Genomic DNA, 54,161 nt, shown 5'->3' with positions numbered 1-54,161 from the left:
GCGGAAGCGGAACGTAAAGCCAGTCACAGAAACAGCATAATACGGTTCTCTGCGGATTGACTACCGCTCCTGCATATTTTTCCCAAGAATGCCGGAGTGTTACGGCTTTGCTCTAGGGCTTGGGTACCTCCAATCGGAATCTGGCAGCGCCGCCTTGGCCGAGCGGCATTTCCAGCTCGGGCAGGATGGTCTTGAGCTCGCCCTGCAGCGTGTAGGGCGGATTGACGATCAGCAGGCCGGCAGAGGAAAGAGCCCCGCCATCGAGCTGGGGCGCGACGCTGAATTCGAGGCGCAGGCATTTTCCCGGTGGTTTTGCTGCGGCTGCGAGCCGTGCCACCGTCTGGGCCAGTGTGTCGGTGGCACGCCGGCTCTTGGCCGGATACCAGATGACATAGATACCGGTCGGCCATTTCGCGAAGGCGGTGGAGAAGGCTTCGCCCAACCGCTCGAACTCGTCCTTGGCCTCGAACGGCGGATCGATCAGCACGAGGCCGCGCCGCTCCTTCGGCGGCACGAAGGCCGGCAGTGCCACCCAGCCGTCGAGGTCGACCACGCGGGCCTGTTCGTCGCGGCGCAGCACGCCGATCAGCGCCTTCCGCGCCTTCGGCTCGAGCTCGCAGGCCACCAGCCGGTCCTGCGGCCTGAGCAGGCCGCGCGCGATCAGCGGCGAGCCCGGATAGGCCTTGAGCTCCCCCTTCGGATTGTAGGCGCGCACGATGTCGAGATAGGGCTTGGTCAGCGCCGCGCTCTCGTTCGACAAACGGGCCTGCATCAGCCGCGCGATGCCGGTGAGCCATTCGCCGCTCCGGCGCGCCTCGTCGCTGTCGAGATCGTAGAGGCCGGCTCCGGCATGGGTATCGATGACGCGGAACGGACCCGGCTTGTCCTGCAGATAGGTGATGATGCGGGCCAGCACGATGTGCTTGATGACATCGGCGAAGTTGCCGGCGTGGAAGGCGTGGCGGTAGTTCATGGTGGAGAGTTACGACATCGCGCGCCGAAAGTAACGGCCGTCATTCCGGGGCGGTGCGCCCGCACCGGACCCGGAATCCATTTTGCTATCGGTGACGCGGATAGATGGATTCCGCTCCGCGCGCCCGGCAATGACGGCGGAGCAATCCTACCCGCCCCTGATCGGCGGCATCGTCACCTGCTCGCGGCGGCAGGCGCGGCGATCGGTTTCCTCGCAGGCACGGAATTGCAGGTCCTTGCTGAGGCAGATGCGGACCTCCGAGAGCCGGGTGCGGTTGCAGGTGACCGAGACGGCGGCATTGCTCAGCCCCGGATTGGCCTTGATGAAGGCCTCCTCGACCTCCGCCGGTGCCACCGTCTTGGTCTGCGACAGATCGAGATATTCGGCCGGAATCTTGATCGCGGCGCGCGCCTTGCGGATGGCCTCGAAATAGCTGCGACCGGCGAGGCCCGAGCAGGTGCCGTGCTTGTCCCATTCGTTGAAGATCAGCCCCGGCGCCGGCATCAGATCGAGCATCGAGGAGACGATGCTGCGGTTCAGCCGCGGTGCGGGCCGCTGGCAATATTCCGGGAAGCCATTCTCATATTGCGGCCACAGCCCATGCACCACGAAGGCGTAGGGCCGCCCGCTGCACTGGAGCTGGGAGCGGCCGCCACGCTCGGCCGCCTCCTCGCAGAACGAGGGCGACCATGACAGCGACAGCACGTAAAAATCGAACTCGCCCGGTGCGTTCTGCCGCTTGTCCTGGGCCATGGCGTCGCCGGCGAACGAGGCCAGGCCGGCTGCCAGGATCAGGGAAAGGGCCAGCGAGATCACCAGGCGAGAGAAGGAATGCAATCCGGGATGAAACATGGCAACGCCCCTCAACTAGACTGTGCAAGGAAGCCTAGCAGGCGACAAGAACATTTCAAGAACAAAATTCCGGTGACCGCCGTTTGACCGCTGATGGCCGACGCAGGGGCGCCTCGGACTCAAGGTCTGGCGGCGCGGCAGGCCGGATTGTAAGCCCAGTTGCGGTCGAGCCCGACCACGCACCATTCGACGCCGCTGCCGTAGCCGGCGAATCCACCATCCTCGATGAGCGAGTAGTGCACCTTGCGCACCTTGCCGTCGGTGAGCATGGCGTCAGCGCTGCAATAGCGGCGCGGGATGTTGTCGGACTGCCAGGGCCGGAACGCGGTCTCGTGAACGGCGGAGAAGCCGGTGATCTTCAACGAGGAATTCCAGAACGTGCTTTCCTTTTCCCAGAACTGGGTCGCGATCGTCGGCAGCGCCCGGTCGCAACCGGCGACGGCGCCGTCATAGCGCGGTCCGCTCAGCCAGAAATTCATCTCCAGCGGATTGGCGGCCCTGGCCTCGCCGAGCGATACCGCCCCGAGCATGAGGCCGAGCACGGCGGCATAGCGGAATGATTTCAGGGAGGGGGCGCGCATGGATAATCCGGACAGCTAAGGTCTTGCGAAGGTCGGACGGTGCCGCGAAGGCCAGGGAGGTCAAGTGCAGCGCGGCAACACTTCGCCAGGACTTGACCACAACGTCGCGGTCGGCACGGCTTCGGTTCTTTCCACTTCCATCCCGGCACCGTAGACTGGCGGCCAGCCAATTGGAGTGACGGGAATGCGAATCATTGCGGCCGCGGGTCTTCTCGCCAGCCTGGTTGCCTCGGGTATGACGGCGAGCCAGTCGGCGCGTGCCGATTATGTGCCGCCGTTCAAGGGCAATGACACCGGCGGCATCATCGCCTATTCGATGGCCATCCAGGTCGACGCACGTCAGGTCGCGGTCGATCACTGCGCGCGCTACGGCAAGGTGGTCAAATTCCTGGGCGTGCAGGCTTATGAGGGCGGCTACATCTCGTTCTCCTGCCGCTGGGTGCCCTACGGCGCCGCCGAGCAGCCGATCCGCACGCTTTACTGAGGCGGTGTCGTACGCCGCAATCTCTCAGTTGGGAGACCCCATGACGCGCAAACTCGCTTTGCTCGGCTCGGTGCTTTGCCTCGCGGTGTCGGCGGGCGGTGCCTTTGCCGACGATCTGCCGGTGCGCAAGGCCGGCCTCTGGGAAATGAAGCTGGCCACCTCAGGCTCGCCCGTGCCCGAGATGACCATGCAGCACTGCACCGACGAGACCGTCGACAAGGAGATGAGCAACAACGTCTCCCCGATGGCCAAGCAGATCTGCGCCAAGCAGGAGATCAAGAAGACCGCGACCGGCTATGTCAGCGATTCCGAGTGCAGCGTCGCCGGCGTCAACACCACCTCGCACGCCGAGATCACGGGCGATTTCAACTCGGCCTATACAGTGAAGACCACCTCGCACGCAAAAGGCGGCGCCGCCGGCGCGGCGGGACGCGATACGACCATGACGCTGCAAGCAAAATGGCTGGGGGCGTGCAAGCCGGACCAGAAGCCCGGCGACGTCGTGATGCCCGGCGGCTTCAAGATGAACGTGCGCGACATGGACAAGCTGAAGGCGCTGCTGCCGAAGTAGGGCAGGTGTTATTTCAACGCCTGGGCCAACGGGCCGTCCATGGCCGCAAGCGCTGACCAGCCCGGCTTGCTTCCGGCTTCCAATCTCGCGAGATAGTCATCGCGCAGAAGGATTTTGGCGGCGAGACGGCCGCCGACTTCATCCCACGCGACGGTGAAATCGTTTGTCGTGTCGGGAGGGGCGAAGCGAGAGCTTTTTATTGACGAGGGACGCCGGATTGGCGAACGGAAGGTTCGCCGCGTCGTGCCACTCAGGCTCAATCGGGGCGGGGCAGCGATTGTAGAGCCACACGTCGCTACAGATCTTCCCGTTCCGATCGAGCATGTAGGCATAGGCCACCTTGCCATCATCCTCGATGATGACTGCGCTCTCATCGAACGGTGAGACGAATTTGGCGACGAAACCGTCCGTGCAGTTCATGCTTCCTCTAACCCCCAGGATTGGTGCGCCTCTCGCCGGGCCGCTTCCCCTACACCGGGATCCGCACGCTCGCCCGCAATCCGCCCATCGGGCTGTCGCCGAGCGTGATGTCGCCGCCGTGGGAGCGGGCGATGTCGCGGGCGATAGCAAGGCCAAGGCCGGTGCCGCCTTCGTCCTGGTTGCGGGCGTTGTCCAACCGCAGGAACGGCTTGAATACTTCTTCGCGCAAATGCGCGGGAATGCCCGGGCCGTCGTCGTCGATCGTCACGGTCAAATAACGATGATCGCGCTGGCCGGTGATGGCGATGCTCTTGCCGTAGCGCGCCGCGTTGGTGACGAGGTTGGCGAGGCAGCGCTTGAACGAGGCCGGCTTCACCGTCACCACCGGCAGGCCGTGGAAGGCGACGGTCGCGGTGTGGCCATGGCGCTCGGCATCGCTGCGCAGTTCCTCGAGCGCCTGCGCCATGTCGGTCGGCTGCGACTGCTCGCCGGAATCGCCGCGCGCGAAGGCGAGGTAATCCTCCAGCATCATCGACATCTCGTCGACGTCCTTGCGCATGCCCTCGAGGCTCGGGGCTGTCGCCGATCAGCGCCAGCTCGAGCTTGAAACGGGTCAGGATGGTGCGCAGATCGTGGCTGACGCCGGCGAGCATCGCGGTGCGCTGCTCCATCGTGCGCTCGATGCGCGACTTCATCTCGAGAAAGGCGACGGAGGCGCGCCGCACCTCGCGCGCGCCGCGCGGGCGGAAGTTCGGGGCTTCGCGGCCCTTGCCGAAGCTTTCGGCGGCGTCGGCAAGCCGCAGGATCGGCTTGATCTGGTTGCGCAGGAATAGCACCGCGACGATCAGCAGGATCGAGGACGTGCCGACCATCCAGAACAGGAAGATCTCCGAATTCGAGGCGTAGGCGGCGCTGCGCTGTGCGAACACGCGCATCACGGCATCGTCGAGCTGGATGCGAATCTCGACCAGATTGGAGCGGCCGACCGTATCGATCCAGAACGAGCGCCCGATCTGGCGGCCGAGCTGCACCGACAGGGTCTGGTCGAGCAGCGAGAAGAATGGCTTCGGTCCCGGCGGCGGCATGTCGCCGGCGGGCAGAAAATCGACCACGAGGCCGAGCCGCTGCTGGGCGATGCGGCGGATCTGGTCGCGGTCCTTGTCCTGCGGATAGCCCTTGTAGACGTCGATCAGTGCGGCGATGTCCTGCACCACCGCGGCCGACAGGCGGCGCGTCACCGTGTTCCAGTGCCGCTCCATGAACACGAAGGCGACGACCGATTGCAGCACCACCATCGGCACGATCATGATGAGGAGCGCGCGGGCGTAGAGGCCGGTCGGCATCCAGCCCTTGAACGCGTTGCCCATCCAGCCATTGGCGGCGGAGACGCGGCCGGCGGCGCTCTTCAGAAGCGTCAGGCCGGTGTCGATCGTGCTCATCTGGCGCGCTTCACTTGAGTTATGGCGACGCCACCAGCCGGTAGCCGATGCCGCGCACCGCCTGGAGGAACAGCGGATTGGCTGGGTCGGTCTCGATCTTGCGCCGCAGGCGGTTGATCTGCACGTCGACGGCGCGCTCGTTGACGCTGCCATTGCCGGTCAGGGCGCTGCGCGGCACGGTCTCGCCCGGCGTCTCCGCGAGAATGCGCAGCATCTCGCGCTCGCGGTCGGTGAGGTGGATGACCTCCTCGCCCTGGCGCAGCTCGCCGCGCTCGAGGTGGTAGATGTAGGGACCGAAGGCGATCTTCTCGATCGTCGTGGCCTGCGGCGGCGGAGCGGCGCGCTTGAGGATGTTGTTGATGCGCAGCGCCAGCTCGCGCGGCTCGAACGGTTTTGCCACGTAGTCGTCGGCGCCGATCTGCAGGCCCTCGATGCGGGCCTCCGCCTCGTGCCGCGCCGTGAGCATCACGATCGGCACCGAGGAGGATGTGCGGATGAAGCGGGCGAGATCGAAGCCGGTCTCGCCGGGCATCATCACGTCGAGGATCAAGAGGTCGAAATGCAGACCCAGCAATTTCGATCGTGCATCACCGGCGCTTGCGGCGGTGGTGACGCGGTAGCCTTCGCCGGCAAGGAAGCGCGAGAGCAGATCGCGGATGCGGCGGTCGTCGTCGACCAGCAGCAGATGCGGCGCGTCGTCGGCAGGGCGCGCCGGCGGACGGGCGAGAGTGGCAGCGAGCGACACGGTCACTCCTTGGTGGTTTGATTGACGGAAGCGAAGATGGTCTCGAGCACCTTGTCCGGATCGTCCCGATCGATCATCGCGCGCAGGAAGCGCTTGACCGTCTCGGCGTCCTGCGGACCGATCTCGGCGAGCGCCTTGGTGATCCGCGTGGTCTGCAGCCCGGCGAGCTTCTGCACCAGCGCTTCGCCTTTCGGCGTCGCATAGAGCAGGCGCTGGCGGCGGTCGTTGTCACCGGTCTTCTGCACGATGTAACCCTCGTCCAGGAGCTGCTTGAGCACGCGGCCGAGCGATTGCTTGGTGATGCGCAGGACATCGAGCAGATCGGCGACCTTGAGGCCGGGATAGCGGTAGACGAAGTGCATGACCCGGTGATGGGCCCGGCCGAAGCCGAAAGCCTCCAGCTCCTGGTCGGGATCGCCGACGAAATCGCGATAGGCGAAGAACAGCAGCTCGATGATATCCCAGCGCAAATTGCCTCCATCGCCTGCCGCCGGCCGAGGCTCGGCGGCGTCTTCAGCGGGACTCGCGAAATTTATGTCAGGCATATTGACGTATCTTGGGTTCAATGTTACAAAACGAACAGCCCGCACGAAATTTTAGGTCGTTTCGCGGCGGACGGCATCGAAGCGGGACGGCGGAAGGAGCCGGACAGGCGACGACGGCCGGATCAGATCTACCGTGCGATTGTCGAGCGGCATTTCGGCAAAACATACTGGACTTCCGCCTCCCGCAAAAGCATGTCCTCAGCGACATGCTGGCCACGGGAAACCGGCCGTAACAAGGCTGGCGACGGGGTCCAGCCAGAAACCAATCAAGCCGGCCGGCCCCGACGGGGGCGGGCGGGCGCGAGAAACAGCGCCGTTACCGGCAGCGGGAGCCAAGGACATGAGCATGACATTCGACATCCAGCCCGCAATCCATCCGACGCCCGAGAAGGACCGCGTCGCCAAGCTGGTCGACCCCGGCTTCGGGCGGGTCTTCACCGATCACATGGCGATCGTCCGCTACAACCAGGCCAAGGGCGGCTGGTACGAGGCGAAGATCGAAGCGCGCGCCAATTTCCAGCTCGATCCGGCCGGCGCCGTCCTGCACTACGCGCAGGAGATCTTCGAAGGCCTGAAGGCCTACAAGCGCGACGATGGCGGCGTGAACCTGTTCCGGCCCGACGCCAATGCGCGGCGCTTCAGGGACTCGGCCGACCGCATGGCGATGGCCCAGCTGCCGGAAGACGTCTTCATCGAGGCCGTCGAGCAGGTCGTGCGCATCGATCGCGCCTGGATGCCGGGCGGCGAGGGGAGCCTTTACCTGCGGCCCTTCATGATCGCGAGCGAGACCTTCCTCGGCGTCAAGCCGTCGTCCGAATACATCTTCGCGGTGATCGCCTCGCCGGTCGGCTCCTATTTCAAGGGCGGTCCTGCGCCGGTCTCGATCTGGGTGTCGGAGAACTACACGCGCGCGGCGGTCGGCGGCACCGGCGCGGTCAAATGCGGCGGCAATTATGCCGCCAGCCTGCGCGCGCAGGCCGAGGCGATGCAGCACGGCTGCGATCAGGTCGTCTTCCTCGATGCGATCGAGCGCCGCTACGTCGAGGAGCTCGGCGGCATGAACGTGTTCTTCGTGTTCGACGACGGCTCGCTGTCGACCCCGCCGCTCGGCACCATCCTGCCCGGCATCACCCGCGATTCCATCATCACGCTGGCCCGCGATGCCGGCAAGACCGTGCGCGAGGAGCCGTATTCGCTCGAGCAGTGGCGCAAGGATGCCGCCAGCGGCCGCCTGAAGGAAGCTTTTGCCTGCGGCACCGCCGCCGTGATCTCGCCGATCGGCAAGGTGCGTTCGGTCAGCGGCGATTTCGAGATCTCCGGCGGCGCCGCCGGCCCCGTGGCCATGGGCCTGCGCAAGCAGCTCGTCGACATCCAGTACGGCCGCACCAACGATCCGCACAATTGGATCCGCAAGGTGTTCTGAGTGTCTCCCTCTCCCCGCAAGCGGGGAGAGGCGAAGGGCTGACACCATGAACGCCCCGCCATGATCTCGCGACAAAGCCAGGACGCATCAAGGCATCCTAGGTATCGCGATCATGGCAGCAAGACTCTCCCAACCCGTGAAACGGGTCGTTCTCGCCGCAATCACCGGCATCTCGGTTTTCGGCATTCTGACCATCGGCCCGACGCACGAAGTCGTCGCGCAAGACCGTTCGCCGATCGTCGACGTGCGCACCAGCGATCCCGAGATGAATGCGGCGATGGCGCGGGCCCGCGGCACGCTGCCGGCCTTCTGGGCCTCCTACGAGGCGCAGAAGCGGTCGGAGACCGGGCACGCCTTGAAGGTGCGTTTTTCGACCCGCGAGGGCGGCGAGCACATCTGGATCGGCGAGGTGAAGAAGCAGCCCGACGGGACCTTTACCGGTCTGTTTGCCAACCAGCCGCGCGATCTGCCGGGCAAGCATGCCGGCGACAAGGTTTCGTTCACGGAGGCCGACATCTCGGACTGGATGTTCATGCGCAACGGCAAGATCGTCGGTGGCGAAACCATCAAGCCGACGCTGAAATCGCTGCCGAAGGCGGACGCCGATGCACTGCGGGCGCGGATGGAGCAGCCGTAAACGTGATGCGTCATTCCGGGGCGCCCGAAGGGCGAACTATGGTGCGCAATTGCGCACCTGAGAATCTCGGAGATTCCGGGTTCTCGCTTCGCGAGCCCCGGAATGACGTCGCCCCTCTAAGCCCCGGTTGCCGCCTCGCGCCCCGGCTGGTAAACGCCGCGCATGGCCGAGAAACCCAAAAAACCCCAGAAGCTGAAGGCGCGCCTGCCGCGCGGGCTCGAGGATCGCGATCCCGCTGCGATCCGGGCGACGCGCGAGATGGTCGAGAAGATCCGCGCCGTCTACGAGCTCTATGGCTTCGAGCCGGTGGAGACGCCGGCGATGGAATATACCGACGCGCTCGGAAAGTTCCTGCCCGACCAGGATCGTCCGAACGAGGGCGTGTTCTCGTTCCAGGACGATGACGAGCAATGGATCAGCCTGCGCTACGATTTGACCGCGCCGCTCGCCCGCTATGTCGGCGAGCGCTACGGCAGCGACGCGCTGGTTCTGCCCTACCGCAGTTACCGCGTCGGCTACGTCTTCCGCAACGAGAAGCCCGGCCCCGGCCGCTTCCGCCAGTTCATGCAGTTCGACGCCGACACGGTGGGTTCGGCGACCCCGGCGGCCGACGCCGAGATCTGCATGATGGCGGCGGACACGATGGAGGCGCTCGGCATCGCGCGCGGCCAGTACGTGGTGAAGGTGAACAACCGAAAAGTGCTCGATGGCGTGCTGGAAGCCATTGGGCTCGCGGGTGAGGAGAACGCGTCGCGCCGGCTGACGGTGCTGCGCGCGATCGACAAGCTCGACAAGTTTTCCGCCGACGAGGTGCGCAAGCTGCTCGGTCCCGGCCGCTGGGACGGCGGCGAAGAAGGCAAGGGCGACTTCACCAAGGGCGCCAATTTGAGCGAAGCCGAAGCCGACGTCGTTCTCGCCATCACCAAGCCGCGCGACGACTGGAAAGAGGCCGTTGCCGCCGCAGACACCTACCTCGCCAAGAGCCCGGTCGGTCAGGCCGGCGTGAGCGAGCTGGAAGAGATTGCCAAGCTGGTCACGGCGTCGGGCTACGGTGCGGACCGCATCAAGATCGATCCCTCCGTCGTGCGCGGTCTCGAATATTACACCGGCCCCGTCTACGAGGTCGAACTGCTGCTCGACACCAAGGACGAGAAGGGCCGCCCGGTGCGGTTCGGCTCGGTCGGCGGCGGCGGGCGCTATGACGGCCTCGTCTCGCGCTTCCGCGGCGAGCCGGTGCCGGCGACTGGTTTTTCGATCGGCGTCTCACGCTTGCAGGCCGCGCTGACGCTGCTCGGCAAGCTCGACACCAAGCCGGACTTCGGTCCCGTCGTCGTCACCGTGTTCGACCGCGACCGCGTCGCCGACTACCAGAAGATGGTTGCGTCATTGCGCACGGCCGGCATCCGTGCCGAGCTCTATCTCGGCAATCCCAAGAACATGGGCAACCAACTCAAATATGCCGATCGCCGCAACTCGCCTTGCGTCATCATCCAGGGCTCCGACGAGAAGGCGCGCGGCGAGCTGCAGATCAAGGACCTGATCGAAGGCGCCAAGGCGGCCGCCGCGATCGCCTCCAACCAGGAATGGCGCGAGAGCCGCCCGGCGCAGTTCTCGTGCAGCGAAGTCGATCTCGTCGCGAAAGTGCGCGAGGTCCTGGCCCGCCATGACGTAAAGTGGGGATAGCCATTCCGGCTGGCCGCCATGCCCGGGCTTGTCCCGGGCACCCACGTCTTGTTTGATGGGAAGAACGTGGATGGCCGGGACAAGCCCGGCCATGACGAAAGCAGCAGGGAGACAACGATGCCTGAGATCACCATCAGCATGGCCGAAGGCCGCACCGACGAGCAGAAGGCCGGCATGATGCGCGACATCACGCAGGCGCTGGTGAAGAATCTCGGCGTCGATGCCGATGCCGTCGTCATCCAGATCAACGAAGCCCCGCTCCGCCACAAGATGAAGGGCGGCAAGACCTTCGTGGAACGCGCGGCGGCGGCGAAGAAGTGACGCGTTAGCGTCATTCCGGGGCGCGCGAGCGCGAACCCGGAATCTCGCGCCGCCAATTTCTGGATTCCAGGTTCGGCGCTACGCGCCGCCCCGGAATGACGAGCAAGACCCATGGACGCACGCGATTTCATCATGATCGGCATGAGCGCCGAGCGCACGCTGGTGGTGCCGGCCGAGCGCACGGTCGGGCATTTCGTGCCCGGCATGCCCATGGTTTATGCGACGCCGATGATGATCCTGGAGATGGAGATGACCTCGGGCGATGCGATCCGCGCCGCGCTGCAGCCGGGCTGGGTCACCGTCGGCACCGAGGTCGACATCCGCCATCTCGCGGCCGCCCTCGTCGGCGCGACGGTGCGGACCGCCGCAAGGGTGGTCGCGGTCGAGCGCCGCGTCATCCGCTTCGAGGTCGAAGCTTTCGAGGGTACGCGCAAGCTCGGCGAAGGCCGCCACGCGCGCGGGCTGGTCAATGTCGAGATGTTCAACAAGCGGCTGGGGGCGTAGTGCAGCCTGCTGAGCGAGCCTTCGCCTAACCCAACTTGCGCGCTCCCGGCGACGGATAGAACGCTTCCTGCTCCCGGCGGAGACGCACGGCAGGTAACGTCTCGTCGATCGCCACATCCGCCCAGGTGATGCAGGAGTCCTTTGCCACCGCCTTGGTCAATCGCACATTGTGTGCCAGTCCGAGCGGCAGATAACCCTCTGCAAGCGACGTGCTGGCCGGCGTCAGCTTGCCGAAAACAGTGTAGCCGCCTTCTCCGTCCAGCGTATCTCCCTCGCACAGGTCCTTCTTCGCTGTCGCGGCAACATCGGCGTTGAACGTCGTTGCAACGCCTGTCGCCTCGTTGCGCAGAGCGATCGAGGCTACTGAAATTCCAAGCTCCAGACCTATGAGATGCCACTTCTTGTAGGAGCACATGTAACGACCGCTCGGGTCGGTAACGACGCTGTATTCCTGGAAGCAGTTGCGGATGTAATCGCTGTCGCCTTCGAAACAGACCCAGACGCCCTTGCGGATGTCGTTGGGGATCGGTTTGCCCTCGGCCGTCAGGCAGGACACGACTTCGACCTGGCCCTTGGATTCCAGGATGCCGCCCTCGGAACGGGGGCGCATCAGCGTCGGAATGTCGTCGACCGATCCCGGCGGGAATGCGAGGCCTTGCGATGGCGCTTCCAGGCCGGTTGCGTTCGCGATCGCGGCGGATTCGATCGCAGGCTTGGAGCCGTCGAGAAACGCGTTGAACATTTTTGGATTCATGCCGCCGCGCGCAGCTTGTTCCGCGGTGAGTCCCCAGTGATCCCAGACCGTTTCAGGGGTCGACTCCCGATAATGCGGCAGCCATTTGTGCCCGCGGCCCGCCGCCACGACCGGGAAACCGCAGGCCCTTGCCCAATCGACGAGGTCGCAGGCGAGGGCCGGCTGATCGCCATAGGCGAGGCTATAGATCACGCCGGCCTGCCGGGCTCTATGCGCGAGGATCGGTCCGCAGAAGGCGTCGGCCTCGACGGTGACGTTGATGACGGCCTTGCCCGCACCAAAGGCGCCAAGGCAATGCTCGACCGCCGCGACGGGATTGCCGGTGCATTCGGCGATCAGCTCGATGCCTTCGCACTTCACTAGGGCTTCCCAGTCGTCGGTCAGGAAGGTCGTTCCGCTCTTGAGCGCATCGTCGAGCGAGGTCGCGGCGAATCGCTCCGGATGCCAGCCAACCCGGTTCAGGTTTTCCCGGGCGCGCGACGGAGACAGGTCTGCAATTCCGACCAGATGGACGCCCGGCGTGCGCAGAATCTGATGCAGGTACATTGCGCCGAACTTGCCTGCTCCGATCAGCCCGATCTTGATCGGACGCCGCTCGGCCTGTCGCTCGAGAAGTTTCGCGTAGAGGTTCACGATCGCTCTCCCTGCCGGCAACAGCCCGGACCGCCTCGCATTCGGCCGCCTGGATCGGGGGCCGAAGCGCTCTTGATCTTCCTACTTCGCCAATTCCTTCGATCGCTTGGTCGCCGCCGCAATTGCGCGGATCATCAGCTCACGCAGGCCAGGCTGGCCCATGAGAACGCCGAGCGCCGCAGCCGTGGTGCCGCCGGGCGAGGTGACGTTCTGGCGCAGCGTGCTCGAGGGCAGCTCCGACTGGTGCAGCAACTCGCCGGAGCCCGCGACCGTCGCGCGCGCGAGCTTCGTCGCGAGCGCCTCGGGCAAACCGGCTTCGACGCCGGCGCGTGCCAGCTCCTCGGCGAGCAGGAACACATAGGCCGGCCCGGAGCCGGAGACGGCGGTCACCGCGTCCATCAGGCCTTCGTCCTCGACCCATTCGACCGCGCCGGTGGCGCGCAGCAGCGCGTCGGCCAGTGCGCGCTGCGCGGTGCTGACGTCGTTGGCCGCGACGGCCACGGTAATGCCGCGGCCGATCGCGGCCGGCGTGTTCGGCATCGCGCGCACGACGGCGCCGCCGCAGACCTCTTGCAGCGAGGCGATCGTGGTTCCCGCCATGATCGAGACCACCGAGGTCTTGTCCGAGACGAACGCTTTCAATCTGGCGCCGGCCTCGCGGAACATCTGCGGCTTCACCGCGACGACCAGCATCTCGACGGGGCCTGCTGTCGTCGCATCGGGATTGAGCGCGACGCCCCTGGCGGCGAGCGCGGTGATCTCGGGCGAGAGATGCGGATCGATCACGGCGACGCGGCGCGGGTCGAGCCCGCCCGAGAGCCATCCGGTCAGCATCGCGCCGCCCATCTTGCCGGCGCCGGCGAGCAGGATGGTGCCGGTGATGTCCTGGAGAGGGTTGTTGTCTACCACTGTGGTCACCATCAACAAAGGTGTCGTCCCTGCGAACGCAGGGACCCATAACCACGAGTGGTCTTAATGGATGAAGGTGTTAGCAACAAGCCGCGGGCCACGAGGGGCATCACGCGGTATGGATCCCGGATCGGCGCGCGCCTGGGGCGCGCTTGTCCGGGACGACAGCGGAGGGCGAGGAGCGCCCTACGCCTCTCCGACCGTATCGAACATCGCGGCGTCCATGGCCTCGGTCGTGGTCTTGCCCGCCCACACCACGAACTGAAACGCCGGGAAATAGCGCTCGCAGGCATGGATGGCGCCGGCGAGCATGGCCTCGCATTGCGCGGTCGAGGCGGTGAGGCCGCCCGGCAGCACCAGGGCCTGGCGGTGCATCACCATGCCGGTGTTGGTCCACAGATCGAAATGACCGACCCACAGCTGCTCGTTGACGGCGGCGACGAGCCGCTGCACCTCGCCGCGGCGCGCGAGCGGAATCTTCATGTCGAAGGCGCAGGCCAGATGCAGCGCCTCGATCTCGCCCATCCAGGTGAAGGAGAGCTGGTAGTCGGTCCATTGTCCCTTCGAGACAATCGTGAGTTCGTCTTCGCCGGAGCGTTCGAACGGCCAGTTGTTGCTGGCAGCGATATCCTCGACCACCGCGAGCGGATGGCTTCTGGAATCGATAGTGCCTTCGAGCAGGGACATGCCGTCTCGACCTCTTGCCTTCTTGTTGTCCTTGATACGCACGCGGTCGGCCCGGCACGCTCCCTCAACGTCGCTGCTGCGATCCCTCAGGGTCGCTCTCGCGATCCCAAGGTCGCTGTTGCGATCCCCTCGGATCAGCGCGGACCTGTCGCGGATCAAGTGATGTGATTTGCGGAATCTGCGCAACGGGGTCCGGAGTCCGTCCACAAGCCAGGACTCGTTCGTCCACAGCTCATCTCCGCCACAATTCTTAACGTGGAAAGTCTCGGATCCCGAGCGAGGAGAACAAACCGGAATCGGATTCGGGGGCGCAATCGTTAATTCCGTCCCGCGAGGGCCGGACCGCCAACAGGACCTCTACGCCGGCATGGGACCATGCGATTTGCCCATGCGGAACGCGCTTGCCGCGCCGGCGCGTCGGCGGCATATTTCCACCCAGGCCGTTCATCCCGAGCGGCCGATGTTCTCAGGGCGGGGTGAAAGTCCCCACCGGCGGTAAGGGCCGAAAGGCCCAAGCCCGCGAGCGCCTTCCCCGAGGGGGTAACCCGACGGGAAGGGTCAGCAGATTCGGTGCAACTCCGAAGCCGACGGTCAAAGTCCGGATGAAAGAGAACGGTCGGTAGCAGACGCATCGCAAGGTGCGGCTGCTTGTCGTTCCGTGTGCCCTGATTCTGGTCCTTAAACCGAGGAAAGCCATGAATCAGATGTTGCAAGACCCCCAAGTCCAAAACTCAGAAGTCCAACCGCCGCCGGTTCCGCAAGGACCCGCGACCGAGCATCCACGCTTCGCCAAGCCGCAGCGGGTGGCCTTCGTGCAGGCCCGCTGGCACCGCGACGTGGTCGAGGAGGCCCGCATCGCCTTCATGAAGGAGGCCGCGGCGCGGCACCTCAACCATGTCGACGTGTTCGAGGTGCCGGGCTCGTTCGAGATCCCGCTGCATGCGCAGGTCCTCGCCAAGACGCGCCGCTACACCGCGATCGTCGCGGCCGGCCTCGTCGTCGACGGTGGCATCTATCGCCACGAATTCGTCGCCGACACCGTGATCAAGGCCTTGATGGACGTGCAGCTCCGCACCGAGGTGCCGGTGTTCTCAGCGGTGTTGACGCCGCAGCAATTCCACGAGACCGAGGTGCACTACGACTTCTTCCGCAAGCACTTTGCCATCAAGGGCGTGGAAGTCGCCGAGGCCTGTGCCGAGACGTTGCTCGGCCTGGAGCGCCTGCGCGGTCAGGTCGCCGCGGGGATCGTGGGGTAGGTCTGGTCATTCCGGGGCGCACGCAGCGCGAGCCCGGAATCCATTGATCGATACGGATTGGTGCAAGATGGATTCCGGGTTCGGCGCTGACGCGCCGCCCCGGAATGACTGCCGTGAAAATCAGTCGAACAGGCTCGACACCGATTCTTCCGCCGCCGTGCGCGCGATCGCATCCGAGATCAGGCTGCCGATCGGCAGCGTGCGGATGTTCGGCGCCTTGGTCACGGCCTCCGTCGGCAGGATCGAGTCGGTGATCACCAGCTCCTTCAGCTTGGAGCCGGAGATGCGGGCGGCCGCGCCGCCGGAGAGCACGCCGTGGGTGATGTAGGCGTAGACGTCCTTGGCGCCCTTGGCGAGCAGTGCGTCGGCCGCATTCACCAGCGTGCCGCCGGAATCGACGATGTCGTCGACGAGGATACAGGTGTAGCCGGCGACATCGCCGATCACGTTCATGACCTCGGATTCGCCCGGGCGCTCACGACGCTTGTCGACGATCGCGAGCGGGGTGTTGATGCGCTTGGCAAGGCCGCGCGCGCGGGCCACGCCGCCGACGTCGGGCGAGATCACCATCACCTTGGAGAGGTCGAACTTGTCCTTGATGTCGCGCACCATCAGCGGCGCCGCATAGAGATTGTCGGTCGGGATGTCGAAGAAGCCCTGGATCTGGCCGGCATGCAGGTCGAGCGTCATGACGCGGTCGACACCGGCCTGCGTGATCAGATTGGCGACGAGCTTGGCCGAGATCGGCGTGCGCGAGCCCGATTTGCGGTCCTGCCGGGCGTAGCCGAAATAGGGCAGCACCGCGGTGATGCGGCGCGCCGAGGAGCGGCGCAGCGCGTCCGTGATGATCAGGAGCTCCATCAGATGGTCGTTCGCGGGAAACGAGGTCGACTGGATGACGAAGGCATCCGAGCCGCGGACGTTCTCCTGGATCTCGACGAAGATCTCCATGTCGGCGAAGCGCCGCACCACCGCCTTGGTCAGCGGCAGGTCGAGGCCTTGCGCGATCGCCTGCGCGAGGGCCGGATTGGAGTTGCCGGCGACGAGCTTGATGGAGCCGTTTTTGGCCGACATAGACGCTTCCTCCCGCGCTTTGCTGGATACGACGTTCAACATCTCAGATCCCACTGGAAGCACGGTTACGACGGGCGAGGAAATATCAGGCGGGAGGCTGCGATGGCAACCCGGAAGGCTACGTTTTCCCTTCGAAAATCCTGAGTCGGGCCAACGGTTTGGCCGCAACTTGAGGCCGTGGTTTAGCGGGGGTTATCGCTCGGCATAGCCGAGCGCGGAGGACGGCATGTCCGATGCCGGCGCCTCGGGAATCACGCTCGCCACCGCCGGTCCCCGCAAGCCAGGCGCTGCGCCAGGCGTGTCCGGTGTGCCGTTGATCATGTTGGAAAGTCCACTGAATCCGGCCTGGGCGATCTTCCGCAGCACCAGATCGTCGGCAGCCGCCCACGCGTCGCGGCCACCCTTGACCGAGGTCGGTTCCTCGCCGGACAGGCGCAGCGCGCGCTGCTGATTGGCGTCGTAGACGTCCCAGACCCAGGCGATCACGGTCTTGCCGCGGACGATCTGGGCGGAGAGGTAGCTGCGCACGCGGTAGGCGGCCGAGCCTTCGCGGGAGACCACGGACAGGCTGCGCAGCTTGGATTCGCTGTCGAGCACGCCGACCATGCGGTCGAACACCTGCGGCGGCGGCCCGTCGATCGATTCGAACGCCACCGTCGCGCCCGAGCCGGTGGTCGGCGCCATCGCGTAGGAATTGGCGGCGCCGCCACCGCCGGCACAGCCGCCAAGCGCGGTCGCCGCCGCCAGCAGCATGACCGCCAGCACGCGCGAACCCGCACGGCCCAGGATGAATGACGCGTCCCTCATTATGGAGGGCAGCGATATCGTTAAAATCGATTAAGGTCTAGGGCGGCGGCGACACGGATACACAGTGTCATTCCGGGGCGTCCGAAGGACGAGCCCGGAATCTCGAGATTCCGGGTTCGATGCTTCGCATCGCCCCGGAATGACACGGGGTTGCCCTTGTGTTCACGCTTCGAGCGCGATGGCGTGGACGTGGCGGCCGTAATCCGGCTCCTTGCGATGCACCGAGCGGCGATAGCTGAAGAAGCGCTCGTCCGCATAGGTGTCGAGACCGAGATCGTCGATCATCAGGATGCCGGCGGCCTCGAGCCGCTGGCGGATGAAGCCGGCGAGATCGAACATCGCGTGTCCCTCGCGCACCGACGGGATGAAGAACATGGCGTTGTCCGCATCCGCCTCGATGAAGCGCGCCACGAACTCGTTGCCGACCTCGTAGCTGTCCTGGCGGATCAGCGGCCCGATCGCGGCGATGATGCCGCCTCGCGTGGCGCCGAGATCCTCCATCGCCGAGATCGTCGCCTCCAAGACGCCGGTGAGCGCGCCTTTCCAGCCGGCATGTGCACCGCCGATCACGCGTGCATGGGGATCGACGAACAGCACCGGTCCGCAATCGGCGGTGGAGACGCCGAGCGCGATGCCGGGCGTTTTCGTCACCAGCGCATCACCCTTCGGCCGCGGCCCGCTCGGCCATGGTGTCTCGGCAACCACCACGTCGGGCGAGTGGATCTGGTGCAGGCTAAGGAAGCGGTCCGCGCCGACACCGACATGTTCGGCCATGCGGCGGCGGTTCTCCGCAACGAGGCCCTGATCGTCGTTGGAGCCGAGCCCGCCGTTGAGTGCGGAATAGATTCCGCCGGAGACGCCGCCTTCACGCGTGAAGAAGGCATGGCGCAGGCCGGGCACAGCTGCCAGCAGCGAGGAGGTGAGCGTCATCAATTGCCTCCGGCCTGTTCGAAATCGCTGAGGCCGGCGATGCCCGTCAGCCGCGGCTCGGAGATGCCGAGCACCTTGAACATCGAGCCCATGCCGCTGCGCCCGGTGTCCGTCAGGCGCTTGAGCGCGATCGAAATGTCGGTGGCGACTTCCGGCGTCGCCTTCTGCATCAAAGCGGCGGCCCTCGTATCGATGCCGATGCGCTTGAGGAAGTCGCCTTGCGTCACCGGCCCGTGCACGCGCGCGCCGACGTCCTCGGCCGCGCGCGCCAGCGCCTGGAAGTCGACATGGGCGGTGACGTCGGCCTGGCCGGGTGCCTTCAGGGGATCGACGAAGGTGTGGCGGGCAATCGCCTGGAAGGTGTCGCCGGCGTCGCTGCGCAGATGGCCGTAGTCGATGATCAGGGCCGCGCCGTCCTGGTCGCGCACGCGGGTGGCGAGCTTCATGATCTCGCCGTCGGGCCGCCATTCGAACACGGCGCCGACAGGTGCGGCGCGCACCAGGGGCGGCAGCAGCACGTCGAAGCGCGGGGTCGGCTCCGGCGCCGCGCCGAACTGAAGCTTGCCGTTGCCGTCGATCTCGATCACGCGCTCGTGCCAGCCGTTTTCGAGTCTGACCATCTGGTGAATCGGCAGCACGTCGAAATATTCGTTGGCGAGGATGATGCTCGGCCCGTCCGGCACGTCGTCGATGCTGTCGTGCCAGGAGATGTTGCGCACGGCGGACAGCGTCGCGCCCTGCCGCTCGCGCAGGACCGGATTGACCTCGACCATGTGGATATGGAGCGCCTGGTACAGCGGCGGCAGCACGCGGAGCGCGCGCAGTGCATCCGCCATCATGGTGCCGCGGCCGGGGCCGAGCTCGATCAGCCGCAGGAATTGCGGCGAGCCCATCTGCTTCCACACCGAGGCGGTCCACAGGCCCAGGAGCTCGCCGAACATCTGGCTGACCTCGGGCGCGGTGGTGAAGTCGCCCTCACGCCCGAGCGGATCGCGCGAGACGTAATAGCCATGGCGCGGATGCATCAGGCACAGTTCCATGTAGCGCCAGACCGGCATGGGGCCCGACGCCTTGATCAGCGCCTTGATCTCGTCGAGTAGCGGCTGGTCGGTCACGGCGTACTTTCTCGAAATGAATTAACGAATGGCCTGGGCGGGCTGCGGCGAACCGCGCCTGACTGCCAATACAATAAGGATGAGGCCGACGATAAGCATCGGGATCGACAGCAGCATGCCCATGGTTAAGCCGCCCCAGAGGTAACCAAGCTGTGCGTCCGGTTCGCGGAAATGCTCGCCGGCGATCCGGGCCAAGCCATAGACCAGGATGAAGGCGCCGAGGATCATGCCGGGCCGCTTCAGGGCACCGAAGCGGATCATGACCGCGAGCACGGTGAACAGCAGGATGCCTTCCATGCCGGCCTGGTAGAGCTGGCTCGGATGGCGCGGCAGCTGCGTCGGATCGTTCGGGAAGATCATGGCCCAGGGCAGGCTCGCATCGGCGACGCGGCCCCACAATTCGCCGTTGATGAAATTGGCAATGCGGCCGAGCAGCAGCCCGACCGGGGCGACCGCGGTGGTGATGTCGCCGAGCGACAGGATCGGGATCTTGTTGCGATGGGCAAACCACATCACCGCGACGACGCAGCCGAGGAAGCCGCCATGGAAGGACATGCCGCCCTCCCATAGCCTGAAGATCGCGGCGGGATGATCGATGAAGAAGGGCAGGTTGTAGAACAGCACGTAGCCGGTGCGGCCGCCGAGGATGATGCCGAGCGTCACCCAGAGGATGAAGTCGTCGATCTGGAGCAGCGAGATCGGCGCCGGGCCGTCCCACAGACGCTTGCTCTTCAGCAGCGAGCGCGCATAGAGCCAGCCGAACACGATGCCGCAGATATAGGCCAGCGCATACCAGCGTATCGCGAACGGGCCGATCTCGAGCGCGATCGGCTTGAAGGCGGGGAAGTCGATCAGAAGAAGCTGCATCGCGCCTTCTATGTCCAAGCCAATCGCGGCGGTCGGCGCCGGCAGACGCCCTGTGATTCTTCTTATGCAGGGACGTCGAGGACGATTGCAAGGACACCGGGGCATGACAAGGTTACCACCCCGCGGCTCTTGAACCGCTCCGTTCGGATTGCCATTGTGTTTCGGAGAGTTCGCGCAAAGTTTATCGGAGGCCCGCCATGACCCAGACCAACAATCGGTTTTTCGACGAGATCGGCCGCCTGATGAACGACGCCGCCGGGGCCGCCCAGGGCGTCAAGCGCGAGTTCGACACGGTGATGCGGACCCAGGCGGAGAAATTCCTGCGCGACATGGATCTGGTCAAGCGCGAGGAGTTCGAGGCAGTCAAGGACATGGCGCGCCTGGCGCGCGAGGAGAACGAGGCGCTGAAGGCGCGCATCGCGGCGCTGGAGGCCAAGCTCGGCGGGTAACCCATCTCGGGGTCATTCCGGGCGCGACGAAGTCGCGAACCCGAATCTCGAGGTTCCGGGTTCGATGCTTCGCATCGCCCCGGAACGACGGGTACGGGGACAACACCGGCGCCCGCAAAAAATCCCCGCATTTCCTTGTCATTTCCGCAGCTTCCGGGTAAAAGCCCGCCACGTTCGTGGCCCCCGCACCCCTGGAGGCTTGCTGCGAGCTATGCCATGGGCCGCGCTGCGGCCCATTAACTTTGCAAAAACAAGGACTTAACGACATGGCGACGACCGTCAAGGAATTGAAGGCGACCGCACGTCCGAAGAGCGGCAAGGGGGCCGCCCGGGCTGAGCGTCGCGCCGGGCGCGTGCCCGGAGTGATCTATGGCAACAACCAGCCCCCGGTGACGATCTCGATCGAAGATCGCGAACTGCGCCAGCGCATCCTCGCCGGCCGGTTCCTGACCACGCTGGTGGACATCGATCTCGAGGGCAAGAAGCACCGCGTGATTCCGCGCGACTATCACCTCGATCCGGTCAAGGACTTCCCGATCCATGTCGACTTCATGCGGCTCGGTGAAGGCGCCACCATCCGCATCAGCGTGCCCTTGCACGTCGTGAAGGCGGAAACCTCCCCGGGCGTGAAGCGCGGCGGCACCGTCAACATCGTCGCCCACGCGATCGAGCTCGAATGCGGCGTCGAGAGCATTCCGCAGTACATCGAGGCCGACGTCGGCGCGCTCGAAATCGGTCACTCGCTGCATCTGTCCGACGTCAAGCTTCCGGCCGGCGTGAAGGCGCTGACCCGCGAGGACGCCACCCTCGTCACCATCGTGCCGCCGTCCGGCTACGCCGAAGAGCAGAAGGCCGCGGCTGCGGCTGCGGCTCCGGGCGCTGCTGCGGCGGCTCCGGCCGCTGGCGCCGCGGCTCCGGCTGCGGGCGCTGCTGCGCCTGCCGCCGCTGCCAAGGCTCCCGCCGGCGGCGACAAGAAGAAGTAATCTCGAGAGAGCTGGCGCGCGGTCCCTGATCGCGCGTTGGCTGAGGGGCGCGCCGCGTCATGCGACTCTTTGTTGGGCTCGGCAATCCCGGCGCGAAATACGCACGTAACCGGCACAATATCGGCTTCATGGCTGTAGACGAGATCGCGCGACGCCATGGCTTTGCGCCATGGCGTCGTCGTTTTCAGGGCGAGACGTCGGAAGGCACGCTCGGATCCGAGCGCGTGATCCTGCTCAAGCCGACGACCTACATGAACGAGTCCGGCCGCAGCGTTCAGGAGGCGGCGAGCTTCTTCAAGATCGCGCCCGGCGACGTCACGGTGTTCCATGACGAGCTCGAGCTGCCGCCGGGCAAGGTGCGGGTGAAGATCGGCGGCGGTATCGCCGGCCACAACGGCCTGCGGTCGATCTCGGCGCATATCGGCAACGACTATCGCCGCGTGCGCCTCGGCATCGGTCATCCCGGCGTCAAGGAGCTGGTGCACGGCCACGTGCTGTCGGACTTCGCCAAGGCCGACAACGAGTGGGTGGCGACGCTGTGCGAGGCCGTGGCCGAGCACGCAGGCCTGGTTGCCAAGGGCACGGACGCGACCTTCGCCAACAGGGTGCATCTGGCCATGCAGGCGAAGGGGTTTTTGACCAAGGACGACAAGGAGTAGGGTGGGTTAGCCGACCACGTCCGCGAAGCTTCGACAAGCGAAGACGCAAGGCGTAACCCACCGTGCCACGACCGAAATATTGGCGGGTTACGCCGCGCAGATGCGCCTCGCGCATCTGGAGGGCTAACCCACCCTACGCACTGCGTTAGAGGACACCATGGGATTCAAATGCGGGATCGTCGGATTGCCCAATGTCGGCAAGTCGACCTTGTTCAACGCGCTGACCGAGACGGCCGCGGCGCAGGCCGCGAATTATCCGTTTTGCACCATCGAGCCGAATGTCGGCGAGGTCGCCGTGCCCGACCCGCGGCTGGAGAAGCTCGCCGCCATCGCCAAGTCCGGCCAGATCATCCCGACCCGACTGACCTTCGTCGACATCGCGGGCCTGGTCCGCGGCGCCTCCAAGGGCGAAGGCCTCGGCAACCAGTTCCTCGCCAACATCCGCGAGGTCGATGCGATCGCGCATGTGGTGCGCTGCTTTGAGGATTCCGACATCACCCATGTCGAGGGCAAGATCGCCCCGCTCGCCGACATCGAGACCATCGAGACCGAGCTGATGCTCGCCGACCTCGAAAGCCTCGAGGAAGCGCGTCGACAACCTCACCAAGAAGGCCAAGGGCAACGACAAGGACGCCAAGGAGCAGCTCGACCTGGTCAACCGCACCCTGGTGCTGCTGCGCGAGGGCAAGCCCGCGCGCCTCGTCGAGCGCAAGGCGGAGGAGGAGCGCGCCTTCGCCATGCTCGGCCTGCTGTCCTCCAAGCCGGTGCTCTATGTCTGCAACGTCGAGGAAGGCTCGGCCGCGACCGGCAATGCGTTCTCCAAGGCCGTGGAGGAGCAGGCCGCCAAGGAAGGCGCGGTCGCCGTCGTCATCTCCGCCAAGATCGAATCCGAGATCGCCACCATCTCGCGTGAAGAGCGCGCCGAGTTCCTGGAGACGCTCGGCCTGGACGAGGCCGGCCTCGATCGCCTGATCCGCGCCGGCTACAAGCTGCTCGACCTCATCACCTATTTCACCGTCGGCCCGAAGGAGGCGCGCGCCTGGACCATCCATCGCGGCACCAAGGCGCCCGCGGCGGCCGGCGTGATCCACACCGATTTCGAGAAAGGTTTCATCCGCGCCGAGACCATCGCGTATGAGGACTATGTCGCGCTCGGCGGCGAAGCCGGCGCGCGCGATGCCGGCAAGCTCCGCCTCGAAGGCAAGGAATACGTCGTCGCCGACGGCGACGTGATGCATTTCAGGTTCAATACGTAAGCCAAAGCTGTCATTCCGGGGCGCGCCTCTTGGCGCGAACCCGGAATCCATTCGTCCACTTGTTCTGCGGCCCGATGGATTCCGGGTTCGCGCTGCGCGCGCCCCGGAATGACGGCGCTACCGCATCCCGCTGCCCTGGTCGCGGATCGCGCCGAGATGCTCGTTGATGCGGAACACGATCAGGATCAGCTCCGCGAGGATGCGCGAGAAAACGATCCCGACGACGACGCTGGCGATCGAGGACAGCAGCACCAGGAAGCCGCCGAACGGGCTGATCGCCATCGCGGCGAGCCCGGAGAAGATGCCGGAGAGGCCGAACAGGCAGATCAGCGCGATCACCAGCCAATAGAAGGTCTTGATGATCGTCGGCGTGATGAAGCGGTCCCATTGGAAAAGGTCGCTGAATGAAAACATTGCTCTCCCCCAGGGCACTGGGCCTTGATAAACGGATCGCGGCCCTCGGTCGATCCGACTCGGATCAACGCCGCCAGCCGGTATGTAGCACGAGCCATGCGGGCCGGCGGGTTGAGATTGCCGCAAAGTGCGGCCACAATCTGTCATTCCCGCAAAGCTTTCCCCAGATGACCCTGACCTTCGAAGATTTCCCGCCCGGCCGGTTCGGCACGTTCGGCCCGCGCCATGTCACCCGCGACGAGATTTTGGCTTTTGCCGCCGAGTTCGATCCGCAGCCGATGCACCTGGACGAGGAGGCTGCCGGCCAAAGCATGCTGCGCGGCCTGTCCGGCTCGGGCTGGCATCTCTGCTCGCTGATGATGCGGATGATGGCCGACGGCTTCATCACACGCGCCGCATCGCTGGGATCGCCCGGCGTCGACGAGGTGCGTTGGCTCTCGCCGCTGCGGCCCGGCGACGATCTCATGCTCGATGTCGACGTGGTGGAGGCGCGCACCTCGAAGAGCCGGCCCGAGCTCGGCATCGTCAAGTTCAAATTCACCGTGCGCAACGCCAACGGTGCGGCGCTCGCCGAGATGACGTCGCCAATCCTGATCAAGCGGCGCGAGGGAGCGGTCTGATGCGGTTCTTCGACGACATCGAGATCGGCCAGCGCCGCGAGATCGGCACCTATACGTTCACGGCCGAGGCGATCAAGGCATTCGCCGCCAAGTTCGATCCGCAGCGTTTTCATCTCGACGAGGAGGAGGGCAAGAACTCGTTGTTCGGCGGGCTTGCCGCCTCGGGCTGGCATGTCGGTTCGGCCTGCATGAGCCTGCTTGTCGCCGACGGCCAGCGTCTGGCGCGCGAGGCCGCCTCGCGCGGCGAGGAGGTCGCGGTATGGGGCCCGTCGCCGGGCTTTCGCGACCTGCGCTGGATCAGGCCGGTGCTCGCCGGAGACACCGTCGCGTATGTCAACGTCGTCACCGACAAGCGCATCTCGGCCTCGCGCCCCGGCTGGGGCATCCTGACCGCCCGCACCACCGGCACCAACCAGCGCGGTGAAGACGTTTATTCCATCACCGCTTCAGCCTTCGTGCCGAGGCGGAAGGGCGGTTAGACCTGTTCCAAGATGAACGGTCCAAATGATGCGCGAGTGTTGCCCGCGCGCTATGGACGCGATTCGGGGCGGCTGCCATAAGCCTGCGCAACATGGTTACCGCGAAGCGTTTCTGCGGAACCAGTGAGTTGCTAACTAATTATGAACCTGTCGCTGTCTATTTGAAACGAATTGGCAGACGACAGGGGACGAGGACCATGGCAGATCGCGGCGCACTCAAGTTTGTTGGATTTATCTTCGCGACCGCGACGCTCGCAGTGATGCTGGTCGCCGGCATGGTGGTGAAGGGCTATGCCGATGGCGCCTACACCCTGGAAGTCTCGGCCGCCGACGCGACCCGGTAACACTTCGTTCATCTTTCGCGGTCGGCATCCGGCCGCGCCTCAGCGGCTATAGACGAACGCCAGGATGGCGATCGCAACCGCCAGCAGCCCGACAAAGCGCATCATGATCGTGCCGAATTGATTCGGCGCGGGCCGCAACGGTATCGGGTCCGTGGTGTCGGGCCGAATGCTTTCCATCTGAAATGTCCCCAGGCCCGGCCACGGCGGCACGGGCGCTTGGCGTTGGTCGCTGGGGAGGAGCGCAGGGTTCAACGCGCACGCCGAGTCCCGGACGCGCTGCGGCGCTCTTGCGCTGCTGCGCAGAGCCGGGGCCCATCTTGCCGCGCATGCATCCGGGCCATGGGCCCGGCTCTGCGGTGCGTCACGGCGTGCCGCACCGCGTCCGGGGTACGAGACCGACGAAATCAAAACCGCCGCGCTCCCTGTCGGAAACACGGCGGTTCGGTGATGCTTCGGTGAACGATCAGCTGTTGCGCAGGCCGTCTGCGGCGCGCTTCCACTGCGCGACGTTGTCGGCGATCATGCGGGTCGACTTCATCGCGGCCTGGCTGAGCTGGGCATAGCCGGAGATCTCGCGCTGGACGCGCTGGCCTTCGGCATGCAGCAGGTCGCGCAGGCTCTCGAGCTCGGAGATCAGGTTCTCGATCTCGGCGAGCGAAGTACCGGCGACGCGCTGGATCAGCGAGTTGACGTTGTTGACGGTGGCCTCCGCGCTCGGGTCGAGCGGCGGCGCGTCGGTGGTGTTGGTCGCCGCCGGGCGGCGCAGATAGGCGATATCGTTGCGGACGAAGTCGCGGATGCCGGCCTCGACCTCGGTCACGGCGGCGAGGTTGGTGTCGACCGTCTCGGTCTCAGTGGCTTCGATCTTTTCCGGACGCATGGCGTTCATCGTTGTTCCCCTGTTCGCGTTGAGCGCAGCGCGAGTGTCCCCCGCACGACGACGTCTGTGAGGCTTCCTTATCAGGGCGTCCGATTTTGACCGCAAATGGGCCGAGATGCGGCAAGGGCGGACCATTCGGGGGTTTTGCCGTGGCGTATGGTTAGGAGAGTGTGAACGCCATTGCGGGGATGCGAAGCTCCAGCCAGGCCGGCGGTCTGCTCCCTCGCCCCGCTTGCGGGGAGAGGCGAAAGAGTCACCAGCTCTTCTTGAAGCCGGCCGTCACGCTCTTGTTGATCGCGCCTTGCGAGGTCTCGCCGACCGAGCCGGAGACGGTGACGCTGTCGAACAGCTTCTGTTCGGCGCCGACCTTGCGCAGCCATTTGTCGTCGGTGGTCGACAGCGTCTGGCCGGCGGTGATGCTGGTGCCGGTGTCGGTGAGGGTGACCTTGGCGGCCTGGTCGGTTTCGTAATTGCGGATGATGTGGCCGCCGATGCCGGGCACGGCGCCGGTGCCCTGCTGGTTGACGCTGTAGCCGTTCTGAAGCGTCAGCGAGGTGTCGCCCGACAGCGGCACCGATTTGGTCAGCGAGGCCCCGATCTTGCTCTGCTCGGCGCCGGGATCGACGCGGGCTTCCACCGCGGTCTTGTCCCAGATCGCACCCGCGCCGGGCGCGGTTGCCGTCGCCCAGGCGCTGCCGGAGGATTGCGGCAGGTTGCCGCCGTTGCTGGCCCTCTGCGCCAGCAGCTCGGACATCGTCCGCGGCTCACTCGTCACCGTCATGTCGGCGCCGATCCGCGTGTCCCAGAACGGGGACACGGACTGCTTCACCGTGACCGCCGAGGAGCCGTTCGGGTTGGCGTTGGACGACCAGTCCAGCCCGTCCCTGGCGGCGGCCTGGGCGCGCTTCTTGGCGGCCATGTCGATGCCGGTGCCGGCATCGACCGCGAGCTGGCTCCAGTCGAGCTTGTCGACGTCGATGCCTTTGAGCACGTCGGGATCGTTGACGTCGACCGGCTCTGCCGCCTCGGTTTCGGCCTCGTCGTCAGGTGCGGCCGCGCTGGCGGAGAAGGGCGGGAGGATCTGCGCCGAGACCGTCAATACCGAGCCCAAAATGAATGCGGCCGCCAGCGTCGGCAGCCTGGCCCAGCCAAACCTTGTCGAGAATTCCATCGTCCTGCCCGCGAGCCCCAGCGCATGCTGACCGACAATATATATCGGCCGTCGGCAAAGACCATGCGCCATTCCGCGCGGAAAATGCTGATCCATCGTTGCGAAATTGTGGCGGTGGATTTGAGGCGGCGAACCAACGGGCCGCGCGGAAGGCGCGCGCCCGATGACGAGCTTCTGGCGCGACGGCATCCGGCGGGGCTGGAAGCCAGGACGTCGCAGCCGGCATCGTCATCGGTCCCGAACGATGGGGCCCGTTGGTGTCTCCTGAAGCGCGAGGATCATCATCGCGCTTCAGGTTGTCGTTTGCGCATGATCTTTTCGGAGAACCGCTGCGCACTTTGCGCTAACGCGGCCCTTCGGGTCCGGATCGTGCGTCAGCCGACGCGGGTCATCTTCGGCAGATGAATGGCGCGGCCGAGGGCCTGCTCGACCAGATCGAACGTGTCGATCAGGACCCGCATGCTGACGAGCTTGCCTGCCCTGAACTGGGCGAACTGCGCGACCCGCAGGCTGATCGGCTTGTTGGAATCCAGGGCGGTCAGCGAATAGCGCACCATCGAGGCGGCGGAATCGACGCCGAGCATGATGCTTTCGCGGTCGAAGCGGTGGACTTGGAAATTGTCGGCGAGCTGGTGGATGACCTCGATCACGGCCGCCTTGCCCCGGCGTGCGCCGAGGAACGGAAACATGTCGATCGGGCCGTAGAGCGCCCACTCGACGTCCTCGTCGATCAGGGCCTCGATATCCCCGAAATACTGGTCGTTGATCGCGCGGTGCAACGCGCGCGAGAAACGCCAGAGGCTGTGCTCTGTCATTTTGGGCAGTCCTGAAGCTGGCTTGCGAAAAGAAAACGAAAAACACCCCACGCGCAGTCAGCTGGCGGGGGTCAACTCATTTGTATACGAACAATGTAGCGAGCTTCGGCCAAAACGCAATTCACGTTTTTGCAATGCACCATTGAATGGATTTTGTGAGATTTACAATAGAACCCCGTAATCTTCCGGGTTCGGAACCGGGTTCCAGGCAAGACGGGTCAATCCGCCTGCACACCCGTGATCAACGGCCCGATCTCGCGCTCCAGCACCTGCTGCACCAGATCGTAGGAATCGATGATCTCGCGGATCTCGGCCACCAGCCCGCCGCGGAAGGTATAGAACACCGCCATGTCGAACTGCACGATGCGGTCGTTGCTGCGCTTCCTGAAATAGGTCTGCATGTAGGTCGCGACCGCCTCGCCCTCGGCGACAATGCGCGGCGCCTTGTAGCGGATTTCCGAATAGCGCGACCAGATCGTCTGCCACAGCTCGCGCAGCTCGGCCTTGCCGTGCCGGGGGCCCATATGCGGCAGCACGTCGATCGGCGCGTGGGTGAGGAAGTCGACGTCGTCGGTGCAGCAGGACAGCGCCGCCTCGATATCGCCGCCCACGAAGGCGTCGAGCAGATTCAGCACGCGTTGGCGATTGAGCTTCTCGACCGTCATTCCGCCCGTCCCTTTTTGGCCGTTGTGCAACGCTAGCGCGTGGTCCCGCGAACCGGCAATCCGCAAAATCACAGGGATGTTGCAGACCTTATGACGCGCCGGCGCAATGCCAGGTTCATGGCATGCAACTAAAAGTCGAGCTGTGGATTGGCAGCGCGAATTTCGTGCCAGCTCGGCTGCGTGGCGCGCCATGCCCATGGCGCAACGCGGCCCCGCGCAGCCGCCCGGAACCGCAAGGCGCCCAGTGGGGGCAGGGGTAATTGTAGTTTGTCATTCCGGGGCGCCGCGGAGCGGCGAGCCCGGAATCCATCGCGCGACAGGCCGGCTATGGGGCGTGACCCGCCTCACATCACCCAAGGCCCGCAGGGGGTAGCGTCATCCCATGTCACCAGGGAGACGTGCCATGGCTGCCATCGCCAGAGTCCGAAAGTCCCGCCTGCACAATGCGCTCGAAGGCCTCGCGCTGACCACGATCCTGCAGAGCTTCCCGACCTTCGCCCTGGCCGCCTTCCTGCTCAAGCTCTGCGGCGATCGCGACCTCGCCGGCGACCCCGGCGTTGCCATCTTCGTCGCCATCGCCTCGCTCGCCCACGCGCTGCTGGCCGTGACGTTTGGCCCGAGCCTCCCGCACCTGTTCAAGACCGTCTACGAACCGAAATTCTTCGAGGCCCATCTGTCGCTGTCCGACAAGATCACGGCATGGCGCACCCAGCCGGTCGCCTCGCTGCAACTGGTGACCATCGTGCTGCTGCTGTCGGTGATGGCCGTGGTGACGGCGAGCGTGGGGTAGGATGGCCCCCGTCATTTCAGGGGCCGCAGAGCGGCGAGCATTGATGCGCAATTGCGCATCTGAGAATCCATCACCACGAGCGGCGCTAATGAACCTACGCCTACCTCTTCTTCCACCCCCCGCGCCGCCCCGGCATCCCACCCGTCGACTTCGGCGCCGGCCCGAATTCCGGCCCGGACTGCCGCGAATCCGTCGGTTGGATGATCCGGCTGGTGCTGCCGAACGGCTTTGCCGGCAGGCTCGGCTTCTCGCGATAGGGCAGCGATTCCGGGCCGTGCATCTCGTCGAGATGCGGCTTGTGCACCTTCGAGCCAGAGCCGCCGCCGCCGCTCGCCTTCAGCGCGGAGCTGACGGTTTTCTTCTTCATGGCGCTGACGGGGAGGTTGGCCGCGTCGCCGTATTTCCTTGTACCCGCATAGGCGCCGGCCTTGCCGGCGACGGTGCGCTGCTTGGCGGTGGGGTCGTCGACCACAGCGAGTTCGGTGGCGCGCAGGCGCTTGACCTCGTCGCGCAGGCGCGCGGCTTCCTCGAAGTTCAGGTCGGCGGCGGCCTCGCGCATCCTTGTTTCGAGATCGGCGAGCACGGCTTCGAAATTGTGGCCGATCGAGATGACGTCGTCGGTCATGTCGTGGCCGCCGACCTCGACCAGCACGTGGTCGCGCTCGTAGACCGAGTTGAGGATGTCGCCGATCTGCTTCTTCACGCTCTCCGGCGTGATGCCGTTGGCGTTGTTGTACTCGACCTGCTTCTCGCGGCGGCGGTTGGTCTCGGCGATGGCGCGCTCCATCGAGCCGGTCATCTGGTCGGCGTAGAGGATCACCTTGCCGTCGACGTTGCGCGCGGCGCGGCCGATGGTCTGGATCAGCGAGGTCTCGCTGCGCAGAAAACCCTCCTTGTCGGCGTCGAGGATCGCGACCAAAGCGCATTCGGGAATGTCGAGGCCCTCGCGCAACAGGTTGATGCCGACCAGCGCATCGAACGCGCCGAGGCGCAGATCCCTGATGATCTCGATGCGCTCGATGGTGTCGATGTCGCTGTGCATGTAGCGGACGCGAATGCCCTGCTCGTGCAGATATTCGGTGAGGTCCTCCGCCATGCGCTTGGTCAGCACCGTGATCAGCGAGCGATAGCCGGCCTGCGCGGTGGCGCGGACCTCGCCGACGAGATCGTCGACCTGGGTGCGGGCCGGGCGGATGTCGACCGGCGGATCGATCAGCCCGGTCGGGCGAATGACCTGCTCGACGAACACGCCCCCGCTCTCGTTCAGCTCCCAGCCGCTCGGCGTCGCCGAGACCGCGATGGTCTGCGGCCGCATCATGTCCCATTCCTCGAAGCGGAGCGGACGGTTGTCCATGCAGGAGGGCAGGCGGAAGCCGTATTCGGCCAGCGTCGCCTTGCGACGGAAGTCGCCGCGGAACATGGCGCCGATCTGCGGGATGGTGACGTGGCTCTCGTCGGCGAAGATCAGCGCGTTGTCGGGCACGTATTCGAACAGCGTCGGCGGCGGCTCGCCGGGGCGGCGCCCGGTGAGATAGCGCGAATAGTTCTCGATGCCGGCGCAGCTGCCGGTCGCCTCCATCATCTCCAAGTCGAAGGTGGTGCGCTGCTCCAGCCGCTGCGCCTCCAGCAGGCGGCCCTGGTTGTGGAGCTGGTCGAGCCGCTGCTTCAGCTCCGACTTGATCGACTTGATCGCCTGCACCAGGGTCGGGCGCGGCGTCACATAATGCGAGTTGGCGTACATCTTGATGAATTCGAGCTCGTCCTGCTTGTGGCCGGTGAGCGGATCGAACTCCTCGATGGTCTCGATGGTGTCGCCGAACAGGTTCACGCGCCAGGCGCGGTCCTCATAGTGCGCCGGGAAGATGTCGATGACGTCGCCGCGCACGCGGAAGGTGCCGCGGGTAAAGTCGGCCTGGGTGCGCTTGTACTGCAGCGCGACGAGGTCGGCGATCAGCTGGCGCTGGTCGATGCGCTCGCCCTTCTTCAGCGCGAAGGTCATCGCGGTGTAGGTCTCGACCGAGCCGATACCGTAGATGCAGGACACCGAGGCGACGATGATGACGTCGTCGCGTTCGAGCAGCGCGCGCGTCGCCGAGTGGCGCATGCGGTCGATCTGCTCGTTGATCGAGGAATCCTTCTCGATATAGGTGTCGGTGCGCGGGACGTAGGCTTCCGGCTGGTAGTAATCGTAATACGAGACGAAATACTCGACCGCGTTGTCCGGGAAGAAGTTCTTGAACTCGCCGTAGAGCTGGGCGGCCAGCGTCTTGTTCGGCGCCAGGATCAGGGCCGGACGCTGCGTCTTCTCGATGACCTGCGCCATGGTGTAGGTCTTGCCCGAGCCGGTGACGCCGAGCAGCACCTGGGTGCGGTCGTTGCGATTGATGCCCTCGACCAGCTCGGCGATCGCGGTCGGCTGGTCGCCGCGCGGCTCGTAGGACGACTTGATCTCAAAGCGCACGCCGCCTTCGGACTTCTCCGGGCGCGGCGGCCGGTGCGGGGTCCACACCTTGGTGGAGCCGTCGTCCTTGCGGAACTCCGGCCGGCCCTCGCGGATCAGCGATTCCAGGGCATCGGCGGTGGCCTTGACGCCGAGCGCTTCCATCTTGCTGCGCGGCGGCCGCGCCAGCGCCTCGGCATCGTCCTCCTCAGTGGGAAGCCCGAGCTGCCGCGCCAGTTCCGGATCGAGCGTCGGGATGGTGGCCGCCGTGCCATAATTGGCCTGCGGCGCTTCCTCCAGTCCGGCAAGCTCACCGGACTGACGGGCGCCCGGCGGCTGCGGATTGGGGCGCAGCGGCATAGGACGCGCATGATCCTGCGGAAATTCCTTCGGCGTCGACGCCCGCGCGCGATGCGCCGCGGCCTCGCCGCCGGATCGGCGGTCGCGCGAATTGTCCGGCGGCGGCTGCAGGCCGGTGCCCGACCCCAGGCCCGCATCGCCGCGATTGATCGCAGGATTGAGCAATTCGGCCAGCGCCGGCCCGATCGGCTGCACGTCGGGCCGGTGAGCTTTGGATTTCGGGGATTTGCCGGATTTTTCGGAGGATGCAGGTTTCTTCGCCATCAGGCGAATATGGGACGAGTCCGCCTCCCGATAAAGGGCGAATGCCCGTCGCCATGCAGGCTGCTGACAGCAGGTTGGCAGCAGGAAGGAACCTTACGCCGCCGGCAGCGGACCCTCGCCGTCCTCGCTCGCCTGATAGGGTTCGAGGATGTCGAGATGGATGCCGCCGCAATCGGTGCAGCGCATGGCCCAGTACTCGCAGCCGGCGCGCCCGCCGATGACGCGGAGCACGGTGAGATCGCCGTCGCATTCCGGGCAGTTGGACTGCACAGCGCGGGCGTAGATCCTCGGCCGCGACGGGTCTTCGAATTCGATAACTGACATGGCCGATTGCCCCTTCTTGACCTGCGCTGTCCCCGGCTGGCTGCCGCCCGGCCCGCTCATTCGTCGTCGCTGTCGGTCCGCCGGCGGAAGCGGTCGATGTGGTGCTTGGCGTCGGCGATCGCGGCGTTCTGATCCGGCCAGGCGAAACCGACTTCCATGGCCGGAAACAGCACGCCGTCGATGGCGAGAGGGGCTGAGATCGGCGCGGCGGATGCGGGCGTGCCAGAGGCCTTTGCCAGCCTCGAAGGATTCGATGTCAAAGCCGTCGTAGAGGGTCGTCATGGTCGTCCCCGAAAGTGTTCCGTACGTGTCTTGTTGGAGGGTCAGGGGACCATGTTTGCGATGTTCGGGATGTGAAGCCGTTCACAAGCCGTCGGCTTTTTTGCCGTCCGGCGTCAGTTCCGTGCCGCCGAGCGGCCGCTCCGCTTCACCGGCCGGGCCGCGGGTTCCGCCGCCGCCCGCATGATCCAGCGGCGGAACGCGGCGAAGTCGCGCTGCTCGGTCTGGAAGCTGCGATAGAGCAGATACCAGCGCATGCCCTTGGGCACCGAGAGGTCGAAGGGTGCCACCAGCCGGCCGGCGGCAAGGTCGTCGTCGATATAAGGGCGGATGCCCATGGCGATGCCGAGTCCGTCGGCGGCGGCCTGCAGCGCCTGGCCGTAGAACTGAAACTCCGGTCCCCGCGCGTTGATGCGGGGGACACCGGCGGCCTTCAGCCAGATCGGCCAGTCCTCAGGCGAGTGCGCGACGCGGATCAGGCTCGGCCCCTTCAAATCGGCCGGACGCTTCAGGCCGCTCGCGAGACAGGGGCACGCAGACCGGCGTGAGGTCGCCGGCGAACAGCGGCTCGGCGACGAGGCCGGGCCAGTCGCCGGTGCCGAGCTTGATGCCGCAGCTCCAATCCTCGCCGAACGGCACCGACGCGCCGCCGGTGGTGAAGCGCACCTCGATATCGGGCTCCTCGCTGCGAAACTCCGACAGGCGCGGGATCAGCCAGCGCATCGCAAAGGTGTGGCCGACGCCGATGGTGAGCACGCGGACGCTCGCGGGCGCCGTCACCTGCGCGGTGAGGCTGGCCAGCGCATCGAAGATCGGCGTCAGCCCGCTCTGATAGGCGCGGCCGGCCTGCGTCAGCACCAGGCGGTTGGCCTTGCGCTCGAACAGCGCGACGCCGAGTCGCTCTTCCAGCAGATGCACCATGCGGCTGACCGCGGCTGCGGACACGCTCAGCTCGAGCCCGGCTGCGGCAAAGCTGCCGGTCCGCGCCGCCGCCTCGAATGCCTTGATGCCGTTGAGAAACAGCAGCCGCCGCAAATGCAGGACCCTTGTGCCAGACCCTCAGGAAAGCTGAGGCCAGGGCAAGATAACTCAGTTTGCGCGAGACGAGCAAGCGAGGCACTAGAATGAGCGCAATTCCTGCTGATTTGGCGGAGCGCGGGCGCGGCCTCTTCGCCTCTCCCCGCAAGCGGGGCGAGGGCAATGAGCAGCTCACGTCCCTTACATGCACCGCGGAGATTTTGCTCGTGACGCCCCTCATGATCGCTGCCCTCGGATTGCTGATGGTCGCCACCGCGTTCCTGTCGGGGCTGTTCGGCATGGCGGGCGGACTGATCCTGATCGGCGTGCTCTTGGCCTTGATGCCGCTGCCGACCGCGATGGTGCTGCACGCGATCACGCAGATGGCCTCGAACGGCTGGCGCGCGTTGCTGTGGCGGGCGCATATCCGCTGGCGGCCGGTCGCGAACTACATGGTCGGCGCCGCCGTCGCGCTCGCGGCCTGGTCGCTCACGCGCTACGTGCCGGACAAGCCGATGGCGCTGCTGCTGCTCGGGGTCACCCCGTTCATGGCGCGGCTCCTCCCCGCGAACATCAAGCCGGATCCCGATCGCCTCTGGCAGGGCACGGTCTACGGCACGATCTGCATGGGCCTGATGCTGATGACCGGCGTCTCCGGCCCGCTGCTCGACACTTTCTTCCTCGGCGGCAATTTTGGCCGGCGCGAGAAGGTGGCGACGAAAGCGATGTGCCAGGTCGTCAGCCATTTCACCAAGCTGATCTATTTCGGCGGCATCATCGATCAGGCCGCAAGCCTCGATCCTGTGCTCGCCGGCGTCGCAATCGCCGCCTCGATGCTCGGCACCACGCTGGCGCGGCGCATCCTGGAGGCCATGACCGACCAGCAGTTCATCGCCTGGTCGAACAGGCTGATCACCACCATTGCCTGCTATTACATCGCCCATGGCGGCTGGCTGTTGCTTCGCGCGCCGGTGCTGGCCGCCTTCGACAAGGGAGGTTTGCAATGAGCGAGACTGCCGATCCGCTGGTGCTGGACTTCGTCGAATGGGTCGCGCGCGAGCCGCGCGCCTATGCCGAGGTGATCTCGACCTGGAAGACCTCGTGCCCGCGTCTCACCATCTGGGAAGACGCCGCTGAGCGCGGCTATGTCGCGCGCGAGACGATTGCAGGTCTCGGGCTGGTCATCGCGGTGACGGAGGACGGCGAGAGGTTGCTGCGCACGAACGGGCGGTGACTCTTCCCTTTGCTCCGCGTCCTCACTGTCATCATCCGCGAAGGCGGATGATCCAGTAATCGCCAGCAGTCATGTTTCTCACGACCGCCGCGGCGTACTGGATGCCCCGCCTGCGCGGGGCATGACAGGGAGTTTGACACACATCTCTCCACAACGTCGTTGCGAGCGTCAGCGAAGCAATCCAGAATATCTCCGCGGCGGCAGTCTGGATTGCTTCGTCGCAAGGGCTCCTCGCAATGACGGAGCCAGTGGAGGCGCCTTTGTCACTCAAACTTTACGAACTCGTCGGCACCGACCCCTCGCGTCCCTTCAGCCCGTATTGCTGGCGCACGCGGATGGCGCTGGCGCACAAGGGCTTGTCGGCGGAATCGCTGCCCTGGCGCTTCACCGAGAAGGGCACACTTGTGCCGCACGGCTCGGAGAAGGTGCCGGTGCTGCTGCACGATGATAAGCCGATCGTCGATTCCTGGACCATCGCGACCTATCTCGAAGATAAATTTCCGGATCGTCCGTCGCTGTTCGGCGGCGAGGGCGGCCGCGCCATGGCGCGCATGATCAATGCATGGGGTGATATCGCCATCGTCGGCGGCATCTTCCCGCTGATCGTCGCCGACATTCCGAACAATCTCGGCGAGACCGACGCGGGCTATTTCCGGCAGTCGCGCGAGGCGCGCTTCGGCGGCAAGAGCCTGGAAGATGTCATGTCGAGCCGCGACACCGGCGTGGCCGGCTTCCGCAAATCGCTCGAGGTGATGCGCCAGACGCTCAAGAAGCAGCCTTTCATCGGCGGCGAGGCGCCGAACTATGCCGACTATATCGTGTTCGGCGGCTTCCAATGGGCGCGCGTGGTGAGTCCGTTCAAGCTGCTGGAGGCGGACGATCCGATCCATGCCTGGCGGGAAAAACTGCTCGACGCCTTCGGCGGCATGGCGCGGACATCGCCGGGCTATCAAGTATAGGCTTCGTAGGGTGGGCAAAGGCGCGGAGCGCCGTGCCCACCATCTCTCTCGATCGCCAAAAATGGGTGGGCACGCTGCGCTCCACCCTACGGTACTGCCGTTGCTGCTGCCTTGCGCAAACACTCCCGGCACAGGCAATCCTCGCCCTCGACCGGCATCGGTAGTTTCGCAACCTCTTCTGCGCACCAGCATGTGCCCGAGAGATCGCAACCAAACTCGGTGCCGCAGCGCGCGCGAGGCGAGGCGGCGCGGTTCCGGCGGTGAGGATTCTTTCGGATTTGTCATGATCTACGTCGAAGCTTCGCCGTGATTTTCATGTCGGGTTCATCGGTCGTTGCGGTATATTAGGCCTCGCACGCGGACTCGGAAAGCGGCTCCCGGCACGCGAAGGACAAATCGATGGCCCGCGATTCGCAAGCCGCGCTCGTTGCGCTCAACCGCTTCGGCCTCGGTGCGCGCGGCGGCGCCTCGGGCGATCTGATCAACGCCAGCTCCGATCCGCGCGGCTTTGTGAAGGCGGAGCTCGCGCGCGCAAGGGGCGTGCTGCTGGAGGCGCCCGGTCTGCAATCGACGCAGCAGCTCGGGCAGGCCGTCTTCGCCTATCAGGATCAGGTCAAGCAGGCGCGCGAGGCGGCGAAGACCGCCGCGCCCGCCGACATGCCGGCGCCGAACGAACAGAAGCCTGCGCCGCAGCCGCTCAACGTGATCCAGAAGACCTTCCGCACTGAAGCGCTGGCGCGGTTGCAACGCGCGACGCTGGCGGAGTGCGGCTTCACCGAACGGCTCGTCGTGTTCTGGTCCAACCATTTCTGCATCTCCGCGAGCAAGGGCGAGCTAGCCCGGATCTGGGCCGGCGCGTTCGAGCGCGAGGCGATCAGGCCGCACGTGCTCGGGCGCTTCGCCGACATGCTGAGGGCGGTGGAACAGCATCCGGCCATGCTGTTCTTTCTCGACAACCAGCAATCGCTCGGCCCGGACTCGCGCGCCGGCCAGAACCGCAAGCGCGGCCTGAACGAAAATCTCGCGCGCGAGATCATGGAGCTGCATACGCTCGGCGTCGGCGGCGGCTATACGCAGGACGACGTCACCTCGCTCGCGCGCATCATCACCGGCTGGACCTTCGCCGGACGACAGGGCCAGCTCGGGCCCCCGGCTCCTTCGTGTTCAACGCCAATGCGCACCAGCCGGGACCGCAGACGCTGCTCGGCAAGACCTACGAGGCGGCGGGGCTCGCGCAGGGCGAGGCCGCGCTCGCCGACATCGCGCGGCATCCCTCGACCGCGAACTTCATCGCCAGCAAGTTCGTCCGTCACTTCGTTGCCGACGATCCGCCGCCGGCGCTGGTTGCGCGGCTGCGCGACGTCTTCGTCAAGACCGACGGCGATCTCAAGGCGCTTGCGACCGCGCTGGTCGATTCCGACGCGGCCTGGAAGGCGCCGCTGACCAAGATGCGCAGCCCCTACGATTTCCTCGTCGCGAGCGGACGGTTGCTCGCGCGCGTGCCGGAGGACCCCGGCGCCTATCTGAACAATCTCAATCTGCTGGGCCAGCCGCTGTGGTCGCCGGCAGGGCCGAACGGTTTCCCGGATACCAGCGCCGCCTGGGCCGCGCCCGAAGGGATCAAGCTCAGGCTCGATATCGCCGCGCAGATCGGCGCGCGGCTCGGCAACAATATCGACCCGCTCGACCTTCTCGAATTCGTGGCGGCCGATGCGGCCTCGATCGAAACGCGCCGAACCGTCGAACGGGCGGAGTCGCGGCAGCAGGCGCTGGCGCTGCTCCTGATGTCGCCGGAAATGCAGAGGAGATGATCATGATCGACTGCGTCGAGAACCGGCTCCTCACCTCGCGCCGCAGCCTTTTGCTCGGCGGCGCCTCGTTCGCGGCCTGGGCTTACCTGCCGAAATTCGCACGCGCGGCCGATGGGCGTGATCCCCGGCTGATCGTGGTGATCCTGCGCGGGGCGCTCGACGGGCTTTCGACCGTCGCGCCGATCGGCGATCCCGATTATGCCGGCCTGCACGGCTCGATCGCGCTCGCCGCGGACGGCGCCCATCCCGCGATCCCGCTCGATTCCTTCTTCGCGCTGCATCCGGCGATGCCGGAATTTTCGCGCATGTATCGGAACAGGCACGCCGCGGTGATCCATGCGGTGGCGACGCCCTATCGCGACCGCTCGCATTTCGACGGCCAGGACGTGCTCGAGAGCGGTTATGCCGGGCCGGGCCGCGTGCAGTCCGGCTGGCTCAACCGCGCGCTGGAGGCGCTGCCGCGCGGCGAGCGCGTATCGAGTGGTCTTGCGGTCGGACCGACCACGCCGCTGGTGCTGCGCGGCAACGCACCGACCGTCGGATGGGCGCCGGTGGCGCTGCCGCAGGCGGATGACGACACCGCGATGCGCCTCGTCGATCTCTACCGCCACCGCGATCCCGCACTGGCGGCGGCGCTGTCGCAGGGCCTCCAGCTCGACAAGGCCGCGAGCGGCGACGACATGAAACGCAAGCCCGGCAACGCGGTGGCGCAGATGCGCCAGGTCGCGCGCGGCGCGGCCAAGCTGATGGCGACGGATGACGGCCCGCGCATCGCCGCGCTCGCCTTCGACGGCTGGGACACCCATGCCAATGAAGGCGGCCCGGTCGGCCGTCTCGCCTTCCTGCTCGGCGGGCTCGACGGCGCACTCGCCGAATTCGAAAGCGGCCTGGGAGAGCGCTGGCGCGACGCTGTCGTCGTCGTCGCCACCGAATTCGGCCGCACCGCGCGCATCAACGGCACCGACGGCACCGATCACGGCACCGGCACGATCGCGCTGCTCGCCGGCGGCGCCGTGAAGGGCGGCCGCGTCATTGCGGAGTGGCCGGGCCTCAAGCTTGCGAACCTCCACGACGGCCGCGACCTCAAGCCCACCACGGACCTGCGCTCGGTGATCAAGGGCGTGCTGCAAGGACAGTTCGACCTGTCCGATCGCGTGCTGGCGGAAACGGTGTTTCCGGATAGCGCGAGCGCGAAGCCGATGAGGGGATTGGTGGCATCATAGCAGCCGCCGTCATTCCGGGGCGCGCAAAGCGCGAGCCCGGAATCCATCTCACCATACGTTTTGACGCAAAATGGATTCCGGGCCCGCGCCTTGCGGCGCGTCCCGGAATGACGACATGATGGGCCGAGCATCAGGAGAACCACACCCATGTACATCGCCATGAACCGCTTCCGCGTCGCCAAGGGCTCCGAGGCCGCCTTCGAGCAGGTCTGGCTTTCGCGCGACACGCACCTGGACAAGGTGCCGGGCTTCGTCGAATTCCATCTGCTGCGCGGGCCGGAAGCCGAGGACCATACGCTTTACGCCTCGCACACGGTCTGGGCGAACCACGCGGCGTTCGAGGCCTGGACCAAGTCGGAGGCGTTTCGCGCCGCGCATCACAGGGCAGGCGACAACAAGCCGCTCTATCTCGGCCATCCCCAGTTCGAAGGTTTCGAGGTGATGCAGACGGTGGGACGCGGCGCCAAATAGCGCCGCCGGCTGCCGCTGACGAGGCCGACAAAAAATGCGGCCCCTGTCAGACGCGGCGACTGACGGGGACCGCTTTGAAGCGCTTGACCGGTGACGGGGCCTGATCAGACGCAGCTGCACCGTAGCCCCGCTATGTTACGCGCGGGTGACAGCGGTACTTATCCACAGGGTGCGTGCGGGGGTCAGAAGACCTTGCGATAGACGATGAAGCCGGAACGCTCCGCGACCTTGTCGTACAGGCGCTGCGCCGTCAGGTTGGTCTCGTGCGTCTGCCAATAGACGCGTGGCGATCCCGCCAACTTTGCCCGTTCGTAGACGCCGTGGATCAGGGCCGAGGCGACGCCCTTGCCGCGCGCGGCTTCGAGCGTGAACAGATCCTGCAGATAGCAGGACGGCTCGATCGCCGTGGTGCTGCGATGGAACAGGTAGTTTGTCATGCCGAGCAGCTTGCCGTCGCTCTCGGCGACGAGGCCATGCACGGGCTCATAGGCATCGAAGAAGCGCTGCCACGTCATGCGCGTGATCTCGGGAGCGAGTGCGGTCGGGCCGGAGCGGCCGTAGAAGGCGTTGTAGCCGTCCCACAGCGGCAGCCATTGATCATGGTCCTGCCTGGTGACGGAGCGAACGGTGAGCGACATCTGGATTCCGCGATCGACGAAGCGTCTTTCATACGGATGATGGGTGCTGCGATCAATCGCGCAGTTGCATCACTCCGCGACGCGCAGATACCGGATCAGGCCGCGGCCGGTGGGATCGCGCAGCGAGCGGTAATAGTCGGCGCGTGACGGCGCGTCGGTGTGACGCACGAGATCGGTCACCGGGGTGTAGCTGAGCATTCGTCCGCCGTCCGGCAGTGCCGTGCAGACGAAGCGCAGCACGTCGCCGCTGCGCAGGGCGATGTTGATCGGCGTGGCATCGCCGGTCCGCACCATCTCCATGCGCTGCGCGATGAAAGTGCCGAGCTCGTCTTCGGGCAGCTCGAACGCACCGGTGTCGCGGCCGTGATACATCAGCGCGATGAAGGGCGGCTTGCCGTCGGCGATCTGGTCCGGTACGGCGAAATAATCGCGGAACGCACGGTTGATGAACTCGGCGCGTGTCTCGGCATCGAGCAGCACGATGCCGATATCGACCTGGTCGAGCGCGGCCGACAGCCGCGCGGCGGTGGCGTGGCTGCGACGCTCGGCCGCGAACGTGCCGAGCAGCCGCTGGCGCATCAGGCCGGTGATGCCAGCGGTGCCGGCAGCGGCGACGGCCAGGAGGCCGAGCTGGACCAGATCGGCGATGGAGGCGGATACGCCGTGGCGGCCGAGCACGAGCAGCGTTGCACCGATCACCGCGATGGCTGCGCTGGTGACGGCGGAGGCGAGACCCGACAATGCACCGGCGAGCGCCACGATGCCGACGAGCAGCGGAGCCGGCGTGGGGATCAAGCGATCAAACAGCATCGCCAGCAGCAGGGTTGCTGCCGTCAGCACCGGACCGGAGATCGCACGCCATCCGAACCGCATGGACAGTCTCGCCCTCACGACGGAGGTAAGACCGCAAGTCTGACTGATCGTTGCGCTGCTGCGATGCGGATTCGTGCGGTGTGCTTAGGGCGCGCTTGCTCGCAAGCCTAAGGCTTTCGGATGATTTTAAGCCAAGTGCGTGTGCTTGAGCGGCTGTTGCAGCGCAGGCGCATTCAGTGTCGACGTTCCCGGCGCCTTGCGCGTACCGACGACGATCAACAATGACGCCGCGACCAGGATGGCCGCAGTCAACGTGATTGCAACGACTACCACAGGTGATTTCATCAACGTCCTGTCACGATGCCGGCCGGCGCGGGGCATGCGGCGCCTTGAAGACAGGACCGGGATGAAACGGGAATCAGACCGGCAGGCCCATCGCCATGGTCGCCTTGGTCGACAGCACCGTCAGGGCGACGATCAGGCACAGCGAGAGTGCGGCGACGGCGAGCGAGGCCGCAACCGCGTTGGTCAGCCGGGAAGACGCAACGGTAGCGGGATGGCCCTGAAAGCCGGCCGTGCCGGACGCCCGTGTCATGGTCTAAATCCTTCAACGCGCGAGCGAATCACCCGCGATTTTCCACAATTTCCCAGCTTGAGCCGGCAACATTGCGGCGGCCATCCTGTTGAAAATGGCCGGAATGCGGCAAATAATACCTTTATGCCCGCTATTCCCCAGGACAGCGGGCGGTGCCGTCATGCGCTGGCGGCAATGCTGGCGGGGTTGTCGACGTCGGCCGGTCGCCAGTCCATCGACACGAAGCCGGGCGCGGCTTCCACCCGCTTCAGCCAGTCCCGGATCGCCGGGAAGGTCGAAAGATCGAAGTCGCAGCGGTCGGCCAGGTGGGTGTAGCCGTACAGCGCGATGTCGGCGACGGTGAGCTGGCGCGCGGCGAAATAGGCGTTGGTCTTCAGGTGATTTTCCATCACCTGGAGCGCGCCATAGCCGCGCTCCATCCAGTCCTCCAGCGAATGGGTCTGCAGGTCGCGGCCGCCCTTGACCAGCGACAGCCAGAAATAGGCGGCACCGATGTTCGGCTCGAGCGCGTGCTGCTCGAAGAACATCCATTGCAGCGCCTCGGCGCGGTCGATGCGATTCTCGGGCGCAAGCGGGGTGCCGACGGCGACGTACCAGAGGATGGCGTTGGACTCGGCAAGATAACGGTCATCGCCGACCTCGAGCAGCGGCACCTGTCCTGACGGGTTCTTGCTCAGAAAGTCCGGCGTGCGGCTCTCGCCGCGCAGAATGTCCACCTCGATCGCTTCGTAGGGCAGATTGAGCAGCGCCAGCGCAAGGCGGACCTTGTAGCTGTTGCCGGAGCGTTGCATCGAATAGAGCTTGTACATTCTGGAGTTCGATTCCGAAGACGGGAGACGCGGCGCTTGTTGCCCCTGAGCGCGGCTAAACAATGATGCCGATGCGAATCCGCTGCAAGGGTCAGCCAATAGAAAAACTCGAAAACCCTACCGCATTGCAATGCAGCGAAAGATCATTTCCGCGTGGCCATGCACATCAGTTCACGCTTGCGTCAACGCGTGGACGTATCGTCGCGCGCGCTTGTGTGAATGGCTGAGCAGAAGTGACGAGACGCTGAAACCTCCACATCGTATTGGCCGGCCCTGACCCCGTTACGTCGAGGTTGCACTCGACGCCTTGGTGTCGGGGCCAGCCAAGCTCCAGTGAAGATGGCGGGCCCAGGCATGTGCCGTCTGCTCGATCGCGAACGGTCTGAAATTGCTCCGAGGACAAGCCTTGCCGGATATGAGGGGTTTGCACGGCAAGTTTGCGGAAAATTGCGGAAATCCTGCCTCGACCCGCGCCAGATCCGTAAACTTTCTCGGATCGGGCCGAAGTTTCTTGCGGTGCAGCGGCTCACGTTTTAGGGTGGCTGCATTCCCACAATCGGAGTCGTGAGGCGAATGGTTTCACGACGCTTGTCAGGAGATGACGATGTCCTTCCTTGCCGCTGCGCTCGACCGTGTGAAGCCGTCCGCGACCATCGCGGTCACGGATAAAGCACGCGCGCTGAAAGCGGCGGGCCGCAACGTCATCGGCCTGGGGGCCGGCGAGCCCGACTTCGACACGCCCGCCAACATCAAGCTGGCGGCGATCCGCGCCATCGAAGCCGGCAAGACCAAGTACACCGCGGTCGACGGCATTCCCGAGCTGAAGGAGGCGATCATCGCCAAGTTTCAGCGCGAGAACGGCGTCACCTACAAGCCGAACCAGATCATCGTCGGCACCGGCGGCAAGCAGGTGCTCTACAATGCGCTGATGGCCACCATCAATCCGGGCGACGAGGTGATCATTCCCGCGCCGTATTGGGTCAGCTATCCCGAGATGGTTGCGCTCGCCGGCGGCGAGCCGGTGCCGGTGGTCTGCACCGCCGCGGCCGGTTTCAAGCTGCAGGCCGAGGCGCTCGAGCGCGCCATCACGCCGAAGACCAAATGGGTGATCCTGTGCTCGCCGTCGAACCCGACGGGAGCTGCCTACACGCGTTCGGAACTGAAGGCGCTCACCGACGTGCTGGTGAAGCATCCCCATGTCTGGGTGATGACCGACGACATGTACGAGCACCTCGTCTATGACGACTTCCAGTTCACCACGGTCGCGCAAGTGGAGCCGAAACTCTACGACCGCACCCTCACCGTGAACGGCGTCTCGAAGGCCTATTGCATGACCGGCTGGCGTATCGGCTATGCCGGCGGTCCGGCGCAGCTGATCAAGCCGATGTCGACGATCCAGTCGCAGTCGACCTCGAACCCGTGCTCGATCGCGCAATGGGCCTCGGTCGAGGCGCTGAACGGTCCGCAGGACTTCATCCCCGCCAACAACAAGGTTTTCAAGGAGCGGCGCGACCTCGTCGTCTCCATGCTCAACCAGGCCAAGGGGATCGAGTGCCCGCGTCCCGAGGGCGCCTTCTACGTCTATCCGTCCTGCGCCGGCACGATCGGCAAGACCGCGCCGTCGGGCAAGGTGATCGGCAATGACGAGGACTTCGTCACCGAGCTGCTCGAGACCGAAGGCGTCGCGGTGGTGCAGGGTTCGGCCTTCGGCCTCGGACCTGCATTCCGCATCTCCTACGCGACCAAGACCTCGGATCTCGAAGACGCCTGCAAGCGCATCCAGCGCTTCTGCGGCAATCTGCGTTAAGCCAATCGCGACAGTGCAAATCGGAAAGGCCCGCTTCGGCGGGCTTTTTTGTTCTGACGGGTGAAGATTCACTCGGGGCAAGAGGTGCAGCTTTATCCCCGTCATTGCGAGCCAACGGGTCCGCGCGAACCGCGGCCCAATGGCTCGCAATGACGGAGGATCTGGCACGATCACGGCTCTTGTGGCATAGACGCGCAACGCGGGTGACGCTCTCTCTGCTCGCATCACATCATCGCCGGAGATATTGTTCATGCGCCGTTCGCTCCTTCTCGCCGGACTCACCGCCGCCAGCCTCGTCGCCTCGGTCGCGAACAGTGGCGCGCAGCAGCGGATGGCCCGGGTCGGCGTGCTCGAATGCCGCGGCGGCGCCAGCGTCGGCTTCATCGTGGGATCGGTGACTCATCTCGGCTGCGTGCTGCGCGCCGACGGCTTGCCCGATGACCGCTATGTCGCGACGATCCGCAAGGTCGGCCTCGACATCGGTATCACCCAGGAGACCGCGCTCGCTTGGGGCGTGTTCGCACCGGTCGACCGCCTCGGCCCCGGCGACCTCTCCGGCAATTACGTAGGCGCGCAGGGCAGCGCCTCGGTCGGCGTCGGCTTGGGCGGCAACGTGCTGGTCGGCGGCTCCAACAATTCGATCGCGCTCCAGCCGCTGAGCGTGCAGGGCCAGGTCGGCTTCAACATCGCCGCCGGCCTCGAGAGCCTGGAACTCCGTCCGGGCCGTTGAGCGCCTGGGGCGCTGCTGCTTCACCTCTCCGCGTCGGGAAGAGTTGGAACACCGAGCCTGCTCCGTAGAATTATAAGACTTGATCTAACTGACGACGCACCGCAGCGACGTTTGATGCTTGCCAAATCTCGGGGAGGGGGCAGAGCATCCGCGTTTGCCGACCCAATCACGGGCCGAGCTCCACACCAAGGAGGCGGCGAAATGGGACAAGACGTCAGAAGTCCCCGAGGTCCACGGTGCATCGCGCTGGTGGGCCCTTTCCAAAGCGGTAAAACCACACTTCTCGAAGCAATATTGGCGCGAACGGGCGCAATCCCGCGCGCCGGCAGCGTCGATGCCGGAACTTCCGTCGGCGATGCCACGCCGGAGGCCCGTCATCACAAGATGACCGTCGGGCTGACTGCCGCCACCACGAATTTCATGGGCGACAGCTACACCTTTCTCGATTGCCCCGGTTCCATCGAGTTCGCCCACGACATGCGCGCCGCGTTGCCCGCGGTCGACGCGGCGATCGTGGTCTGCGAGGCCGACGAAAAGAAGCTGCCGCAGCTTCAGATCATCCTGCGCGAACTGGAGGAGCTGAAGGTCCCGCGTTTCCTGTTCCTCAACAAGATCGACCGCGCCAGCCAGCGCATCCGCGAGACGCTCGCGATGCTGCAGCCCGCCTCCCGCGTGCCGCTGGTGCTGCGCCAGATCCCGATCTGGAAGGACGAGCTGATCGAGGGCTTCGTCGACCTCGCGCTGGAGCGCGCCTTCATCTATCGCGAGCACAAGGCCTCCGAGGTGGTCGCGCTCGAAGGCGGCGATCTCGATCGCGAGAAGGAAGCCCGTTTCTCGATGCTGGAGAAGCTCGCCGATCACGACGATGCCCTGATGGAGCAATTGCTCGAAGACATCCAGCCGCCGCGTGATGCGGTGTTCGACGATCTCGCCCGCGAATTGCGCGATGGGCTGATCTGTCCGGTGCTGCTGGGCGCCGCCGCGCGCGAGAACGGCGTGCTGCGCCTGATGAAGGCGCTGCGTCACGAGGCGCCCGGCATCGCACAGACCGCAAGACGCCTCGGCGTGCCCGAGAGCAAGGACGCGCTCGGCTACGTCTTCAAGACGCTGCATTCGCAGCATGGCGGAAAGCTGTCGCTGACGCGGCTGCTCGCCGGCCACCTCGACGACGGCGCGACGCTGCAATCGTCCTCCGGCGGTGCGGGGCGCATCTCAGGCATCCTCGCCGTCAACGGTGCCTACGACACCAAGCGCGCCGCGGCAGAGGCCGGCGACACGGTGGCGCTTGCCAAGCTCGATCCGATCAAGACCGGCGACACGATCTCGAACGGCAAGACGCCGCCCGCGGCGTTGATCACGATCGAGCCGACGCCGCCGGTGCTCGCGATTTCGATCGCGGCGGCCGATCGCAAGGACGACGTCAAGCTCGGCCAGGCGATGGCGCGGCTGCACGAGGAGGATCCCTCCCTGGTCGTGGTGCAGAATGCCCAGACCCACGACACGGTCTTGTGGGGCCAGGGCGAGATGCATTTGCGCGTCGCCGGCGAGCGGCTGCGCGACCGCTTCGGTGTCAAGGTCACCTCGCATCCGCCCGCGATCGGCTACCAGGAGACCATCCGCAAGCCGATCACCCAGCGCGGGCGTCACAAGAAGCAGTCCGGCGGCCACGGCCAGTTCGGCGATGTCGTGCTCGACATCAAGCCGCTGCCGCGTGGCAACGGCTTCAAGTTCGCCGAGAAGGTGGTGGGCGGCGCAGTGCCGCGCAACTACATCCCGGCGGTCGAAGAAGGCGTCGTCGACGGATTGGCGCGCGGTCCGCTCGGCTTCCCCGTCACCGACGTGGAGGTGACGCTGACCGACGGCTCCTATCACAGCGTCGACAGCTCCGATCTCGCCTTCCGCACGGCGGCGCGGATCGGGCTCAACGAAGGCCTGCCGCAATGCCAGCCGGTGCTGCTGGAGCCCATCCACGTGGTCGAGATCGTCTGCCCGACCGAGGCCACCGCCAGGATCAACGCGATCCTGTCGGCGCGGCGCGGCCAGATCCTCGGCTTCGACACCCGCGAGGGCTGGAGCGGCTGGGACTGCGTCCGTGCCATGATGCCGGAAGCCGAGATCGGCGAGCTGATCGTGGAGCTGCGCTCGGCCACCGCCGGCGCCGGCAGCTTCACGCGCCAGTTCGACCACATGGCCGAAGTCACCGGCCGCGCCGCCGACCAGATCATCGCCGCGCATCAGCACGCGGCGTGAATCTGTCTCTCGCCTCGTAAGAGGTGCGCAGTAAGCGGAGGCTCCGCTCTCTCACGCTCTCCCCGTTCTTACGAGGAGAGCGCGTGGAGAGGGGCTGCCTCTGCAAGCGCGCCTCTCATTCAGGCCGCGCCGGCGGCCAAACCACCGTCATTGCGAACCGAAGCAATCCAGGCTGTCTCTGCGGAAACAGCCTGGATTTGCTTCGTCACCAGAGCTCCTCGCAATGACGGAGGAGACAGACGGGCAGCCCCTTGCGCTCGTCGCGAGATGATGTATTTTATATCATTGTATACGTTCTAGATATCATTTATGGGTCCTGGTAAATGAGGCCGAGGTGATCACGTCATTTCAGATGCGGGCAGCCCGCGCGCTGCTCGGCATTGACCAGAAAACCCTGGCCGAGCTTGCCGGTGTGTCGTTGCCGACCATCCAGCGGATGGAGGCCTCGACCGGCAACGTACGCGGCGTGGTCGAGACCCTGATCAAGGTGGTCGAGGCGTTCGAGCGGGCCGGCGTCGAGCTGATCGGCGAGCAGGTCCGCAGCGACGGCGGCGGGCGTGGCGTTCGCCTGAGGGAGCCCGGACCGCCGCGCCGTGTCGGAGCATGATCGGGGCGCGTCGATCGTGCTCGGGATCAGGATGGCTGGCGCATCGGTCGCAACACGGGACGCACGATGCTTGGGAGCAACGAGGGGCAGCGGAGCAATTTGCCGAGATGAGCATCACGAGCGATCACGCGGAACGGCTGCACCAGCCGCGTCAGCCGACCTTTGCCGAACTGTATCTGCCGAAGCTCGTCACCGTCTGGCGTGAAGGCTACGGCCTCGAGGATTTCCGCGCCGACGTCTTCGCGGGCCTGACCGTTGCGATCGTGGCGCTGCCGCTGTCGATGGCGATCGCGATCGCCTCGGGCGTGACGCCGGACCGCGGCCTCTACACCGCCGTGGTCGGCGGCTTCATCGCCTCGCTGCTCGGCGGCAGCCGGTTCCAGATCGGCGGCCCCGCCGGCGCGTTCATCGTCTTGGTCGCCGCGACCGCCGAGCGCCATGGCGTCGACGGCGTCATCCTCGCCACCATGATGGCAGGCCTGTTCCTGATCGCCGCGGGGCTGTTGCGGATCGGCACCTACATCAAGTTCATTCCCTATCCGGTGACGGTCGGCTTCACCGCCGGCATCGCCGTGATCATCTTCGCCAGCCAGCTCCGCGATCTCGCAGGCATCACGCTCGCGGGCAAAGAGCCCAGCGAATTCGTGCCCAAGCTGCTCGCGCTCGCCGGCGGCCTCGATACCCTCAATCCATCCGCGGTCGCCGTCGCCGTCGTCAGCATCGCCATCATCGCGGCCTTGCGGATCTGGCGGCCGTCCTGGCCCGGTATCCTGATCGCGGTCGTGTTCGCGGCCGTCGCGTGCGCGGTGTTCTCGCTCCCGGTCGAGACCGTCGGCTCGCGCTTCGGCGGCATTCCGCGCGAATTGCCCTCGCCGGCCTTGCCCGCGTTCTCGGTTGCGAAGGCGACCGCCGTGCTTCCGGACGCGATCGCGTTCGCGCTGCTGGCTGCGATCGAATCGCTGCTGTCTGCGGTGGTCGCCGACGGCATGACCGGGCGCCGTCACCGCTCCAATTGCGAGCTGGTGGCGCAAGGCGCGGCCAATATCGGCTCGGCGCTGTTCGGCGGCATCTGCGTCACCGGCCTGATCGCGCGCACCGCCACCAACATCCGCGCCGGTGCCCGCGGGCCGCTCGCGGGCATGCTGCATGCGGTCTTCCTGCTGCTGTTCATGCTGATTGCGGCGCCGCTTGCGAGCTACATCCCGCTCGCCGCGCTCGCCTCGGTGCTGGTCGTGGTGGCCTGGACCATGGCGGAGAAGCACGAGTTCGGCACCTTGCTGCGCTCCTCGTGGGGCGATGCCGTCGTGCTGCTCGCGACCTTCCTGCTGACGATCTTCCGCGACCTGACCGAAGGCATCCTGGTCGGCTTCGCGCTCGGCGCGGTGCTGTTCATCCATCGCATGGCGGAGATGGCGGGCATCGAGGAGCGCTCGCCGCTGGCCGTCGCCGACCGTCCCGACGACGGCAATGGCGACCGCGTTCCCTACGATCCCGCGCTTGCGGTCGATCGCGACGTGCTGGTCTATCGCATCACCGGTGCGTTCTTCTTCGGCGCGGCCTCGGCCATCGGAAGCGTGCTCGACGCCGTCGCCGACAAGCGCAAGGCCTTCGTGGTCGACTTCGCCGCGGTGCCGTTCCTGGATTCGACGGCGGCCAATGTGCTCGGCCGCGTCGCCGCCAAGGCCCACCGCGAGGGCATCAGGCTGTTCATCACGGGAGCTTCGCCGACCGTCCGCCGCGCGCTGCTCACCCATGGCGTGACGCCGCCGCGCGCGCGCTATCGCCAGAGCCTCGAGCGCGCGATCGCCGACATCAAGGGCGGCGCAAGCGAGGAGCGCCGCGCGCTGACGGCACGGCCGTTCACGCACCGGCCGGGCTGACCGGGCTCGTGGCGGCCGCTTGACAGAGCGGGCGCGACGCGAAATGGATCGCCTCGGAATACGACCCCGAGGGAAAGATGACCGCGCCCAGAACGCCTGCAGCCTGTCTGATCGGATGGCCGGCCGCGCATTCGCGCTCGCCGCTGATCCATCGCTATTGGCTGCGCACGCTGGGCATCGAAGGCGGCTACGTCATCGAGGCGGTTCCGCCCGAGGACTTGCGCGATTTCGTGCTGCGGCTGTCGCTGCGCGGCTTCGTCGGCGCCAACGTCACCATCCCGCACAAGGAGAGCGTGCTGGCGCTGTCGACGCCCGACGCCCGCGCCAAGGCCGTGGGCGCGGCCAATACGCTGTGGTTTGCCGATGGCGAACTGCACGCGACCAATACCGACGTCGAAGGCTTCATCGGCAATCTCGACGCCAGCGCGCCCGGTTGGGATGCGGCCGAGGAGGCGCTGGTGCTGGGCGCCGGCGGTTCCTCGCGTGCGGTCGTATTCGGGCTGCTCGAACGCGGCATCAAGCGCGTGCATGTTGCCAATCGCACCGTCGCCCGGGCCGAGGCGCTGGCAGAGCAGTTCGGGCCCGACGTGCATGCTGTGAAATGGGATGGCATCGACGACGTCCTGCCGCGCGCAAAACTTCTCGTGAACACGACCTCGCTCGGCATGCACGGCCAGCCGTCACTCGATGTCGATGTCGCGCGCCTGCCGCAGGCGGCCGTCGTCGCCGACCTCGTCTATGTTCCGCTGGTGACGCCGCTGCTCGCCGCCGCAGCAGCGCGCGGCCTGAGGACCGCCGACGGACTCGGCATGCTGCTGCATCAGGCGGTGCGCGGCTTCGAACTGTGGTTCGGCCGCCGGCCCGAAGTCACGGCCGAGCTGCGCGCGTTGGTCGAGGCCGATCTCACAAAGACTTGAGAGAATAGCGCAGGTGCTTCGGAGTTCTCCTTCCGTGGGGACAATCGGAGACCGTCATGTCTATGCAACGTGCAACTTTGACCCGTCCGCTGATCGCCGTCGCGATGGTGGCCATATCGACTTACTGCGCTCTTGCTCAGAGAGCGCCGGTGCCGACGCGCGTGCGCGGCACCATCGAGAAAGTCAGCAACGACATTCTGCAGGTCAAGTCACGCAGCGGCGAGGAGGTGAAACTCCGCCTCGCTTCCGACGTGAACGTATCGGGGATCACCAGGATTTCACTCGCCGACGTCAAGCCGGGTTCGTTCATCGGCGCGACCACCGTGCCGGGGCCCGACGGCAGCCAGAACGCGGTCGAGGTCCACGTGTTTCCGGAGAGCATGCGCGGCACCGGCGAAGGCTCGCGGCCCTGGGACCTCAAGCCGAATTCCAGCATGACCAATGCGACGGTAGCGGAAAGCGTCGTCAGCAATGACGGTCATACGCTGCTGGTCAAGTACAAGGACGGCGAGAAGAAGGTGTTCGTCGCCGACAACACGCCGGTCGTGACCTTCGTGCCGAGCGACAAATCCGAGTTGAAGCCGGGTGCCAAGGTCATCGCCTTCATCAAGCAATTGCCGGATGGTTCGTTCGAGACCAGCCGCGTCAGCGTCGGCCGCGACGGCCTGACGCCGCCGATGTGAGGCGAGGGACGCTTCCGTAGCGTCGTAGGGTGGGCAAAGGCGCACCAGCGCCGTGCCCACGTCTTTTTTCACTCAAGGTGGTGGGCCCGACGGCGTCTGCGCGCTCACATCGCGATGATATGATCGTCGATCTCGTCGATCCGGTTGACGCCGCACAGGCCCATGGTGGTCAGCAGCTCCTTCTGGATGATGTCGATCGCCTTGGCGACACCGGCCTGGCCGCCGGCACCGAGGCCATAGGCATAGGCGCGGCCGATCATGCAGGATTTGGCGCCGAGCGCGAGCGCGCGCATCACGTCCTGGCCGGAGCGGATGCCGCCGTCGAACATGATCTCCATCTTCTCGCCGACCGCATCCGCGATCTCGGGCAGCACCTCGATCGAGGACGGCGCGCCGTCGAGCTGACGGCCGCCATGGTTGGACACGACGAGGGCCTGCGCGCCGGTCTTGGCGGCTTCCTCGGCGTCCTCGACGTCGAGGATGCCCTTGATGATCAGCTTGCCCGGCCAGATGCTGCGGACCCACTCGACGTCCTTCCAGCTCAGCGACGTGTCGAACTGCGACGCGGTCCATTCGGCAAGGCGGTTGAGGTCCTCGGTGTTCTTCACGTGGCCTGCGATGTTGCCGAAGGTGCGGCGCTTGCCCTGCAGCACGCCGGAGACCCAGCTGGGCTTGCTGGCGAAATCCAGCAGCTTCGACAGCGACCATTCGGGAGGCACCGTCATGCCGTTCTTGATGTCGGCGTGGCGCTGGCCGATCACCTGCAGGTCCACGGTCAGCACCAGCGCGCTGCACCTGGCCGCGATCGCGCGCTGGATCAATTCCTTGATGAAGCCGCGGTCCTTCATGACGTAGAGCTGGAACCAGAACGGCTTCTCGACGCTGGCGGCGATGTCCTCGATCGAGCAGATCGACATGGTCGATTGCGTGAAGGGGATACCGGCGGCCTGCGCGGCACGGCAGGCGTGGATCTCGCCGTCGCCGTGCTGCATGCCGAGCAGGCCCACGGGCGCGAGCATCAGCGGCATGGTCGAGGGCTCGCCGAGGATCGTGGTCGAGGTGTCGCGCCTGGAGACGTCGACCAGGATGCGCTGGCGGAACTTGATCGCCTGCATGTCCTCGCGGTTGGCGCGCAGCGTCTCCTCGGCATAGGAGCCGCGGTCGCAATAGTCGAAGAACGCCTTCGGCACGCGGCGCTTATGCAGGGCGCGAAGGTCGTCGATACAGGTGATATGTTTCATGCTCGTTTCCCCGGCCCCCAAGCGTCTTGCATCGGAAGATTTCGAGGTCATCTAGCATGGTTGGATGCACAGCCAAATCGTTTGCGCGAGGTTTTGCAGGAGGCCGCCATGACCAAGCCGCACGCCGGACCTTCACCGGAGGAGATCAAGGAAAAGCATGATCTCGAGGAAGCGCTGGAGGAGGGGCTGGAAGAGACCTTTCCGGGCTCCGACCCCGTCAACGTCACCCAGCCGGCGCCGAGCCGGGAGGACGGCCACGTCAAACGCAGCAGCTAGCCGGTTCCGCCCGATTCCGGCAGGATCGCGGGAAATGGAGCGTTAACAAGACGTTATCGGAATCGCGGCGGGCTTGGTTCCGTAATGATTCATCATATTTTTTGAAGCCAAGTTAGCCCTGCAGGCATTATAAGACCCCAGCAAATCAGGGATGCGGGGCCTGTTCGGGCAGCCCGTGGTTGTCGAGGGGACTCCCTGATCGTTGCGTTGGGGGACGATATGAGCCGCAAATATTTTGGGACGGACGGGATTCGGGGCCGCGCCAACGGACTGATCACGCCGGAGCTCGCCCTCAAGGTCGGCCAGGCTGCAGGCCTTGCGTTTCAGCGCGGTGACCACCGCCACCGTGTCGTGATCGGCAAGGACACCCGCCTCTCCGGTTACATGATCGAATACGCGATGGTCGCCGGGTTCACCTCGGTCGGCATGGACGTGCTGCTGGTCGGCCCGATGCCGACCCCGGCGGTCGCGATGCTGACCAAGTCGATGCGCGCCGATCTCGGCGTCATGATCTCGGCGTCGCACAATCTGTTCGAGGACAACGGCATCAAGCTGTTCGGCCCGCAGGGCTTCAAGCTCTCCGACGACGTCGAGCGGCAGATCGAGCAGCTGCTCGACGAATCGCTCGACAAGAGGCTGGCACAGAGTGCCAGCTTGGGCCGCGCTCGCCGTATCGACGGCGTGCACGACCGCTACATCGAATTCGCCAAGCGGACGCTGCCGCGTGACCTCTCGCTCGACGGCCTGCGCGTCGTGATCGATTGCGCCAACGGCGCCGCCTACAAGGTGGTGCCGGAA

Annotated in this window: 56 protein-coding genes, 6 pseudogenes and 1 riboswitch (1 of these 63 only partly in view); of the genes and pseudogenes, 31 read left to right on the top strand and 31 right to left on the bottom strand. The window is 65.8% G+C overall.

The window, feature by feature from the left end:
• Positions 1-112: 112 nt before the first annotated feature.
• The 3 genes from ACETMP_RS18125 to ACETMP_RS18115 all read right to left on the bottom strand — a co-directional run bounded on the left by ACETMP_RS18125 (position 113) and on the right by ACETMP_RS18115 (position 2,406).
• Positions 113-973, bottom strand: coding sequence for a 23S rRNA (adenine(2030)-N(6))-methyltransferase RlmJ (locus ACETMP_RS18125; protein ID WP_257176495.1), 861 nt, complete (start codon positions 971-973; stop codon positions 113-115).
• 147 nt (positions 974-1,120) lie between these two features.
• Complete coding sequence (locus tag ACETMP_RS18120) at positions 1,121-1,825, bottom strand: ribonuclease T (RefSeq protein WP_375157249.1); 705 nt, start codon at positions 1,823-1,825, stop codon at positions 1,121-1,123.
• Positions 1,826-1,944: 119 nt separating this feature from the next.
• Positions 1,945-2,406 carry a hypothetical protein gene (locus tag ACETMP_RS18115; RefSeq protein WP_028134380.1) on the bottom strand — a complete coding sequence of 154 codons (462 nt, stop codon included), beginning with the start codon at positions 2,404-2,406 and terminating at the stop codon, positions 1,945-1,947.
• A 184-nt stretch (positions 2,407-2,590) separates the two neighbouring features.
• Between ACETMP_RS18115 and ACETMP_RS18110 the strand changes: the two genes are divergently transcribed.
• Both ACETMP_RS18110 and ACETMP_RS18105 read left to right on the top strand, forming a co-directional pair.
• Positions 2,591-2,890 carry a hypothetical protein gene (locus ACETMP_RS18110; RefSeq protein ID WP_375157248.1) on the top strand — a complete coding sequence of 100 codons (300 nt, stop codon included), beginning with the start codon at positions 2,591-2,593 and terminating at the stop codon, positions 2,888-2,890.
• A gap of 40 nt (positions 2,891-2,930) precedes the next feature.
• On the top strand, positions 2,931-3,461 hold the full coding sequence (locus ACETMP_RS18105) for a DUF3617 domain-containing protein (RefSeq protein WP_375157247.1): 531 nt from the start codon (positions 2,931-2,933) through the stop codon (positions 3,459-3,461).
• A gap of 138 nt (positions 3,462-3,599) precedes the next feature.
• On the opposite strand, the gene ACETMP_RS18100 is transcribed toward ACETMP_RS18105, so the two are convergent.
• The 4 genes and pseudogenes from ACETMP_RS18100 to ACETMP_RS18085 form a co-directional block, all read right to left on the bottom strand.
• Positions 3,600-3,881, bottom strand: a complete 282-nt coding sequence (locus tag ACETMP_RS18100; protein WP_375157246.1) for a hypothetical protein — start codon at positions 3,879-3,881, stop codon at positions 3,600-3,602.
• A 49-nt stretch (positions 3,882-3,930) separates the two neighbouring features.
• Positions 3,931-5,320, bottom strand: a pseudogene (locus ACETMP_RS18095) (ATP-binding protein).
• Positions 5,321-5,339: 19 nt separating this feature from the next.
• The gene (locus ACETMP_RS18090; protein WP_375157245.1) at positions 5,340-6,071 is read right to left on the bottom strand and encodes a response regulator; all 732 of its coding nucleotides are present in this window, start codon (positions 6,069-6,071) and stop codon (positions 5,340-5,342) included.
• Positions 6,068-6,610: a MarR family winged helix-turn-helix transcriptional regulator gene (locus tag ACETMP_RS18085; protein WP_028134385.1), complete on the bottom strand. Its 543-nt coding sequence runs from the start codon at positions 6,608-6,610 to the stop codon at positions 6,068-6,070. Before ACETMP_RS18085 ends, ACETMP_RS18090 begins: the two co-directional genes overlap by 4 nt.
• Before the next feature lie 340 nt (positions 6,611-6,950).
• Here ACETMP_RS18085 and ACETMP_RS18080 point away from each other — a divergent pair, with 340 nt between their 5' ends.
• The 5 genes from ACETMP_RS18080 (at position 6,951) to ACETMP_RS18060 (ending at position 11,178) form a co-directional block, all read left to right on the top strand.
• A complete protein-coding gene (locus ACETMP_RS18080) occupies positions 6,951-8,033 on the top strand; it encodes a branched-chain amino acid aminotransferase (protein ID WP_375157244.1) in 1,083 nt (360 codons plus the stop codon).
• A 112-nt stretch (positions 8,034-8,145) separates the two neighbouring features.
• On the top strand, positions 8,146-8,670 hold the full coding sequence (locus ACETMP_RS18075; protein ID WP_375157243.1) for a YegJ family protein: 525 nt from the start codon (positions 8,146-8,148) through the stop codon (positions 8,668-8,670).
• A 162-nt stretch (positions 8,671-8,832) separates the two neighbouring features.
• On the top strand, positions 8,833-10,353 hold the full coding sequence (gene hisS / locus ACETMP_RS18070; RefSeq protein WP_375157242.1) for a histidine--tRNA ligase: 1,521 nt from the start codon (positions 8,833-8,835) through the stop codon (positions 10,351-10,353).
• A 117-nt stretch (positions 10,354-10,470) separates the two neighbouring features.
• Positions 10,471-10,674, top strand: a complete 204-nt coding sequence (locus ACETMP_RS18065; RefSeq protein WP_025033847.1) for a tautomerase family protein — start codon at positions 10,471-10,473, stop codon at positions 10,672-10,674.
• 111 nt (positions 10,675-10,785) lie between these two features.
• Positions 10,786-11,178: a thioesterase family protein gene (locus tag ACETMP_RS18060; RefSeq protein WP_375157241.1), complete on the top strand. Its 393-nt coding sequence runs from the start codon at positions 10,786-10,788 to the stop codon at positions 11,176-11,178.
• A 25-nt stretch (positions 11,179-11,203) separates the two neighbouring features.
• On the opposite strand, the gene ACETMP_RS18055 is transcribed toward ACETMP_RS18060, so the two are convergent.
• The 3 genes from ACETMP_RS18055 to ACETMP_RS18045 form a co-directional block, all read right to left on the bottom strand.
• Positions 11,204-12,565, bottom strand: a complete 1,362-nt coding sequence (locus tag ACETMP_RS18055; RefSeq protein ID WP_375157240.1) for an NAD(P)H-dependent oxidoreductase — start codon at positions 12,563-12,565, stop codon at positions 11,204-11,206.
• Between the two features lie 81 nt (positions 12,566-12,646).
• Positions 12,647-13,486, bottom strand: coding sequence for a pyrroline-5-carboxylate reductase (gene proC, locus ACETMP_RS18050; RefSeq protein WP_375157239.1), 840 nt, complete (start codon positions 13,484-13,486; stop codon positions 12,647-12,649).
• 174 nt (positions 13,487-13,660) lie between these two features.
• Positions 13,661-14,161: a YbjN domain-containing protein gene (locus ACETMP_RS18045; protein WP_028134393.1), complete on the bottom strand. Its 501-nt coding sequence runs from the start codon at positions 14,159-14,161 to the stop codon at positions 13,661-13,663.
• 458 nt (positions 14,162-14,619) lie between these two features.
• A riboswitch (FMN riboswitch) is annotated at positions 14,620-14,779 on the top strand.
• Between the two features lie 77 nt (positions 14,780-14,856).
• Between ACETMP_RS18045 and ACETMP_RS18040 the strand changes: the two genes are divergently transcribed.
• Positions 14,857-15,417 (top strand): 6,7-dimethyl-8-ribityllumazine synthase, encoded by a 561-nt coding sequence (locus ACETMP_RS18040; protein WP_028134394.1) that lies wholly within the window; start codon positions 14,857-14,859, stop codon positions 15,415-15,417.
• A 120-nt stretch (positions 15,418-15,537) separates the two neighbouring features.
• Here the strand turns inward: ACETMP_RS18040 and ACETMP_RS18035 are convergent, their stop codons facing one another.
• The 5 genes from ACETMP_RS18035 to lgt all read right to left on the bottom strand — a co-directional run bounded on the left by ACETMP_RS18035 (position 15,538) and on the right by lgt (position 20,210).
• Positions 15,538-16,491: a ribose-phosphate pyrophosphokinase gene (locus tag ACETMP_RS18035; protein WP_257176509.1), complete on the bottom strand. Its 954-nt coding sequence runs from the start codon at positions 16,489-16,491 to the stop codon at positions 15,538-15,540.
• A 192-nt stretch (positions 16,492-16,683) separates the two neighbouring features.
• A complete protein-coding gene (locus ACETMP_RS18030; protein WP_375157238.1) occupies positions 16,684-17,298 on the bottom strand; it encodes a hypothetical protein in 615 nt (204 codons plus the stop codon).
• Positions 17,299-17,460: 162 nt separating this feature from the next.
• Positions 17,461-18,228, bottom strand: a complete 768-nt coding sequence (gene pgeF / locus ACETMP_RS18025; protein WP_028134397.1) for a peptidoglycan editing factor PgeF — start codon at positions 18,226-18,228, stop codon at positions 17,461-17,463.
• The gene (locus tag ACETMP_RS18020; RefSeq protein WP_375157237.1) at positions 18,228-19,343 is read right to left on the bottom strand and encodes a class I SAM-dependent methyltransferase; all 1,116 of its coding nucleotides are present in this window, start codon (positions 19,341-19,343) and stop codon (positions 18,228-18,230) included. Before ACETMP_RS18020 ends, pgeF begins: the two co-directional genes overlap by 1 nt.
• A 21-nt stretch (positions 19,344-19,364) precedes the next feature.
• A complete protein-coding gene (gene lgt, locus ACETMP_RS18015) occupies positions 19,365-20,210 on the bottom strand; it encodes a prolipoprotein diacylglyceryl transferase (protein ID WP_375157236.1) in 846 nt (281 codons plus the stop codon).
• A gap of 197 nt (positions 20,211-20,407) precedes the next feature.
• Between lgt and ACETMP_RS18010 the strand changes: the two genes are divergently transcribed.
• The 4 genes and pseudogenes from ACETMP_RS18010 (at position 20,408) to ychF (ending at position 23,557) form a co-directional block, all read left to right on the top strand.
• Positions 20,408-20,659: an accessory factor UbiK family protein gene (locus ACETMP_RS18010; protein ID WP_007596812.1), complete on the top strand. Its 252-nt coding sequence runs from the start codon at positions 20,408-20,410 to the stop codon at positions 20,657-20,659.
• Between the two features lie 266 nt (positions 20,660-20,925).
• Positions 20,926-21,642, top strand: a complete 717-nt coding sequence (locus ACETMP_RS18005; RefSeq protein ID WP_028134400.1) for a 50S ribosomal protein L25/general stress protein Ctc — start codon at positions 20,926-20,928, stop codon at positions 21,640-21,642.
• Positions 21,643-21,701: 59 nt separating this feature from the next.
• Entirely contained in the window at positions 21,702-22,301 is a 600-nt protein-coding gene (gene pth, locus ACETMP_RS18000) for an aminoacyl-tRNA hydrolase (RefSeq protein WP_375157235.1), read from the top strand.
• A 157-nt stretch (positions 22,302-22,458) separates the two neighbouring features.
• Positions 22,459-23,557 (top strand): annotated as a pseudogene (gene ychF / locus ACETMP_RS17995) (redox-regulated ATPase YchF).
• A gap of 117 nt (positions 23,558-23,674) precedes the next feature.
• Here ychF and ACETMP_RS17990 read toward each other — a convergent pair.
• Complete coding sequence (locus ACETMP_RS17990; RefSeq protein ID WP_135164855.1) at positions 23,675-23,971, bottom strand: DUF4282 domain-containing protein; 297 nt, start codon at positions 23,969-23,971, stop codon at positions 23,675-23,677.
• A gap of 167 nt (positions 23,972-24,138) precedes the next feature.
• Here ACETMP_RS17990 and ACETMP_RS17985 point away from each other — a divergent pair, with 167 nt between their 5' ends.
• The 3 genes from ACETMP_RS17985 (at position 24,139) to ACETMP_RS17975 (ending at position 25,414) form a co-directional block, all read left to right on the top strand.
• Positions 24,139-24,591, top strand: coding sequence for a MaoC family dehydratase (locus ACETMP_RS17985; RefSeq protein WP_375157234.1), 453 nt, complete (start codon positions 24,139-24,141; stop codon positions 24,589-24,591).
• The gene (locus ACETMP_RS17980) at positions 24,591-25,070 is read left to right on the top strand and encodes a MaoC family dehydratase (protein WP_375157233.1); all 480 of its coding nucleotides are present in this window, start codon (positions 24,591-24,593) and stop codon (positions 25,068-25,070) included. The genes ACETMP_RS17985 and ACETMP_RS17980 overlap by 1 nt, the downstream gene beginning before the upstream one ends.
• 197 nt (positions 25,071-25,267) lie before the next feature.
• A complete protein-coding gene (locus tag ACETMP_RS17975; RefSeq protein WP_375157232.1) occupies positions 25,268-25,414 on the top strand; it encodes a hypothetical protein in 147 nt (48 codons plus the stop codon).
• A gap of 39 nt (positions 25,415-25,453) precedes the next feature.
• On the opposite strand, the gene ACETMP_RS17970 is transcribed toward ACETMP_RS17975, so the two are convergent.
• The 5 genes from ACETMP_RS17970 to ACETMP_RS17950 form a co-directional block, all read right to left on the bottom strand.
• Positions 25,454-25,666, bottom strand: coding sequence for a hypothetical protein (locus ACETMP_RS17970; RefSeq protein WP_375157231.1), 213 nt, complete (start codon positions 25,664-25,666; stop codon positions 25,454-25,456).
• A 211-nt stretch (positions 25,667-25,877) separates the two neighbouring features.
• Complete coding sequence (locus ACETMP_RS17965) at positions 25,878-26,303, bottom strand: hypothetical protein (protein ID WP_375157230.1); 426 nt, start codon at positions 26,301-26,303, stop codon at positions 25,878-25,880.
• Positions 26,304-26,547: 244 nt separating this feature from the next.
• Positions 26,548-27,465 (bottom strand): hypothetical protein, encoded by a 918-nt coding sequence (locus ACETMP_RS17960; protein WP_375157229.1) that lies wholly within the window; start codon positions 27,463-27,465, stop codon positions 26,548-26,550.
• Positions 27,466-27,839: 374 nt separating this feature from the next.
• Positions 27,840-28,280, bottom strand: a complete 441-nt coding sequence (locus ACETMP_RS17955; RefSeq protein WP_375157228.1) for a nuclear transport factor 2 family protein — start codon at positions 28,278-28,280, stop codon at positions 27,840-27,842.
• A gap of 218 nt (positions 28,281-28,498) precedes the next feature.
• A complete protein-coding gene (locus ACETMP_RS17950; RefSeq protein ID WP_375157227.1) occupies positions 28,499-28,945 on the bottom strand; it encodes a nuclear transport factor 2 family protein in 447 nt (148 codons plus the stop codon).
• A 403-nt stretch (positions 28,946-29,348) separates the two neighbouring features.
• Between ACETMP_RS17950 and ACETMP_RS17945 the strand changes: the two genes are divergently transcribed.
• Positions 29,349-29,735, top strand: a complete 387-nt coding sequence (locus ACETMP_RS17945) for a hypothetical protein (RefSeq protein ID WP_375157226.1) — start codon at positions 29,349-29,351, stop codon at positions 29,733-29,735.
• Positions 29,736-29,835: 100 nt separating this feature from the next.
• On the opposite strand, the gene uvrB is transcribed toward ACETMP_RS17945, so the two are convergent.
• The 4 genes and pseudogenes from uvrB to ACETMP_RS17925 all read right to left on the bottom strand — a co-directional run bounded on the left by uvrB (position 29,836) and on the right by ACETMP_RS17925 (position 34,437).
• Positions 29,836-32,799, bottom strand: coding sequence for an excinuclease ABC subunit UvrB (uvrB, locus tag ACETMP_RS17940; protein WP_375157225.1), 2,964 nt, complete (start codon positions 32,797-32,799; stop codon positions 29,836-29,838).
• Between the two features lie 93 nt (positions 32,800-32,892).
• A complete protein-coding gene (locus ACETMP_RS17935) occupies positions 32,893-33,123 on the bottom strand; it encodes a hypothetical protein (protein WP_375157224.1) in 231 nt (76 codons plus the stop codon).
• A 56-nt stretch (positions 33,124-33,179) separates the two neighbouring features.
• A pseudogene (locus tag ACETMP_RS17930) lies at positions 33,180-33,405 on the bottom strand (hypothetical protein).
• A gap of 113 nt (positions 33,406-33,518) precedes the next feature.
• Positions 33,519-34,437, bottom strand: a pseudogene (locus tag ACETMP_RS17925) (LysR substrate-binding domain-containing protein).
• A 209-nt stretch (positions 34,438-34,646) separates the two neighbouring features.
• Between ACETMP_RS17925 and ACETMP_RS17920 the strand changes: the two are divergent.
• The 3 genes from ACETMP_RS17920 to ACETMP_RS17910 all read left to right on the top strand — a co-directional run bounded on the left by ACETMP_RS17920 (position 34,647) and on the right by ACETMP_RS17910 (position 36,612).
• Positions 34,647-35,426, top strand: a complete 780-nt coding sequence (locus ACETMP_RS17920) for a TSUP family transporter (protein WP_375157223.1) — start codon at positions 34,647-34,649, stop codon at positions 35,424-35,426.
• Positions 35,423-35,653 carry a hypothetical protein gene (locus tag ACETMP_RS17915; protein WP_375157222.1) on the top strand — a complete coding sequence of 77 codons (231 nt, stop codon included), beginning with the start codon at positions 35,423-35,425 and terminating at the stop codon, positions 35,651-35,653. Before ACETMP_RS17920 ends, ACETMP_RS17915 begins: the two co-directional genes overlap by 4 nt.
• A 260-nt stretch (positions 35,654-35,913) precedes the next feature.
• Positions 35,914-36,612, top strand: coding sequence for a glutathione S-transferase family protein (locus tag ACETMP_RS17910; RefSeq protein WP_375157221.1), 699 nt, complete (start codon positions 35,914-35,916; stop codon positions 36,610-36,612).
• An 86-nt stretch (positions 36,613-36,698) separates the two neighbouring features.
• Here the strand turns inward: ACETMP_RS17910 and ACETMP_RS17905 are convergent.
• Positions 36,699-36,897: pseudogene (locus tag ACETMP_RS17905) on the bottom strand (hypothetical protein).
• Positions 36,898-37,011: 114 nt separating this feature from the next.
• Here ACETMP_RS17905 and ACETMP_RS17900 point away from each other — a divergent pair.
• The 3 genes and pseudogenes from ACETMP_RS17900 to ACETMP_RS17890 all read left to right on the top strand — a co-directional run bounded on the left by ACETMP_RS17900 (position 37,012) and on the right by ACETMP_RS17890 (position 40,117).
• A pseudogene (locus ACETMP_RS17900) lies at positions 37,012-38,423 on the top strand (DUF1800 family protein).
• A 2-nt stretch (positions 38,424-38,425) separates the two neighbouring features.
• Complete coding sequence (locus ACETMP_RS17895) at positions 38,426-39,646, top strand: DUF1501 domain-containing protein (RefSeq protein ID WP_375157220.1); 1,221 nt, start codon at positions 38,426-38,428, stop codon at positions 39,644-39,646.
• 147 nt (positions 39,647-39,793) lie between these two features.
• The gene (locus ACETMP_RS17890) at positions 39,794-40,117 is read left to right on the top strand and encodes an antibiotic biosynthesis monooxygenase (RefSeq protein WP_247558532.1); all 324 of its coding nucleotides are present in this window, start codon (positions 39,794-39,796) and stop codon (positions 40,115-40,117) included.
• Positions 40,118-40,299: 182 nt separating this feature from the next.
• On the opposite strand, the gene ACETMP_RS17885 is transcribed toward ACETMP_RS17890, so the two are convergent.
• The 4 genes from ACETMP_RS17885 to ACETMP_RS17870 all read right to left on the bottom strand — a co-directional run bounded on the left by ACETMP_RS17885 (position 40,300) and on the right by ACETMP_RS17870 (position 42,972).
• A complete protein-coding gene (locus tag ACETMP_RS17885) occupies positions 40,300-40,755 on the bottom strand; it encodes a GNAT family N-acetyltransferase (RefSeq protein WP_375157219.1) in 456 nt (151 codons plus the stop codon).
• A 69-nt stretch (positions 40,756-40,824) separates the two neighbouring features.
• Positions 40,825-41,628, bottom strand: coding sequence for a PAS-domain containing protein (locus ACETMP_RS17880; protein WP_375157218.1), 804 nt, complete (start codon positions 41,626-41,628; stop codon positions 40,825-40,827).
• Between the two features lie 358 nt (positions 41,629-41,986).
• Positions 41,987-42,163: a hypothetical protein gene (locus ACETMP_RS17875; RefSeq protein ID WP_375157217.1), complete on the bottom strand. Its 177-nt coding sequence runs from the start codon at positions 42,161-42,163 to the stop codon at positions 41,987-41,989.
• A 158-nt stretch (positions 42,164-42,321) separates the two neighbouring features.
• Positions 42,322-42,972 carry a glutathione S-transferase family protein gene (locus ACETMP_RS17870; RefSeq protein ID WP_375157216.1) on the bottom strand — a complete coding sequence of 217 codons (651 nt, stop codon included), beginning with the start codon at positions 42,970-42,972 and terminating at the stop codon, positions 42,322-42,324.
• 604 nt (positions 42,973-43,576) lie between these two features.
• Here ACETMP_RS17870 and ACETMP_RS17865 point away from each other — a divergent pair.
• The 7 genes from ACETMP_RS17865 to ACETMP_RS17835 all read left to right on the top strand — a co-directional run bounded on the left by ACETMP_RS17865 (position 43,577) and on the right by ACETMP_RS17835 (position 51,846).
• Positions 43,577-44,779, top strand: coding sequence for a pyridoxal phosphate-dependent aminotransferase (locus ACETMP_RS17865; RefSeq protein ID WP_375157215.1), 1,203 nt, complete (start codon positions 43,577-43,579; stop codon positions 44,777-44,779).
• A 250-nt stretch (positions 44,780-45,029) separates the two neighbouring features.
• Positions 45,030-45,509 carry a DUF992 domain-containing protein gene (locus ACETMP_RS17860; protein WP_375157214.1) on the top strand — a complete coding sequence of 160 codons (480 nt, stop codon included), beginning with the start codon at positions 45,030-45,032 and terminating at the stop codon, positions 45,507-45,509.
• Positions 45,510-45,710: 201 nt separating this feature from the next.
• The gene (locus ACETMP_RS17855) at positions 45,711-47,759 is read left to right on the top strand and encodes an elongation factor G (RefSeq protein WP_375157213.1); all 2,049 of its coding nucleotides are present in this window, start codon (positions 45,711-45,713) and stop codon (positions 47,757-47,759) included.
• Between the two features lie 334 nt (positions 47,760-48,093).
• Positions 48,094-48,366, top strand: coding sequence for a helix-turn-helix domain-containing protein (locus ACETMP_RS17850; protein ID WP_028134433.1), 273 nt, complete (start codon positions 48,094-48,096; stop codon positions 48,364-48,366).
• Positions 48,367-48,473: 107 nt separating this feature from the next.
• The gene (locus tag ACETMP_RS17845; RefSeq protein WP_375157212.1) at positions 48,474-50,246 is read left to right on the top strand and encodes a SulP family inorganic anion transporter; all 1,773 of its coding nucleotides are present in this window, start codon (positions 48,474-48,476) and stop codon (positions 50,244-50,246) included.
• Between the two features lie 77 nt (positions 50,247-50,323).
• A complete protein-coding gene (locus ACETMP_RS17840) occupies positions 50,324-51,163 on the top strand; it encodes a shikimate dehydrogenase (protein WP_375157211.1) in 840 nt (279 codons plus the stop codon).
• A gap of 56 nt (positions 51,164-51,219) precedes the next feature.
• Positions 51,220-51,846, top strand: a complete 627-nt coding sequence (locus ACETMP_RS17835; RefSeq protein WP_375157210.1) for a hypothetical protein — start codon at positions 51,220-51,222, stop codon at positions 51,844-51,846.
• Positions 51,847-51,950: 104 nt separating this feature from the next.
• Here the strand turns inward: ACETMP_RS17835 and ACETMP_RS17830 are convergent, their stop codons facing one another.
• On the bottom strand, positions 51,951-53,087 hold the full coding sequence (locus ACETMP_RS17830; RefSeq protein ID WP_375157209.1) for an L-lactate dehydrogenase: 1,137 nt from the start codon (positions 53,085-53,087) through the stop codon (positions 51,951-51,953).
• Positions 53,088-53,195: 108 nt separating this feature from the next.
• Here ACETMP_RS17830 and ACETMP_RS17825 point away from each other — a divergent pair, with 108 nt between their 5' ends.
• Together ACETMP_RS17825 and glmM are read left to right on the top strand one after the other, a co-directional pair.
• Positions 53,196-53,363, top strand: a complete 168-nt coding sequence (locus ACETMP_RS17825) for a hypothetical protein (RefSeq protein WP_167772118.1) — start codon at positions 53,196-53,198, stop codon at positions 53,361-53,363.
• 219 nt (positions 53,364-53,582) lie between these two features.
• On the top strand, positions 53,583-54,161 hold the start of the coding sequence (glmM, locus tag ACETMP_RS17820) for a phosphoglucosamine mutase (protein WP_375157208.1). The gene runs 765 nt beyond the window's last position; 579 of the gene's 1,344 nt are visible here — the first part of the coding sequence; its start codon is at positions 53,583-53,585; its stop codon lies beyond the right edge, outside the window.

Origin of the sequence: Bradyrhizobium dasycarpum, from assembly GCF_042019905.1 — a bacterium.
Lineage (GTDB): Bacteria > Pseudomonadota > Alphaproteobacteria > Rhizobiales > Xanthobacteraceae > Bradyrhizobium > Bradyrhizobium japonicum_B.
Note: the sequence above shows the minus strand (reverse complement) of the source record. Positions and strands in the feature narration are given on the sequence as shown.

Excerpts from the sequence above, each read along its gene's own strand:
- ACETMP_RS18125 (WP_257176495.1), bottom strand. The coding sequence starts at position 973 with ATGAACTACCGCCACGCCTTCCACGCCGGCAACTTCGCCGATGTCATC.
- ACETMP_RS18120 (WP_375157249.1), bottom strand. The coding sequence starts at position 1,825 with ATGTTTCATCCCGGATTGCATTCCTTCTCTCGCCTGGTGATCTCGCTG.
- ACETMP_RS18115 (WP_028134380.1), bottom strand. The coding sequence starts at position 2,406 with ATGCGCGCCCCCTCCCTGAAATCATTCCGCTATGCCGCCGTGCTCGGC.
- ACETMP_RS18110 (WP_375157248.1), top strand. The coding sequence starts at position 2,591 with ATGCGAATCATTGCGGCCGCGGGTCTTCTCGCCAGCCTGGTTGCCTCG.
- ACETMP_RS18105 (WP_375157247.1), top strand. The coding sequence starts at position 2,931 with ATGACGCGCAAACTCGCTTTGCTCGGCTCGGTGCTTTGCCTCGCGGTG.
- ACETMP_RS18100 (WP_375157246.1), bottom strand. The coding sequence starts at position 3,881 with ATGAACTGCACGGACGGTTTCGTCGCCAAATTCGTCTCACCGTTCGAT.
- ACETMP_RS18085 (WP_028134385.1), bottom strand. The coding sequence starts at position 6,610 with ATGCCTGACATAAATTTCGCGAGTCCCGCTGAAGACGCCGCCGAGCCT.
- ACETMP_RS18080 (WP_375157244.1), top strand. The coding sequence starts at position 6,951 with ATGAGCATGACATTCGACATCCAGCCCGCAATCCATCCGACGCCCGAG.
- ACETMP_RS18075 (WP_375157243.1), top strand. The coding sequence starts at position 8,146 with ATGGCAGCAAGACTCTCCCAACCCGTGAAACGGGTCGTTCTCGCCGCA.
- hisS (WP_375157242.1), top strand. The coding sequence starts at position 8,833 with ATGGCCGAGAAACCCAAAAAACCCCAGAAGCTGAAGGCGCGCCTGCCG.
- ACETMP_RS18065 (WP_025033847.1), top strand. The coding sequence starts at position 10,471 with ATGCCTGAGATCACCATCAGCATGGCCGAAGGCCGCACCGACGAGCAG.
- ACETMP_RS18060 (WP_375157241.1), top strand. The coding sequence starts at position 10,786 with ATGGACGCACGCGATTTCATCATGATCGGCATGAGCGCCGAGCGCACG.
- proC (WP_375157239.1), bottom strand. The coding sequence starts at position 13,486 with ATGGTGACCACAGTGGTAGACAACAACCCTCTCCAGGACATCACCGGC.
- ACETMP_RS18045 (WP_028134393.1), bottom strand. The coding sequence starts at position 14,161 with ATGTCCCTGCTCGAAGGCACTATCGATTCCAGAAGCCATCCGCTCGCG.
- ACETMP_RS18040 (WP_028134394.1), top strand. The coding sequence starts at position 14,857 with ATGAATCAGATGTTGCAAGACCCCCAAGTCCAAAACTCAGAAGTCCAA.
- ACETMP_RS18035 (WP_257176509.1), bottom strand. The coding sequence starts at position 16,491 with ATGTCGGCCAAAAACGGCTCCATCAAGCTCGTCGCCGGCAACTCCAAT.
- ACETMP_RS18030 (WP_375157238.1), bottom strand. The coding sequence starts at position 17,298 with ATGAGGGACGCGTCATTCATCCTGGGCCGTGCGGGTTCGCGCGTGCTG.
- pgeF (WP_028134397.1), bottom strand. The coding sequence starts at position 18,228 with ATGACGCTCACCTCCTCGCTGCTGGCAGCTGTGCCCGGCCTGCGCCAT.
- lgt (WP_375157236.1), bottom strand. The coding sequence starts at position 20,210 with ATGCAGCTTCTTCTGATCGACTTCCCCGCCTTCAAGCCGATCGCGCTC.
- ACETMP_RS18010 (WP_007596812.1), top strand. The coding sequence starts at position 20,408 with ATGACCCAGACCAACAATCGGTTTTTCGACGAGATCGGCCGCCTGATG.
- ACETMP_RS18005 (WP_028134400.1), top strand. The coding sequence starts at position 20,926 with ATGGCGACGACCGTCAAGGAATTGAAGGCGACCGCACGTCCGAAGAGC.
- pth (WP_375157235.1), top strand. The coding sequence starts at position 21,702 with ATGCGACTCTTTGTTGGGCTCGGCAATCCCGGCGCGAAATACGCACGT.
- ACETMP_RS17990 (WP_135164855.1), bottom strand. The coding sequence starts at position 23,971 with ATGTTTTCATTCAGCGACCTTTTCCAATGGGACCGCTTCATCACGCCG.
- ACETMP_RS17985 (WP_375157234.1), top strand. The coding sequence starts at position 24,139 with ATGACCCTGACCTTCGAAGATTTCCCGCCCGGCCGGTTCGGCACGTTC.
- ACETMP_RS17980 (WP_375157233.1), top strand. The coding sequence starts at position 24,591 with ATGCGGTTCTTCGACGACATCGAGATCGGCCAGCGCCGCGAGATCGGC.
- ACETMP_RS17975 (WP_375157232.1), top strand. The coding sequence starts at position 25,268 with ATGGCAGATCGCGGCGCACTCAAGTTTGTTGGATTTATCTTCGCGACC.
- ACETMP_RS17965 (WP_375157230.1), bottom strand. The coding sequence starts at position 26,303 with ATGAACGCCATGCGTCCGGAAAAGATCGAAGCCACTGAGACCGAGACG.
- ACETMP_RS17960 (WP_375157229.1), bottom strand. The coding sequence starts at position 27,465 with ATGGAATTCTCGACAAGGTTTGGCTGGGCCAGGCTGCCGACGCTGGCG.
- ACETMP_RS17955 (WP_375157228.1), bottom strand. The coding sequence starts at position 28,280 with ATGACAGAGCACAGCCTCTGGCGTTTCTCGCGCGCGTTGCACCGCGCG.
- ACETMP_RS17950 (WP_375157227.1), bottom strand. The coding sequence starts at position 28,945 with ATGACGGTCGAGAAGCTCAATCGCCAACGCGTGCTGAATCTGCTCGAC.
- ACETMP_RS17945 (WP_375157226.1), top strand. The coding sequence starts at position 29,349 with ATGGCTGCCATCGCCAGAGTCCGAAAGTCCCGCCTGCACAATGCGCTC.
- uvrB (WP_375157225.1), bottom strand. The coding sequence starts at position 32,799 with ATGGCGAAGAAACCTGCATCCTCCGAAAAATCCGGCAAATCCCCGAAA.
- ACETMP_RS17935 (WP_375157224.1), bottom strand. The coding sequence starts at position 33,123 with ATGTCAGTTATCGAATTCGAAGACCCGTCGCGGCCGAGGATCTACGCC.
- ACETMP_RS17915 (WP_375157222.1), top strand. The coding sequence starts at position 35,423 with ATGAGCGAGACTGCCGATCCGCTGGTGCTGGACTTCGTCGAATGGGTC.
- ACETMP_RS17895 (WP_375157220.1), top strand. The coding sequence starts at position 38,426 with ATGATCGACTGCGTCGAGAACCGGCTCCTCACCTCGCGCCGCAGCCTT.
- ACETMP_RS17890 (WP_247558532.1), top strand. The coding sequence starts at position 39,794 with ATGTACATCGCCATGAACCGCTTCCGCGTCGCCAAGGGCTCCGAGGCC.
- ACETMP_RS17885 (WP_375157219.1), bottom strand. The coding sequence starts at position 40,755 with ATGTCGCTCACCGTTCGCTCCGTCACCAGGCAGGACCATGATCAATGG.
- ACETMP_RS17880 (WP_375157218.1), bottom strand. The coding sequence starts at position 41,628 with ATGCGGTTCGGATGGCGTGCGATCTCCGGTCCGGTGCTGACGGCAGCA.
- ACETMP_RS17875 (WP_375157217.1), bottom strand. The coding sequence starts at position 42,163 with ATGACACGGGCGTCCGGCACGGCCGGCTTTCAGGGCCATCCCGCTACC.
- ACETMP_RS17870 (WP_375157216.1), bottom strand. The coding sequence starts at position 42,972 with ATGTACAAGCTCTATTCGATGCAACGCTCCGGCAACAGCTACAAGGTC.
- ACETMP_RS17865 (WP_375157215.1), top strand. The coding sequence starts at position 43,577 with ATGTCCTTCCTTGCCGCTGCGCTCGACCGTGTGAAGCCGTCCGCGACC.
- ACETMP_RS17860 (WP_375157214.1), top strand. The coding sequence starts at position 45,030 with ATGCGCCGTTCGCTCCTTCTCGCCGGACTCACCGCCGCCAGCCTCGTC.
- ACETMP_RS17855 (WP_375157213.1), top strand. The coding sequence starts at position 45,711 with ATGGGACAAGACGTCAGAAGTCCCCGAGGTCCACGGTGCATCGCGCTG.
- ACETMP_RS17845 (WP_375157212.1), top strand. The coding sequence starts at position 48,474 with ATGAGCATCACGAGCGATCACGCGGAACGGCTGCACCAGCCGCGTCAG.
- ACETMP_RS17840 (WP_375157211.1), top strand. The coding sequence starts at position 50,324 with ATGACCGCGCCCAGAACGCCTGCAGCCTGTCTGATCGGATGGCCGGCC.
- ACETMP_RS17835 (WP_375157210.1), top strand. The coding sequence starts at position 51,220 with ATGTCTATGCAACGTGCAACTTTGACCCGTCCGCTGATCGCCGTCGCG.
- ACETMP_RS17830 (WP_375157209.1), bottom strand. The coding sequence starts at position 53,087 with ATGAAACATATCACCTGTATCGACGACCTTCGCGCCCTGCATAAGCGC.
- ACETMP_RS17825 (WP_167772118.1), top strand. The coding sequence starts at position 53,196 with ATGACCAAGCCGCACGCCGGACCTTCACCGGAGGAGATCAAGGAAAAG.